The 57,671-nt window shown below is 40.8% G+C and carries 45 protein-coding genes (1 of these 45 running past the window's edge); 29 read left to right on the top strand and 16 right to left on the bottom strand.

Translation table 11 applies throughout. The features are described from left to right. Both DP73_RS19500 and DP73_RS19495 read right to left on the bottom strand, forming a co-directional pair. Nucleotides 1-84: the start of a hypothetical protein gene (locus DP73_RS19500; RefSeq protein WP_034601891.1), read on the bottom strand. It extends 204 nt beyond the left edge of the window; only the first 84 of its 288 coding nucleotides appear in the window; it begins with the start codon at nucleotides 82-84; its stop codon lies off the left edge, out of view. A gap of 165 nt (nucleotides 85-249) precedes the next feature. Further along, entirely contained in the window at nucleotides 250-444 is a 195-nt protein-coding gene (locus DP73_RS19495; RefSeq protein ID WP_205623418.1) for a DUF896 domain-containing protein, read from the bottom strand. A gap of 215 nt (nucleotides 445-659) precedes the next feature. On the opposite strand from DP73_RS19495, the gene DP73_RS19490 reads away from it, so the two are divergent. From DP73_RS19490 to DP73_RS19410, 18 genes are all read left to right on the top strand, one after another. Then, the gene (locus DP73_RS19490; RefSeq protein WP_034601889.1) at nucleotides 660-1,076 is read left to right on the top strand and encodes a thioesterase family protein; all 417 of its coding nucleotides are present in this window, start codon (nucleotides 660-662) and stop codon (nucleotides 1,074-1,076) included. 793 nt (nucleotides 1,077-1,869) lie between these two features. Then, nucleotides 1,870-1,992, top strand: a complete 123-nt coding sequence (locus DP73_RS24285) for a hypothetical protein (protein WP_014903309.1) — start codon at nucleotides 1,870-1,872, stop codon at nucleotides 1,990-1,992. Nucleotides 1,993-2,158: 166 nt separating this feature from the next. Beyond that, the gene (locus DP73_RS19485; protein ID WP_034601887.1) at nucleotides 2,159-3,019 is read left to right on the top strand and encodes a DegV family protein; all 861 of its coding nucleotides are present in this window, start codon (nucleotides 2,159-2,161) and stop codon (nucleotides 3,017-3,019) included. A 147-nt stretch (nucleotides 3,020-3,166) separates the two neighbouring features. Beyond that, complete coding sequence (locus tag DP73_RS19480; RefSeq protein ID WP_034601885.1) at nucleotides 3,167-4,429, top strand: D-alanyl-D-alanine carboxypeptidase family protein; 1,263 nt, start codon at nucleotides 3,167-3,169, stop codon at nucleotides 4,427-4,429. 148 nt (nucleotides 4,430-4,577) lie between these two features. After that, nucleotides 4,578-5,912: a tRNA (N6-isopentenyl adenosine(37)-C2)-methylthiotransferase MiaB gene (gene miaB / locus DP73_RS19475; RefSeq protein ID WP_034601898.1), complete on the top strand. Its 1,335-nt coding sequence runs from the start codon at nucleotides 4,578-4,580 to the stop codon at nucleotides 5,910-5,912. 76 nt (nucleotides 5,913-5,988) lie between these two features. After that, entirely contained in the window at nucleotides 5,989-6,417 is a 429-nt protein-coding gene (locus DP73_RS19470) for a YlbF family regulator (RefSeq protein ID WP_034601884.1), read from the top strand. A gap of 147 nt (nucleotides 6,418-6,564) precedes the next feature. Next, nucleotides 6,565-9,117, top strand: a complete 2,553-nt coding sequence (mutS, locus tag DP73_RS19465) for a DNA mismatch repair protein MutS (protein ID WP_034601883.1) — start codon at nucleotides 6,565-6,567, stop codon at nucleotides 9,115-9,117. 222 nt (nucleotides 9,118-9,339) lie between these two features. Next, complete coding sequence (locus tag DP73_RS19460) at nucleotides 9,340-11,007, top strand: hydantoinase/oxoprolinase family protein (RefSeq protein ID WP_034601882.1); 1,668 nt, start codon at nucleotides 9,340-9,342, stop codon at nucleotides 11,005-11,007. Next, complete coding sequence (locus DP73_RS19455; RefSeq protein ID WP_034601881.1) at nucleotides 11,004-12,338, top strand: histone deacetylase; 1,335 nt, start codon at nucleotides 11,004-11,006, stop codon at nucleotides 12,336-12,338. The genes DP73_RS19460 and DP73_RS19455 overlap by 4 nt, the downstream gene beginning before the upstream one ends. Continuing rightward, complete coding sequence (gene mutL / locus DP73_RS19450) at nucleotides 12,335-14,323, top strand: DNA mismatch repair endonuclease MutL (RefSeq protein ID WP_034601880.1); 1,989 nt, start codon at nucleotides 12,335-12,337, stop codon at nucleotides 14,321-14,323. The genes DP73_RS19455 and mutL overlap by 4 nt, the downstream gene beginning before the upstream one ends. A gap of 177 nt (nucleotides 14,324-14,500) precedes the next feature. Continuing rightward, on the top strand, nucleotides 14,501-15,442 hold the full coding sequence (gene miaA, locus DP73_RS19445) for a tRNA (adenosine(37)-N6)-dimethylallyltransferase MiaA (protein ID WP_034601879.1): 942 nt from the start codon (nucleotides 14,501-14,503) through the stop codon (nucleotides 15,440-15,442). A gap of 37 nt (nucleotides 15,443-15,479) precedes the next feature. After that, the gene (gene hfq / locus DP73_RS19440; RefSeq protein ID WP_034601878.1) at nucleotides 15,480-15,737 is read left to right on the top strand and encodes an RNA chaperone Hfq; all 258 of its coding nucleotides are present in this window, start codon (nucleotides 15,480-15,482) and stop codon (nucleotides 15,735-15,737) included. Nucleotides 15,738-15,918: 181 nt separating this feature from the next. Beyond that, complete coding sequence (gene typA / locus DP73_RS19435) at nucleotides 15,919-17,742, top strand: translational GTPase TypA (RefSeq protein ID WP_034601876.1); 1,824 nt, start codon at nucleotides 15,919-15,921, stop codon at nucleotides 17,740-17,742. A gap of 72 nt (nucleotides 17,743-17,814) precedes the next feature. Beyond that, a complete protein-coding gene (locus DP73_RS19430) occupies nucleotides 17,815-18,816 on the top strand; it encodes an AAA family ATPase (protein ID WP_034601875.1) in 1,002 nt (333 codons plus the stop codon). A gap of 51 nt (nucleotides 18,817-18,867) precedes the next feature. Then, nucleotides 18,868-20,475 carry a GTPase HflX gene (gene hflX / locus DP73_RS19425; protein WP_034601897.1) on the top strand — a complete coding sequence of 536 codons (1,608 nt, stop codon included), beginning with the start codon at nucleotides 18,868-18,870 and terminating at the stop codon, nucleotides 20,473-20,475. Nucleotides 20,476-20,505: 30 nt separating this feature from the next. Further along, nucleotides 20,506-21,771, top strand: a complete 1,266-nt coding sequence (locus DP73_RS19420) for a methionine gamma-lyase family protein (protein ID WP_081963107.1) — start codon at nucleotides 20,506-20,508, stop codon at nucleotides 21,769-21,771. A gap of 63 nt (nucleotides 21,772-21,834) precedes the next feature. Next, the gene (lepB, locus tag DP73_RS19415; RefSeq protein ID WP_034601874.1) at nucleotides 21,835-22,380 is read left to right on the top strand and encodes a signal peptidase I; all 546 of its coding nucleotides are present in this window, start codon (nucleotides 21,835-21,837) and stop codon (nucleotides 22,378-22,380) included. 106 nt (nucleotides 22,381-22,486) lie between these two features. Continuing rightward, nucleotides 22,487-23,593 carry a D-alanine--D-alanine ligase family protein gene (locus DP73_RS19410; RefSeq protein WP_034601873.1) on the top strand — a complete coding sequence of 369 codons (1,107 nt, stop codon included), beginning with the start codon at nucleotides 22,487-22,489 and terminating at the stop codon, nucleotides 23,591-23,593. A gap of 192 nt (nucleotides 23,594-23,785) precedes the next feature. Here the strand turns inward: DP73_RS19410 and lexA are convergent, their stop codons facing one another. Beyond that, on the bottom strand, nucleotides 23,786-24,400 hold the full coding sequence (lexA, locus tag DP73_RS19405; protein ID WP_034601872.1) for a transcriptional repressor LexA: 615 nt from the start codon (nucleotides 24,398-24,400) through the stop codon (nucleotides 23,786-23,788). Between the two features lie 112 nt (nucleotides 24,401-24,512). Between lexA and DP73_RS19400 the strand changes: the two genes are divergently transcribed. The 4 genes from DP73_RS19400 to DP73_RS19385 all read left to right on the top strand — a co-directional run bounded on the left by DP73_RS19400 (nucleotide 24,513) and on the right by DP73_RS19385 (nucleotide 27,637). Further along, nucleotides 24,513-25,319 (top strand): M23 family metallopeptidase, encoded by an 807-nt coding sequence (locus DP73_RS19400; protein ID WP_034601870.1) that lies wholly within the window; start codon nucleotides 24,513-24,515, stop codon nucleotides 25,317-25,319. Between the two features lie 125 nt (nucleotides 25,320-25,444). Next, a complete protein-coding gene (locus tag DP73_RS19395; protein WP_034601868.1) occupies nucleotides 25,445-26,467 on the top strand; it encodes a serine hydrolase in 1,023 nt (340 codons plus the stop codon). A gap of 40 nt (nucleotides 26,468-26,507) precedes the next feature. Continuing rightward, entirely contained in the window at nucleotides 26,508-26,747 is a 240-nt protein-coding gene (locus DP73_RS19390) for a hypothetical protein (protein WP_052090885.1), read from the top strand. A 314-nt stretch (nucleotides 26,748-27,061) separates the two neighbouring features. After that, complete coding sequence (locus DP73_RS19385) at nucleotides 27,062-27,637, top strand: NAD(P)H-dependent oxidoreductase (protein ID WP_034601867.1); 576 nt, start codon at nucleotides 27,062-27,064, stop codon at nucleotides 27,635-27,637. A gap of 78 nt (nucleotides 27,638-27,715) precedes the next feature. Here DP73_RS19385 and DP73_RS19380 read toward each other — a convergent pair whose 3' ends face one another. Together DP73_RS19380 and DP73_RS19375 are read right to left on the bottom strand one after the other, a co-directional pair. Next, nucleotides 27,716-28,126, bottom strand: coding sequence for a hypothetical protein (locus DP73_RS19380; protein ID WP_034601866.1), 411 nt, complete (start codon nucleotides 28,124-28,126; stop codon nucleotides 27,716-27,718). A 54-nt stretch (nucleotides 28,127-28,180) separates the two neighbouring features. Next, nucleotides 28,181-30,235: a (Fe-S)-binding protein gene (locus DP73_RS19375; protein ID WP_034601865.1), complete on the bottom strand. Its 2,055-nt coding sequence runs from the start codon at nucleotides 30,233-30,235 to the stop codon at nucleotides 28,181-28,183. Between the two features lie 868 nt (nucleotides 30,236-31,103). Here DP73_RS19375 and DP73_RS19370 point away from each other — a divergent pair. From DP73_RS19370 to DP73_RS22175, 4 genes are all read left to right on the top strand, one after another. Then, nucleotides 31,104-31,982, top strand: coding sequence for an HlyD family efflux transporter periplasmic adaptor subunit (locus DP73_RS19370; protein ID WP_034601864.1), 879 nt, complete (start codon nucleotides 31,104-31,106; stop codon nucleotides 31,980-31,982). Continuing rightward, nucleotides 31,982-32,665 carry an ABC transporter ATP-binding protein gene (locus DP73_RS19365; protein WP_034601863.1) on the top strand — a complete coding sequence of 228 codons (684 nt, stop codon included), beginning with the start codon at nucleotides 31,982-31,984 and terminating at the stop codon, nucleotides 32,663-32,665. Before DP73_RS19370 ends, DP73_RS19365 begins: the two co-directional genes overlap by 1 nt. Continuing rightward, nucleotides 32,666-33,838: an ABC transporter permease gene (locus DP73_RS19360; protein WP_034601862.1), complete on the top strand. Its 1,173-nt coding sequence runs from the start codon at nucleotides 32,666-32,668 to the stop codon at nucleotides 33,836-33,838. A gap of 185 nt (nucleotides 33,839-34,023) precedes the next feature. Then, nucleotides 34,024-34,500: an ion channel gene (locus tag DP73_RS22175; RefSeq protein ID WP_052090881.1), complete on the top strand. Its 477-nt coding sequence runs from the start codon at nucleotides 34,024-34,026 to the stop codon at nucleotides 34,498-34,500. Between the two features lie 97 nt (nucleotides 34,501-34,597). Here DP73_RS22175 and DP73_RS19350 read toward each other — a convergent pair whose 3' ends face one another. Further along, a complete protein-coding gene (locus DP73_RS19350; RefSeq protein ID WP_034601861.1) occupies nucleotides 34,598-35,767 on the bottom strand; it encodes an iron-containing alcohol dehydrogenase in 1,170 nt (389 codons plus the stop codon). Nucleotides 35,768-35,823: 56 nt separating this feature from the next. Continuing rightward, entirely contained in the window at nucleotides 35,824-36,318 is a 495-nt protein-coding gene (locus DP73_RS19345; protein ID WP_034601860.1) for a hypothetical protein, read from the bottom strand. 112 nt (nucleotides 36,319-36,430) lie between these two features. Between DP73_RS19345 and DP73_RS19340 the strand changes: the two genes are divergently transcribed. From DP73_RS19340 to DP73_RS19325, 3 genes are all read left to right on the top strand, one after another. Further along, a complete protein-coding gene (locus DP73_RS19340) occupies nucleotides 36,431-37,312 on the top strand; it encodes a VOC family protein (RefSeq protein WP_034601856.1) in 882 nt (293 codons plus the stop codon). 662 nt (nucleotides 37,313-37,974) lie between these two features. Continuing rightward, entirely contained in the window at nucleotides 37,975-38,718 is a 744-nt protein-coding gene (locus DP73_RS19330; RefSeq protein ID WP_034601852.1) for a hypothetical protein, read from the top strand. Between the two features lie 157 nt (nucleotides 38,719-38,875). Then, nucleotides 38,876-39,523 carry a hypothetical protein gene (locus tag DP73_RS19325; RefSeq protein WP_034601850.1) on the top strand — a complete coding sequence of 216 codons (648 nt, stop codon included), beginning with the start codon at nucleotides 38,876-38,878 and terminating at the stop codon, nucleotides 39,521-39,523. A gap of 991 nt (nucleotides 39,524-40,514) precedes the next feature. Here DP73_RS19325 and DP73_RS19320 read toward each other — a convergent pair. The 9 genes from DP73_RS19320 to DP73_RS19280 are packed head-to-tail and all read right to left on the bottom strand — an operon-like array spanning nucleotide 40,515 to nucleotide 56,082. Then, a complete protein-coding gene (locus tag DP73_RS19320) occupies nucleotides 40,515-41,534 on the bottom strand; it encodes a DUF4236 domain-containing protein (RefSeq protein WP_034601847.1) in 1,020 nt (339 codons plus the stop codon). A gap of 17 nt (nucleotides 41,535-41,551) precedes the next feature. Next, nucleotides 41,552-42,280: a PP2C family serine/threonine-protein phosphatase gene (locus DP73_RS19315; RefSeq protein WP_034601845.1), complete on the bottom strand. Its 729-nt coding sequence runs from the start codon at nucleotides 42,278-42,280 to the stop codon at nucleotides 41,552-41,554. Continuing rightward, nucleotides 42,277-44,154, bottom strand: a complete 1,878-nt coding sequence (locus DP73_RS24280) for an AAA family ATPase (RefSeq protein ID WP_034601843.1) — start codon at nucleotides 44,152-44,154, stop codon at nucleotides 42,277-42,279. The genes DP73_RS19315 and DP73_RS24280 overlap by 4 nt, the downstream gene beginning before the upstream one ends. Before the next feature lie 12 nt (nucleotides 44,155-44,166). After that, nucleotides 44,167-44,565, bottom strand: coding sequence for a hypothetical protein (locus DP73_RS19305; RefSeq protein ID WP_034601841.1), 399 nt, complete (start codon nucleotides 44,563-44,565; stop codon nucleotides 44,167-44,169). A gap of 3 nt (nucleotides 44,566-44,568) precedes the next feature. Then, nucleotides 44,569-45,180, bottom strand: coding sequence for a 4Fe-4S single cluster domain-containing protein (locus DP73_RS19300; protein ID WP_034601839.1), 612 nt, complete (start codon nucleotides 45,178-45,180; stop codon nucleotides 44,569-44,571). Further along, complete coding sequence (locus tag DP73_RS19295; RefSeq protein WP_034601837.1) at nucleotides 45,177-45,803, bottom strand: FHA domain-containing protein; 627 nt, start codon at nucleotides 45,801-45,803, stop codon at nucleotides 45,177-45,179. Before DP73_RS19295 ends, DP73_RS19300 begins: the two co-directional genes overlap by 4 nt. After that, entirely contained in the window at nucleotides 45,803-47,173 is a 1,371-nt protein-coding gene (locus DP73_RS19290) for a hypothetical protein (RefSeq protein ID WP_034601834.1), read from the bottom strand. Before DP73_RS19290 ends, DP73_RS19295 begins: the two co-directional genes overlap by 1 nt. 22 nt (nucleotides 47,174-47,195) lie before the next feature. Further along, a complete protein-coding gene (locus DP73_RS19285; protein ID WP_034601832.1) occupies nucleotides 47,196-48,887 on the bottom strand; it encodes a serine/threonine-protein kinase in 1,692 nt (563 codons plus the stop codon). Then, nucleotides 48,880-56,082 carry a DUF4011 domain-containing protein gene (locus DP73_RS19280; RefSeq protein WP_034601830.1) on the bottom strand — a complete coding sequence of 2,401 codons (7,203 nt, stop codon included), beginning with the start codon at nucleotides 56,080-56,082 and terminating at the stop codon, nucleotides 48,880-48,882. Before DP73_RS19280 ends, DP73_RS19285 begins: the two co-directional genes overlap by 8 nt. Nucleotides 56,083-57,671: the final 1,589 nt, after the last annotated feature.

Below are 57,671 nucleotides of genomic sequence, written 5' to 3'. Positions count from 1 at the left end.
ACTATTGACAAAGCGGTTTATTTTCACCGGGGGCACAAGATTTCGGAATTTTACTCCACCATACTTAATAATACGTTCGGGCAAAGATGATCTCCTCCTTACATCAAGTTTATCTAACATTGTTATTATTTGCTTTATGATTAAAACAAATACGCTTTTGAAAGGGTTAAATGGAAGAGACATAAAAATAGAGCAAGAAATTCTTGCTCTAAAAATATTAGTATTTACTTGATTTTGAGTTAATTCTTGTTATTGTAGAGGGGAGTCCTCTTCAACTTGGACATTGCTTAGAGTTTCTTTAACTTGTTCACGAATAAAAGTCAGGTACTCTTGGCGTAAGGCTTCTTGCTCTGCTGCTTCCCATTCCTCTAAACCAACTGTCCGTTTTTTTCGGGACAACTCATTAATTCGTTCGATAAATATTTGTATGGCTGAAGTACTCAAGGATGATCCTCCTTTTTTTGGATATACATTATCATTTGAATCACAAACTACCGAACTATCATCATTTTCAGCTCATTATAGCATAAGTGAGAAATTACTTACAAATTGCCTCTATAATAGATTTGCATTTTAATATTTTTTAGGTCTGGTTTTTAGCCCAGTAAAAGTGATTATGTACTAACACACAATATTTAGTAGGAAAGAAGGCCGTTTAAATGATTTTGTCATCAAAAACAACTTTACGTGTACGTTATGCAGAAACAGATCAAATGGGAATTGTTTATCATTCAAATTATCTAATCTGGTTTGAAGTAGGGCGATCAGAATTGTTTAGAGAGTTAAACCTTCCTTATACAGAATTTGAAAAACAAGGTCTGGGTTTAGCAGTAATCGAGGCTAATTGCAGATATCGTCAACCTGCTCGCTATGATGATGAGCTTGTTATTGTTACTGAAATCGAAAACATGACTACACGCAGAGTTGTATTTAGTTACCATGTATATCGAGATCAAACCTTATTAGCAGAAGGAAAGACTGTTCATGTTTTCTTGAATCAAGAGGGACGGCTAGCTGATGTTCGCAAATATGACATATGGGGTCGCTTGGAGCCTCTATTTGCAAAAAGGGAATAAAATGGAAGTTGAAATCCGGGGGGAGCGCTTTTTAGCTTTGTTAACCCGTGCGAAGACGGTGTCTTCGTTCCGCACGCGTCTGCGAGTTCCACCGCTGGCTCGCTGGACGGTTCGCGAGCGCGTCCGAACCTCTGGGTATTCCTGCATGTGTGCCGCTCCTTGCCATCCATGGCACCGCGGCATCAGTCCATCCCTGGACAAGCCCTGCGGCGCGCTACGAGGACGCGAACCGTCGATGCTCGCCTTACCGCGGCTTCACTGACGCATCCGCTTAGCAGAAAAGCGCTCCTCCAGCCAGTTTGCTAGGAGTGTAAGTATTACCTTGGGGACTCAGGTAAGCCTTCGCGAATCTCTAGCGTGAGAGGAAGGGCTACCCTGAAAACACCCCAAAACACTCTTAAGATAAAGACCTGAAAGACAGGGCGACTTCGATCCACAGGAGTGAACTCATTGCATGGAGAGGCGGTAGAGCCTACAAAGCTTGGGTGGGAAGCGGAGCCACAGGTTCACCTCAGGTACTACCCAGTGGTTTGGCGGAGCTCCCGCCCAAGCGAGTAGGTGAGCCTCGGAGTGCTGAGTACGAAGACACTGTCTTCGCACGAATTAGCTTTCTTGCACGGATGTGGACGAAGCTGCCCTACCCCAAGCGACCCCAATTTTCATCCTAAGCTTGTGCTTCCTTAGCAGCGGTATGGAAGTCTACTCCAACATAAAATAATCATATGACGGATATTTGAATCCTTACTTGCCATGTGGTATTATGTATACATAATACAAAGAGAGAAGGGATCCTATGTTTCTTGTAACTTGGATTGAAGGGGAAGAAGTCAATTATCGAGTCGTTAAAAATCAAGAACTTCCTAATCTAATGGCAATCCTTGGTCAGCACGCAATCATTCAAAAGATAGCATCATAGAACTACGGATAATTCCTTTCTATCTCGTGTTAGAATTTAATCAGGCAAATAATTTGCTCATCATTAGATGGGCTTTTATTTTTGTTTTGGAGTAGCAGGATAATCTTCGTTTACACAGAATATAAATTGAGTTATAGATTTGTATCGTTTTGTAGGAGGTGTAACAATGTCCTTTAAAGTAGTTGTTGACAGTTCCTCTGATATTCCTTTGGACAAAGCAACAAATTCAGGCATAACTACTGTTCCCATGCCCGTTACAATTGATGGGGAAATATTTTTAGAAGGAATTAATTTACAGGCTAATGACTTCTATTCGAAATTTGAAACCTTTAAAGAATTGCCTAAAACATCTCAACCCAATCCAAACACCCTTTTGGAAACCTATGAGAAAATTTTGTCAGAAGGTCATGAGGTTGTTGCGATTCATCTTTCCTCTGGTTTAAGTTCAACGCTTTCCACCGCGCGAATGATTCGTGAGATGACCTCTGCTCCCGAGCGCGTTCACGTCATCGATAGCTTAGGTGCCTCGTTTGGTTATGGCTTATTAGCTTTATTTGCTCAAAATGTTTTGCAATTTGCTTCCTCTTGGGAAGAGGCTGAAAAAACTATCTTAGAGTATCGGAAAAACATGCGTTACGTTTTCACGATAGACAATTTAGAGTATCTTGTTAAAGGTGGCAGAGTTAGTAGACCAGCCGGATTTATTGGTGGGCTCCTCGATGTTAAGCCTATATTGCACTTTACTTCCGAAGGAAAGATTGAACCCTTTGCTAAAGTTCGTACCAGACGTGCAGCTATTCGCAAATTGGTTGAGATCATGGCGGATGACTTGGAAAACATGGAAAATCTCCACCAGCAAGTGATTGGAATATCTCATTCAACCTGCTTTAGTGATGCACAAATCTTAGCTGAGGAGATTCGCCAACGGTTTCAAGTTAAAGATATTTGGATTAGTGAAATAGGATGTGTTGTTGGTAGCCATACCGGACCCGGAACCCTGGCTCTTTTCTATCCGACTTCAAAATAACTAAATCTTGACATTTTACTGTTGAATAAGGGCCGACAAGTGCGATGCAGACTAACCTCAGATTTATTGAGATTAGTGCACCGCTAGAAAGTTTGCCTTACATGGTATGTTTGTTAAACTATTCAAGCTGTTATAGGGGGAACACTTTTGAAATTATTTAGATCGGTTTTTCTGGCATTATTCATAATAATCAGCTCCTCACCAGTTGCTTATGCTGAAAATACATCTCCGCCGGATGTCCGTGGAGAAGGTGCATACTTGATTGACGTATCATCTGGACAAACCCTTTTTGTGAAAAACCCTGATAAACAATTAGCTCCGGCAAGCACTACTAAAATAATGACAGGGCTTCTAGCCATCGAAAATGGAAACTTTGACGATATGGTGACGGTTAGTAAAACTATGTTAAATAATAAAGTAGTTTATGGTACTCAAATATACCTAGAACCCGGAGAACAAATACTCTTTAAAGATCTCCTCTATGCAACCTTGTTGAATTCAGCTAATGATGCGGCAGTTACCCTGGCTGAATATGTTGGCAAGGACATGAGCCACTTTGTGGAGATGATGAACCAGCGTGCCAGTGAAATTGGGGCTACTAATACACATTTTGTAAATCCAAGTGGTTTAACAGAAACAGGACATCTGACAACTGCTCATGATCTGGCCCTTATTGCCCGAGAGGCCTATCAAAATCCAATATTTGCTGAGTTCGTACGCACTAAGACCCAGCCTATCTCCAGATCTAAGGCAGATGTTCCCGTCTTAATGGTTAATGAGAATAAATTATTGTGGAGAGACTCTTCGGTGGATGGCATCAAGACAGGTTATACTGCCGCTGCCCAAAATTGTCTTGTTGCCTCAGCCACTAAAGATGGACGTCAACTGATTGGGGTAATTCTTAAGTCACCCGGGCGAGAAATCTATACTGATATGCAAAATATGTTTGATTATGGCTTTACTCAGTTTAGCAATACGATAATCAAACCCGCTGGGGCCGTTATTTCATCAATTACTGTCAATACTGAATCTGTAGATCTTGTCCTCGATCAACCAATCTATTCAACCCAAAAGCTTAATGCACCGGAGAATACTCTAAATCTCCGTGTAACACCCTTATCGACAGACCCCTTAACATCCGTTGAAGAGGGACAAGTCCTTGCGCAAGTTGCGGTTTTAGAGGGGGAGAACCAAATAGATATATTTCCTTTAAAAGCTGCTAAGTCAGTTCATCCGGAACCGGTTAAAGCATCTTTTGCCGGATCTATTTCAACCTTTTCAACTTGGATTATTGGAACATTGCTTTTATCAGGGACTATATTTTTCTTAAACTCCTTGTATAAGAAGCGTCGAAAAACTCTTTATTGGCGAAGGCAGGTCAGGCGGTCGAGAAGAAGAGATGGGTTATAATGGCTTAGAGAAGGAATTATTATAAAATTGCCTGAGAAAGTGCATAATATCTCTTGCAGCTAGTTATATGATCAGGCACTCAAGATTCTAACAGCAATCTTATACTAAGAGCATAATTTTAATAGTGGGATTTGGAGTTGAACATTACTTGGAAAAAGAAAAAAAAGTAGTTACTTTAGCCTATGGCTGCCAGATGTCAGAACGTGATGCTGAGACCTTAAAACAGATAACCCGCCAAGAAGGTTACACGAGTTCAGATGATCTTGCCAGTGCGGATCTAGTGATAATAAATACCTGTTGTGTAAGAGAGAGCGCCGAGAACAAAATATTAGGAAAAATCGGAGAGCTAAAAAGGCTGAAAGAAAAGAATCCCAATCTGAAAATTGCCATTAGTGGATGCATGGTTCAACAACCGGGTGCTTTAGAGAAACTTCAAAAACGGGCCCCCCATATAGATATCTGGACAGGAACCCATAATCTTCATGAGTTTTCTGCTCTATTGCATAAAGCGGAGCAAGGGGAAAAAGCAGCGGAAGTGTGGAAAGAACCCCAAAAAACCTTAGAATCAACTCCCCTAGCTGAAAAAGGCAAGCTTCAGGCAAATGTAAATATTATGTATGGCTGTAATAACTTTTGCTCCTATTGTATTGTCCCCCATGTTCGGGGCCGAGAGAGAAGTCGTAAACCTGAGGAAATTATTCAAGAGATTAAAGACCTGGTGGCCAGTGGATGTCGGGAGGTTACCTTACTTGGGCAAAATGTAAATTCCTATGGTAAGGAGTTTTCGCCCCCCTATGATTTCGCTGATTTGCTGCAGGAGGTTGATCAGATCCCCGGACTTTTGCGGGTGCGTTTTATCACTTCTCATCCTAAAGATTTGTCAGACAAGCTAATCTCCGTCGTTGCTTCAGGAGAGAAACTGTGCGAACACTTTCATCTCCCCATCCAATCTGGGAGTAATTTTATTTTGGAACGCATGAATCGGAAATACACCAGGGAATACTACCTCAGTAGAATCAGTAAGATACGTGAACTCTTGCCTCAGGCAAGCTTGACCACGGACATAATTGTTGGTTTTCCAGGGGAATCTGAGACGGACTTCGAACAAACCTTAGAAATTATGAATTTAATCCAGTATAGTCATGCCTTTACGTTTATGTACTCAAAACGTTCAGGAACACTGGCCGCCGATATGGAAGACCAAATTCCCCTCGATATCAAAAAGCGCAGGTTACAGAGATTAATGAGTGTTCAAAACGCTCAGAGTCTGGAATGGCGCCAACGTATGATAGGAAAAACCTACGAGATATTGGTAGAAGGTCCGAGCAAAACAAATCCTGAGCGTTTTACCGGACGAACACGCGGAAATGAACTAGTTGTTTTTAAAGGTAATTCCAACATTATTGGTTCTTTAGTAAATATTCAAATTATCGAGGCTTCAACATGGACACTGGTTGGCGAAATCGTGAACCCAGAAATGTAGAATTTGTTTGAGAATGCAAATTATAAGCAGGAATCATACTATTCTATGTAGAATGTAATATATGGAGGTGTGACACATGACAAATGAAATAATCGAACATGCTCGACTCTTAGCTGACGCTATTGCACGAAGCTCCGAACTTGCTGAATTGCATAGTAAGGAAGATGCAATGGCTGCTGATCCTTCAGCACAACAATTGATTGCAGAATTACAGAAAGCTCAGGAACATTTCATGGAAGTTCAACAAAATGGGGCAGAGCCTTCTGAAGCTGATAAAATTGCGGTTGACGAAATCGAAGCTAAAGTTCAGGCCAATGACGCCATTGCAGCTTATATGGATGCACAAGACAAATTCACAGAAATGTTGGATAGTGTTAATGCCATTCTAGCAAGTGCGATTGCGGGAGCGTCAGGAGGTTGTTCCTGCGAGGATAACAGTTGCGATCCCAGCGGATGTAACCCTGGAGGTTGTGGAAGTGCAGGCTGTGGTTGCGGAGGAATCTAATTCCCCACAATACCAATCACAAAACTAACGAGAGGGAAGGGCTTTAATCTGAGCTCTTCCCTTTTGGGGTTTAAGGATTTATAAGAATGATTGACTAACTAATCAATCTCTTTTGGATATAAATTGACTTAAAGGGGAGAAGCATAAATGACTACCCCCATGATGCTGCAATATAAGAGCATAAAAGAACAAGCTCCGGATGCGATTCTGTTTTTTCGATTAGGGGATTTTTATGAAATGTTTGGTGAAGATGCCGAAGTTGCAGCACCTATTTTACAAATCGCCTTAACGGGTAGAGATGCCGGGGATGGAAAAAGGGTTCCAATGTGTGGAATCCCTTATCATGCTGTGGAAAACTATTTAGTAAAGCTGGTTCGTTCAGGGCATAAAGTTGCAATTTGTGAACAAGTTGAAGATGCAAAGGCTTCCAAAGGGATTGTTAAACGAGATATCATTCGCATCGTATCTCCAGGTACACTGACAGAATCAGTTGCCGAAGGATCAAACCATTATTTGGCAAGTGTGTATTACTCTGAACAATGGGGACTGGCCTTTCTGGATATATCGACTGGTGAATTCACAGTTTTTCAAACTCCTCACCTGGATGTTTTGCTGGCCGAAATTGCTCGTATAAATCCTGCAGAGCTTCTCCTAACACCTGAACTCAGCAAAAACCCTAAGTTGTGGGTGCAATATTACTGTACTGTTCGCGAACAAACAACCTTTAAAACCTCAGTCATGCGGGAGCATTTCCATAGCCAAAAGGGATTATTCACTGAATTTCCAATTGCAGCCTTTGCTGCTACCGGTTTATGGAGCTATTTATTGGAGACTATGCCAGGGGTTGACCCTACTCATATTGTTGAAATCAAAACATACCGCTCTGAACGTTGGATGTTTCTTGACCAATGGACGCGACGAAATTTAGAGCTAACTGAATCCCTCAGAGGTATTGGAAAGAAGGGAACCCTGCTTTCTGTTCTTGATGCCACCCAAACTGCCTTCGGGGGTAGACTTTTGAGGCATTGGATTGACAAGCCCTTGCTTAAGCAAGATGAGATAGAAGGACGCCTTAACGCCATAGAAGAACTAATTGCGGATGCTTTTCTTCGTAAAGATCTACAAAAACTTCTTTCAGAGGTTTATGACCTGGAGCGATTAATGGGAAAAGTATCTTACGGTACAGCTAATGCTAAAGATCTATTATTATTGACTCAAACTTTAGCTTTGCTTCCTGATATTTCCGCAATTATTATTTCAAGCACTGCCGAAACTCTAAAAGTCAAAGTGCCTAAGCTAGATGGTCTAGGTTCATTCGTGGAGAATTTGCAGAAGGCGATTAATCCTAACCCACCATTATCTCTACGAGAAGGAAATATAATTAAGACCGGTTATTCTCAGGAAGTTGACGAATTACGGATCATTGCAACAGGTGGTAAAGAGTGGTTGGCCCAGTTAGAGAATGCGGAACGGGAACGCACCGGAATCCGCTCCCTAAAGATAGGGTATAATAAAGTCTTTGGTTACTATATCGAGATAACTCATGCCAATGCTCATCTTGTACCCGGGGATTATCAACGTAAGCAAACTTTGTCTAATGCTGAAAGATTTATTACTCCGGAACTTAAGGAATATGAACTAAAAATTATTGGTGCCGAGGAAAAACTAAAAGACCTGGAATACGAACTTTTATTGGCCTTGCGAGAACAGGTTCGAACAAATGCCAAAAAAATCATCAGCGTTGCTCAAGTCTTAGCAGAAATCGACGTTTTTGTTAGCTTAGCAGAAGTAGCTGTTAATAATCATTATGTTCGTCCCCAGATCAAGACGGATGGACAAATTCAGATAACGGAAGGTCGTCACCCGGTCGTTGAAAAAATGATTGAACAAGGCACCTTTGTTCCTAATGATACACTTATGTCCGAAAATCAACATTTAGCCCTCATCACCGGTCCCAATATGGCTGGTAAATCAACCTATATGAGGCAGGTGGCCTTAATAGTATTAATGGCTCACATTGGTTCCTTTGTCCCAGCGAAAAAGGCTAATATTGCCTTGGTCGATCGCATTTTTACTCGGGTAGGAGCATCGGATGACTTGGCGGCAGGTCAAAGTACATTCATGGTTGAGATGCATGAAGTAGCACACATTTTGAAATATGCCAGCAGAAATAGCTTGATCATCTTGGATGAAATCGGACGAGGAACTGCCACTTATGACGGACTAAGTATTGCTTGGGCCGTCAGCGAGCATCTTGTGCAAAATCCTCAGTTTACCCCTAAGACTCTCTTTGCTACCCACTATCATGAGTTGACTCAGCTTCAGGATAACTTCCCCGGACTCTTTAACCTCCATGTTGGAGTTAAGGAACGAGGAGAGGATATTGTATTTTTACACAAAATCTTACCCGGTCGAGCAGACCGCAGTTATGGCATTCAAGTAGCCAGGCTGGCCGGCCTGCCTCAGGAACTAATTATTCGTGCTAAAGCCTTACTCTTAGAGCTGGAATCATCTGAACCCGTACATGCTTCTGACAAGACGGCAGAGGTTATTACTCAATTCTCATTATTCGATGTTCCGAAAGTCCATCCCCTTCTGCAAGAGATTGAGAAGCTGCCTTTGGAAGATATGACTGCTCGTCAAGCTCTCCAATATCTCTTTGATTTGCGGGAGCGTATCCAAGCGACAGAAACCTTGTAGGGTACTCGAGGTTCGAAATCTGAAAGACTAGCTTAAGGTAATCTGAGTAAGGTGCGACTTCCTAAAAGGAAATCGAAGGATGCAAAATTATGGTGATGACCCAGTTCAGGTAAGGTGAACTTTCAAGTCCCGTAAAAGTAATGTTCAGGAAAACAGTTCGATGTTTCGTAGCAGATTTGTGATCCTACATTGAACTTCGAACACCGATAAAGGGGGTAAATTATGTTCAACCGAATAGGTATTGATGTGGGAGGAACTTATACTGATGCCGTTTATATTACCAATGATCAGATCCAACACACCGCTAAGGTGCCCACACAGTCTAAAAACTTAGTCGAAACCCTTATGAACGCTTTTGACAACTTGAAAATCCAAGACGAACAAGAGATCAGCCAAATCACTGTAAGTACCACACTAGTTACAAACGCTATACTCCAGAACAGAATTCCTCCGGTTAAATTATTCTTATTCTCTGGGAATGGAATGAAAGTTGATGCACTTCCTTGGCCGGTTACTTACACAGAACTTAGAGGGGAAATGGATTATCGGGGCAGAGAAATCACGTCACCCAATGAAGAGGAATGGCAGAAACTAAACTTAGCCGATTTAGAGGATGATTACAGCCACGTAGCAATTGTGGGGAAGTTTTCCCACCGCAACTCTCTGCACGAAAATCTGTTGGCAGCTTATCTTAAAGAACATAATCCTTCGATAAGAATGGCCCTCGGTCATGAGTGGGGCCAGTCAAATTTTTATCGACGCAGTCTAACGACTTATCTTAATCTAGGTGTTTCTGACCTCTACCAACAATTTGTCCAACAACTGCAAGCAGCGGTTAAGGCCCGGAATATTCAAGCCCCTATTTTCATTCTCAAGGCGGACGGAGGAAGCTTACCACTAGCCAAAATCCGTCCTATCGATTCTATTTATTCCGGACCCGCAGCGAGTGTCCTAGCCGCATTAACTCAAACCTCGCCTGATGAATCATCGATTATTGTTGATATTGGGGGTACCACGACAGATATTGGTTTGGCTTTATCAGGAGTTCCGCTCCTTAGTGCAAAAGGAGCTCGGATCGGTGAGTTTTCCACTCTTGTCCGCTCCCTTGCCGTACGCTCTATTCCGGTGGGTGGAGACTCAGTTGTCCGTCTCAATGATCAGGGTGTTGTGCTGGAAAACTATCGACTGGGTTCGGCATATTGTCTGGGGGGAGGAAACCCAACCCCTACAGATGCCATGCGTTACCTGCAACTAATTGACTATGGTGACCTAGGTCTGGCAGAAGAAGGACTGGGCTCTCTTTTACCGTCGGAACAAAGAACCCCAGAGACTCTTGAGAAGCTAGCTCTAGACATTATCAATATCGTTGTTGAAAAAATAGCTAGAGCCGTAGATTCTCTCCAACGTGAATGGCAAGAAGAACCGGCCTACAAGGTTTGGGAAGTTCTTCATCCCCAGGAAAACAAAACTTTTAAGACAATCGTTAGTGGTGGGGGAGCCAGAGGAATTACTACAGCCCTGGGAAACAGACTTAAAACACCGGTACAGCTGGGGGCTTTTCCGGAGGTTTCTAATGCACTGGGTGCCGCTCTTTCCAAACCCACCTTTGACTGTACTCTGCACCTGGATACTTATATGAAACAGTATCGTGTGGAAGAGACGGGAGAACAAGGGAAGTGGACGGGTGCTCTCCGACCCCACCGGGAAGTGGCAGGCTTTATCGAAGCACTTGCTCAACAGCAAGCTGCAGACTATGGTATTGAAGTTCAGGACATGGAGAAGGAACCCTTTGATTTCTTTCCCATCGTCCAAAACTATCAAACTGTGGGGCAAATCGTCCGCGGGGCTGTCCACGTTCGGCCCGGTGTAATCGGGAGGGTACAAGGATGAAAAAAACAGGAATATTATTTTTCCCGGCTTTCGATTGGTCATTAGGCGACTCCCATCCGGAACGTGAAGAGCGTCTCCTCTATACCCAAGAACAGCTTTTTGAAGAGGGAGTTCTTGATTTACCTCAGATCAAGCAGTATTCTCCTCGTGTTGCGGCTCTGAAAGATGTCCTCAGAACCCAAGCCTTATTCCCGAATCCGGAAGCCCATAGGTCGGGTCTGGATCCTCATCTTATTTCCGCAGGCAGTTCACTTCTTCTGGGCGAAGCACAGGTGAAGGGTGAAATTCATAATGGATTTGTAATGGCCCGCCCCCCGGGTCATCATTCCGGTGCTACAGTATGGGGTAATCGAGGGTTTTGTTCTCTTAACAATGAAGCCATTCTGGTCAACGATTTAAGAGCCCGTTTTGGAAAAAAGAAAATTGCGATTGTCGATACAGATGTCCATCATGGCGATGGAACTCAAGATATTTTCTATCATGACCCCAATGTCCTTTTTATTTCTCTGCATCAAGATGGGCGCACACTTTATCCGGGAAGTGGTTTTGTCAATGAAAAGGGTGGCTTTAATGCCTGGGATCAGACTCTAAACATTCCTCTTCCACCGGGAACAGGGGATGAAGGCTACCATTACGTCTTGGAAAACTGGGTCTTACCACGTTTGCAGGCCTTTGCCCCGGATATCATCATTAATTCTGCCGGTCAGGATAACCATTTCACAGATCCCCTGGCTTCTATGAACTTGACAGCTGCAGGGTATGGTCGAATTACAGAACTTCTTCAGCCGGATTTAGCGGTTCTCGAAGGTGGATATTCCATTGAGGGGGCACTCCCATATGTCAACTTGGCCATTTTACTGGCACTTGCCGGAGAAGACTATCATCATGTCCGAGAGCCCCAGAAAATAAAGCGCAATACTGTAACTTTGGCAGCCTTGAAACCCTATATTCAAGAACTTAAAAGACAGCAAGAAGCTGCTAAGCCCAACCTATCCTTTCAGAGCAAGCCCTTTTTTCCTAGTGGAAACTGGATTTATAGCCCTCATTCTGTTTATTATGATACTGAGGGTTTTCAAGAGACAAGACATGATTACGTTCGTGAGTGCAGTGATTGTGGAGGAACAGTGTACATAGAGAGCAGAAAGTACACTGAAAAATCAATATTAGTACGGATTCCATTTCAAGCCTGCCCAAGTTGTGAGCAAGCAGGCTATGACCTGTGGGAGCATCTCCAAAACTCTAAGGAAAGCTTTTCCTATGGATTTCTTCAGAATCAGCTTCACGATACACACTACGTCTGGAACAGGAAAGAAGGATTGAGGAAGTTTTGACACCGGTGATTCATATTCTTGATGCCCACTCAGCCAATCAAATTGCCGCAGGTGAAGTCGTAGAACGTCCTGCTTCAGTGGTTAAAGAACTCGTTGAAAACTCCATTGATGCCGGAGCAAAACATATTGATATTTCTATCGAAGGTAATGGTGTCCCCTTGATACGAGTACGGGATGATGGGTGTGGAATCGGAACAAAGGATTTACCTTTAGCGGTGATCCGTCACGCCACCTCTAAAATTACCACGATTGAAGATTTAGATCATCTACAGACCTTGGGCTTCAGAGGGGAAGCTTTGCCGAGCATCGCTTCCGTTTCCCGCCTCCAGATTTCTTCGCGTCCCGCCGATGAGGTGGCGGGGTTAAGTCTAACCTTGAACGATGCAGGGCAGGGGGAGTATGAAGAAATCGGATGCCCAATTGGTACAGCGGTTACCGTCCGAGATCTTTTCTTTAATACACCGGCCCGTTTGAAATTTTTAAAATCCACTCCGACAGAATTTGGTCTGATCAGCGATACCATCGGGAGAATTGCTTTAGCTCACCCGGAAATCGCCTTTACCCTGACCCATCCAAGTCAAGTTGTATTGCAAACAACGGGACGTGGAGATTTACGAGAAGCAATAGCAGCAGTTCTAGGGCATGCTATCGCTCGCCAACTGCTGCCAATCACTGCCCGACATGAAAAGTGGCAGCTTGAAGGCTTTATCAGCCCTCCGAACTTAGTCCGTTCTTCTAAACAGTCTCAGTATTTTATGCTCAATGGACGAACTGTCCGCTCTTCCATCTTAAGCCGGGCACTGACAGAGGGGTATCACACCTTAATTCCCGTCAAGCTTCACCCAATTGTTGTACTACATTTGAAGGTTTCACCTGCGGATTATGACGTAAATGTTCATCCCACAAAAATGGATGTGCGCTTTAAAGAGGAACAAGCTCTATCTCAATTTATTAAAGAAGCAGTATATCAGACTTTACTTAATAGCAAACCTTTACCCTCTATGCAAACTCAACCGACTCAGACTAATAAGTCAAACATACCCACGCCTGTAAGTTTTTCAAGACAGGAATCTCAGGCTCGGACTTTATCCTCCTATAGTGATCTAAAGCTACGGGAATCAAAACTGCCGATTCCGCCTGTTATAAATTCTGGGCACTCCGAAAAATCCAATCAAACTAAAACCTATGAACAACCGAAAATTGATTTTCCCCGTCAACTTCCCGTCATTGAGAAAAAACCGAAGGCTTTACCTCAGGAAACTATGCTTAGTCTTGACAACTTAGATAAACAAAAGATTGATCAAATCGAGCCAATTAGAGCTGAATATCAAAAAGTTGTGCAAATAGAATCACTAAAAATTGAGAATCAAAAAGATTTTAATTCTAATACGCCAGCTGGGGAATCCCTTAACCATATGTGGCCACTAACCCAACTTTTCAACACTTACATTCTGGCAACTGACGGTAAAGTTCTTATTATGATCGACCAACATGCTGCCCATGAGCGAATCAACTATGAGCGGCTTCTTAAGGAGTTTAAGGCGGCAGATCAATTCAGTCAGACACTTTTAATTCCGATCCCTATGGAGTTTACACTCCAGGAAGAACAAGTGCTTTTGGAAAACCTCTGGATTCTCAATGAAATGGGTTTTATAATTGAACAGTTCGGCTCTCGGACTTATTTACTGCGAGGGATACCAGTCCAAACAGGTTCATTTCAGGCTGACGCAATGCTCCGTCAGTTCATCGAAGATGTACTCATGAAAAATTCCCCGCCCACCTTTGATAAAATATTAGAAGAATGGATATATATGTTAGCCTGTAAAGAATCTATTAAAGCGCAAGATTCATTGAGCCTGCCGGAAATGGAGCAACTAATGGCAAGTTTAAGCCGGACTGAAAATCCCTATACTTGTCCCCATGGACGTCCTACGATGGTTACTATGACTCGCTCCGAACTTGAAAAACGCTTTTATCGAATATAGATTAACAGCGAAGGGTAAGAACCTAAGGGTTATCTTAGCTGTGCAGGCAGTTTAAAGTTTGTGGGCATTGGAACAATGGGTATACTACCCGTAGATATATTAAAACTGATCCCACTTCGACAAGTGGTTATTCCATAGTTTTGTTGTAAGAGTTACTTTGGCATTGGAGATGGTTAGGTGTATCCACTTGTTATTATTATTGGCCCAACGGGTATTGGTAAGTCAGGCTTGGGGTTAGCTCTTGCTCAACAAATTGGCGGAGAAATTATCTCGGGAGATTCTGTACAGGTTTATAAGAAGCTGGATATTGGTTCGGCTAAACCTCCACCTGAAGAACTCCAACTAGTACCTCATCACCTGATTGATTTTCTGGATCCGGCAGAACCCTTTACTGCGGCTCAGTTTAAATTGTTAGCAACTCCTCTGATAGAGGAAATAAGGGGACGTGGACATTTTCCGATTATCGTGGGTGGAACGGGACTGTATATTAGATCCTTACTTGATCCTTATGATTTTTCCCAACACGGCAGTGAGGAAATTCGCTTGAAGTGGAAGAAGTTTGCCGATTCCCATGGAAACTTACTGCTCCATGAAGAACTTAATAAACGAGATCCTCAAACTGCCGAGCAACTTCATCCTAACGATGTCTTAAGAGTTACTCGAGCTCTTGAAATTTATGAATTGACAGGGAAACCTCAATCAAGTCAACGACAATTTAAAGATGATCAATACCAACCTCTGGATCCTTCGGTACTCTATATTGGGCTGACTGCACCCCGCAGCCTTATTTATGAGCGAATTAATCAACGGTGCGTGGAAATGCTTTCCCAAGGTTTGCTAGAGGAGACTTTAGCACTTATTAAGGATGGCTATCCTCCCACATTGAAGCCATTACAGAGCATCGGCTACCGACACGCTATTTGGCACTTGCAGGGTCTAGTCACTCAGCCTGAAATGCTGCGACTGCTCCAGCGAGATACGCGGCATTTTGCCAAACGACAGCTAACCTGGTTTAACAGAGATCCTAGAATTAGTTGGTATGATATCCAGACGGACTTTAACCAACTACTAGAGTCTGTGGTTCAAGCTTGCAGAGCTCAACAATCTCGTGTAAAATAGATAATGAATAGAAAAATAAGGTGATGGAGGAAAATAAATGAACAAATCGCCCATCAATTTACAAGATACTTTTTTAAATCAGGTACGCAAGGAAAACCTTCCTGTAACCATATATTTGGTAAACGGTTTTCAACTAAAGGGACTTATTAAAGGATTTGATAACTTCACGGTTGTTATTGAGTTTGAAGGCAGACAGCAGATGGTTTATAAGCATGCTATCTCTACGGTTATGCCGATACGTCCAATTAATCTAGCCGCTGCCAGTGCAGCAGAGTCTAATGCAATAAAAGGATAAATCGAGGCTGAATAGGGTAATACGTAAATTAGACCTCGCAATAGAAGAATAACCTCAAAGCATGAAGAACTAAGTTCGGCTTTAACTGAACTTAGTTCTTCATGCTTGAATTCGTTTCCCAACTATGATATCTTAAAGTGATATGATTAGATTAGTGAAAGAAAGGAACTAAAATCCTACTATGGAAACTCGCAACTTAAGAAATATTGCTATTATCGCTCACGTAGATCATGGGAAAACCACGCTTGTTGATGCCATGTTAAAACAAAGTGGAACCTTCCGAGCCAATCAACAAGTAATTGAACGCGTCATGGATTCCAATGATTTAGAACGTGAACGTGGAATTACCATTTTGTCAAAGAACACAGCTGTGCATTGGGAAGGGACAAAGATCAATATCATCGATACTCCAGGACATGCTGACTTTGGCGGTGAGGTCGAACGGGTATTACAGATGGTCAATGGGGTACTCCTGATTGTGGACTCCTTTGAAGGACCAATGCCTCAAACACGTTTTGTTTTACGCAAAGCTTTAGAACTCAAGCTGGTTCCGATCGTCGTAATTAACAAAATTGACCGCCCGGATGCTCGACCGAACGAGGTAGTCGATGAAGTCTTAGACCTCTTTATAGAGTTAGGCGCTGACGACGAGCAATTAGATTTCCCGGTTGTTTATGCCTCAGCTCGTACTGGGATAGCAGGCCTGGCCCATGAGTCCCTAGATACTTCTTTGGCCCCTCTCTTCTCAGTGATAATAGAGCATATTCCGGCACCGGTTGTTGATCTGGAAGCACCGTTTCAGATGTTGGTAACAACACTGGATTATGACGATTATGTGGGAAAAATTGTTGTTGGCCGGATTGTGCGCGGAACAATCCATCAGAATGAAAATGTCACGCTGATTAAGCGGGATGAAAGTTTTGAACGTACTAAAGTCGGGAAAGTCATGATTTTTGAAGGCCTGAAGCGTGAGGTTGTTGCAGAGGCTTCTGCCGGAGAAATCGTTGCCCTTACAGGACTTACCAGTGCCAATATCGGAGAAACCGTGGCCTGTGCCTTAAATCCGGAGGCCTTACCAACTATTGAAGTAGACGAACCTACTCTGTCCATGAACTTCATGGTCAATACCAGCCCCTTCGCCGGGCGTGAAGGACATTTTGTAACCTCTCGCAAGATCCGTGAGCGTCTTTTTAAAGAGGTAGAAACCAACGTTAGTTTACGAGTTGAAGAGACAGAGTCTGCGGATTGCTTTAAAGTCTCGGGACGGGGTGAGCTTCACCTTTCTATCTTAATCGAGAACATGCGAAGAGAAGGGTATGAGCTTCAAGTTTCCAAACCCGAAGTTATCTATAGAATGATCGATGGGGTCAAATGCGAGCCTATGGAATTCTTAATTTGCGACCTTCAGGAAAACGCCCTGGGTGCTGTAATGGAACTCTTAGGGAAACGTAAAGCTGAGATGGCCAATATGACTAATCTCTCAACAACTCAACTACGGGTTGAATTTAAGATTCCGGCCAGAGGACTGATCGGTTTCCGGGGCGAGTTTTTGTCTCAAACCCGGGGTGAAGGTATGATGAGCCACATCTTCTTAGGCTATGAACCCTATAAAGGTGACATTCCGGGAAGAAGTCGTGGAGCTTTAATTGCTTTTGAAGAAGGAGAGACAAACGCTTACGGTTTATATGCTGCTCAAGATCGCGGTACTTTGTTTGTTGACCCGGGTCTTCATGTGTATGCAGGCATGATTGTTGGAGAGAATAAGCGTGAGCAAGACATCGAAGTGAATGTCTGCAAGAAAAAGCAGCTTACCAATATGCGTACAAGTTCTGCTGATGAGGCTTTGCGTCTAGACAAGCCTATAGAATTCTCTTTAGAACAATCTTTAGAGTTTATTAACGACGATGAGCTCGTTGAAATTACACCTAAAAGCGTCCGGCTGCGCAAAAAATATCTTGATCACACCGCTCGTGTCCGCTATGCTAAGACTCTAACAGGGAAATAATAACAATAAGTTTTTTAGGACACCTTTCATCTTTACTTGCGTATAGTAATAAAGATGGGAGGTGCCTGTACTTTGACAATTAAAATAAAATTTGGCCCGGACAACCAAATTCCTCCGGTTATTCAGACTCCATTACCCCCCAGAACAGAGAAAATACATAGTTCTATTAATGACATGGTGGGGATTGGACGATTACGTAAAACAAATCCTTCTTCCTTGGAAAAAGAGAAGGACAGGGATAAGGATAAGGAAAAAGATAAAGAAAAAGTTGCCGAGATATTAGCTGAATTAGAGTCATTCATCGGCTTAGTCATTGTTAAGCGCTTAATCCGAGACCTGCAAGCTTTTGTGGAAATTCAAAGGCGAAGGAGCCAGGAAAAGCTGATTGCTGAACCCCTTGTCCTCCATATGATCTTTAAAGGGAACCCAGGTACAGGCAAGACAACTGTGGCTCGCATAGTCGGTCGACTATTTAAAGAAATGGGAGTTTTGCAAAAAGGACATATCATTGAGTGTGAGCGTGCTGATTTGGTCGGTGAATATATCGGGCATACAGCTCAAAAAACTCGTGATCAGCTCAAGAAAGCCTTAGGTGGGGTTCTGTTTATTGATGAGGCTTATTCCTTAGCTCGCGGCGGGGAGAAGGATTTTGGGAAAGAGGCTATTGATGCCTTAGTAAAAGCAATGGAAGATAATAAAGACAATCTTGTGTTGATCTTGGCCGGCTATAGTCAAGAAATGGACTGGTTTCTGCAAACTAATCCGGGGCTAAGGTCACGCTTTCCTATACATATTGACTTTCCGGACTATACTATTGAAGAATTGTTAGCAATCGGAAAAATGATGTTCAAATCTCGGCAATACGAGTTAACCTTGGCTGCTGAAGACACTCTCCGGTTTCATCTGCAGACCTTACTAAGTTCTCACCGTTATGCCGGAAATGCTCGACTTGTTCGTAATCTTGTAGAGAAGACTATTCGCCAACAAGCTGTTCGCTTATTTCAAAAGCCTAGCTCAAGCCGTGAAGAACTCATCCAAATTTTGCCCATCGATATAAACATGGACAATCTTTGATGATTTGTTTTAGAAACGTTTTTAGTCTATGAATATGAGGTATTAATGATGATGGACATTTCGGGAGACTTGTCCGGGATTCGGGCAAGTCAGATACAAGAACTTAAAAACTTATCTGAACTTAAAACAGAACGCTCAGAGCTTATCCATCCTGAAATCCTTAAAGAGTTAATTCGTCTGACGGGGCTTTGGAATCGTGAGATAGCAGTCTATCTTGCCCGTAATGGTAACCTGCTGGCTTCTGCGGTAGGGCGTCATGCTACAGTTACGCTTCCGCCGGTAAAAGGACGATCCCTTGGAAAACATCTACGCTGCATCCACACCCATCCAAATGGTAATCATAAGCTAAGTTCCTTGGACTACAGCGCCTTAGAATCCTTAGGGCTGGAAAGCATGGCTTCAATTGGAGTTTTCCAAGGAAGTCTGACAGGTATTGAGATAGCATTTCGTACGGAGGAGCACTCACCCTATATTGTTAACCTGACTCCTCATAATTGGACGGAGTTTGATTATTATGCTAGTCTTTCTGACCTATCCAAGAGTAAAGGGAAGACGAAGAATGAATCCGGGCAAGCAGGCAAGGAACGGGCTTTTTTAATCGCTCTCGAAGACAGTGAGTCGGAAACCAACGAGGATTTGCTTGAACTGCGAGAACTGGCCCGCACTGCGGGAGTTGATGTAGTAGGGCAACTTGTTCAGCTTCGACGTTACGGTCAGACCAAGAGCTATTTTGGAAGTGGAAAGCTGGAAGAGCTAATCCATCGGTTACAGGAAACGGATGCTAATGTCTTGATTTGTGATGATGAACTTTCTCCTACCCAGTTAAGAACCTTAGAGGCGGAAACTGGATTAAAAGTGCTGGATCGAACCGGCTTAATCTTAGATATCTTTGCCCAGAGGGCCCAGTCCCGTGAAGGTAAACTGCAAGTTGAATTGGCTCAGCTTAAACATCTGCTCCCACATTTGACGGGACAGGGGTTAGCTCTCTCTCGTTTAGGTGCAGGAGTCGGATCCCGGGGACCGGGGGAAACCAAGTTAGAGTTGGACCGAAGGCGGATGCGAGATCGCATTAACCAATTGGAAAAAGAACTGAAATTAGTCTTACAGCAGCGGGATGTATTACGCCGGCAAAGAACCCGAAGCGGTCTGCCGCTCATTGCTTTAGTCGGATATACCAATGCAGGTAAAACCACCTTTATGACAAAGGCCATGGAACAAGCCGGAAGTCGATCTGATCTACCGGTTGGAGAGAATAAACTATTCGCTACCCTCGATCCTATAGTGCGAAGCATTAGAATTGACTCATCTTTAGAGATTCTCTTGAGTGATACGGTAGGGTTTATCCGAAAACTGCCAACCCAACTTTTACGCGCTTTTATGGCGACCCTTGAGGAAGTTAAACAAGCAGATGTTTTGATTCACATTGTTGATGCAAGCCATCCTCAAGCTGTACACCACGCTGAAACAGTTCATGAGGTTCTTAGTCAGCTGGAAAGTGCTGATAAACCAATGATTACTCTATTAAATAAAATCGACCAAGTTGGCGAGGAAGATTTGAGTCAACTGACATCCTACCTGCCTTATCCCATTAAGATTTCCCTCAAACGAGGGGATTCCTTGAAACCAGTTTGGAAAGTTCTCAGCTCATTATTGAATTAAAGTTAATGAGCCATGTTAGGAGGAAATGGCTTGTATTCAAACCCTGAATGGCCAGAAATAATAAATAAGGCTGTAGCAAAAGCAGAAGAGTCCCTCAAAGCTCAGTTACCTAGACTTGAAGAAATTGCCCGCAAGAATCACGAAAAAGTCTTACATGCTTTTCAAGAAGAACGAGTTGCATCCTATCATTTGCAGGGCACAACAGGCTATGGACTGGGTGACTCGGGGCGTGAAGTACTTGATCGCATCGTTGCCCGTATCTTAGGTGCAGAAGCAGCTCTTGTCCGTGGACAATTTGTTTCAGGTACTCATGCTATTGCTTCAGCTTTATTTGGGGTTCTGCGGCCCGGAGACCAGGTTATTTCAGTAAGTGGGAATCCTTATGATACTCTGGAGGAGGTAATCGGCCTCAGAGGAAAAGGGCAAGGAAGCCTGATGGACTTTGGAGTTCTTCATGACACAATTCCCTTAGACGCTCAAGGAAAACTTCAATATCCACTAATCAAAGAAAAAATTTCACCTAAAACCCGAATGTTAATGGTGCAACGATCTCGCGGGTATGCGTGGCGTGACGCTCTGCAGATAGCTCAGCTGGAAGAACTGGTTGAATTCGTAAGAACCCAGTATCCCCAGTTAATTATTTTTGTCGATAACTGTTATGGTGAACTGGTGGAAGATAAAGAACCCGGGGATATTGGTGTAGATTTGATGGCGGGATCACTGATAAAAAATCTAGGCGGGAGTTTAGCCCCCACCGGCGGATATGTTGCTGGACGTGCTGATTTGGTTGAGCTCAGCGCACAACGCTTAACAGCCCCGGGAGTTGGAGAGCATATGGGTGCTACCCTGGAATGGCAACGTTTATTTTATCAAGGCTTATTCTTTAGCCCTTTAACGGTTTCCGAGTCCATAAAAGGATCTGTTTTTTCTGCGGCCTTTTGGGAGGCTTTAGGATTTGAGGTGCATCCTAAACCAGAAAGCTATCGAACAGATCTTATTCAAGCTGTAAAATTAGGTTCTCGAGAAAAAATGATAGCCTTCTGTCAAGGGTTACAGAAAGGTTCGCCCATTGATTCTCATGTTTTACCTATTCCTTCAGGCATGCCAGGATATGAAGATCAAGTCATCATGGCAGGAGGGACTTTCATCCAAGGTTCTACCAGTGAATTCTCAGCAGATGGACCCCTGCGAGAGCCTTATGTTGTCTATCAGCAAGGAGGAATATCCTACACTTATGTACAGATGGGCAATATCTTGGCTGCTCTGAATCTCTGGAACCAGGGACTTCTGAGTTAGCTGAATTGTTGTTTTAAACATTCATGAATTTATGTTAATATGAAGAGTAGAAAGAGGTGACTTATGGAAAGTTCGGAGACTCCAAAAAGTTCTTTTCGATTCTTAATTGAACTTGTTGAAATTGTCCTAATTGCTTTCGCGCTTTCCTGGGTATTGCGCACCTATGTGATTGAAGCGCGAAAAATCCCTACAGGTTCAATGCTCCCTACAATTCAACTTGAAGATAGGGTCATTGTGGACAAGTTCTTCTTTAAGAGGTTTGATCATATTAATCATGGAGATATTATTGTTTTTCATCCACCACCGAGTGCTCATGCTACGGATGACTATATTAAACGGGTTGTTGGGCTAGCAGGGGATAAAGTTGAAATACGCAGTAAAAAAACTTATGTAAACGATCAACGACTTGAGGAATCCTATGTGGTAGATAATGCCAACAGTGATTTCGGTCCAATAGTTGTTCCCAACGATTCTGTATTTGTCATGGGAGATAATCGCAACAACAGTGCTGATTCAAGAGAATGGGGATTTTTACCCGTAGATAATATTACCGGAAGAACTCTATTTCGATATTGGCCTCTAGATCAAATTGGAGCTCTTGACCGTTAGGTAGGAGCTTTTTTCTTTTTATCGCATATACTCTTATAGTTGGTCTTTTAACAGAGGACAGTCTTGATGAGAAAGTAAACTACATATTTAGGGAGGATGGGGTATAATGAATGATCACAAACTAACTGTGGTTCTTCTGTTCGGTGGGCGCTCAGGGGAACATGAGGTTTCCTTAAACTCTGCATCGTCAATCTACAGAGCGATTGACAGAAGTCGTTACAATGTAGAAACGATTGGTATTAACAAACAAGGACAGTGGTTCTGGGGAGTTATACCGGATCGAATCTTGAAAGAAGGCTTCCCGACGACTACGGAGGGTTTACAGGTAACTTTAGTCATCGATCCTACTCAACCACATTTCTTGGCTATCAATGGTCAATCTCTGCCCAACGATGGGAAGTTTGACTTGGTTTTCCCGGTTCTGCATGGAACCTATGGGGAGGACGGTACACTTCAAGGATTACTGGAGATGGCTAATGTTCCTTATGTAGGATCCGGAGTTCTGGGATCTTCTCTGGGGATGGATAAAGATCGAATGAAAGCTGTGTTCATCGAGAGAAATCTTCCTTCGGCACGTTATGTTACTGTACTGCGATCAGAGTTCCTGAGGGAACCTGAGACTTATCTGAATAGGATTGAAGCGCAGCTAGGATATCCCTGCTTTGTTAAACCAGCCAATCTGGGGTCGAGCGTTGGGATCTCCAAGGCTCATGATCGCATAGAACTTCAAGAGTCTTTAAAGACAGCAGCCATTTTTGACCGTAAAATCGTTATTGAAGAGTCCATTACCGGGCATGAAATAGAAGTATCAGTCTTAGGAAACGATAGTCCTATCGCCTCCATTCCAGGGGAGGTACTACCGGCCCAGGAGTTCTATACTTATGAAGCAAAGTACTCCAACATTGGCTCAAGTCTTCTAATTCCGGCAGCGCTGAACGACGACGTCGTCCAGAAATTGCAACATATGGCCATTCAAGCCTTCCAGGCAGTTGAAGCTAGCGGCTTAAGTCGGGTTGACTTCTTTGTTAATGATGAAAATGAAATATTTCTTAATGAAATAAATACTCTACCGGGTTTTACCGAAATCTCCATGTACCCTAAACTGTGGGAAGCTACAGGCATTCCCTACTCTGAATTGATCGATCGCTTAATTATCTTGGGTATGGAACGTTTTCAGGATAAACAAAACTGTAAAATATCCAAGAACGACTAATAGAGCCAGTTTAACTTAGTTCCCATAAATTCAACTGGGTACAGCAAGCAAAAAGCGTTCTCCTTCACTGTCAAGGACAGTGGAGAGAGAACGCTTTTTTACTCTTGTGCTTCTTCTGGTTAAAGTTGAATAGAAATTGATGTTATCTTATACATCTTATGCATATCTTTGATATTAGGAATTATTAAGTAATTACATAGTTCGAAAAACGCCGACGACCTTACCGAGGATTGAAACATCCTGGGAGTAGATCGGTTCCATGGCTGGGTTTTCAGGCTGAAGTCGGATCAGAGTTCTTTCCTTAAAGAAACGTTTTACAGTCGCTTCATCACCAATTAACGCTACAACAATTTCACCATTACGTGCTTCGTTTTGTTGGCGAACGATAATGTAATCCCCATCTAATATTCCTGCTCCTATCATACTTTCGCCCTTGACGCGAAGCATAAAAATATTGTCATGGCGCACAAAATCCGCTGATAAGGGAAAGGACCCTTCAATGTTTTCAATTGCCGTGATAGGTTGACCGGCTGTGACGTGGCCGACAATAGGGACCTGCACTACTTTTTTCATTTCAAGGGCTTCGCTGGAACTATCCAAAATTTCGATTGCACGTGGTTTAGTAGGATCACGTCGAATATATCCTTTGTCCTCCAATGTCTGGAGATGCCCATGAACAGTAGAGCTAGATAACAACCCTACAGCTTCGCCGATTTCTCTTACGGCTGGTGGATAACCCTTTTTACGGATTTCTTGTTTAATAAAGTCCAAAATCTTCGTTTGTCTTTGCGATAAATCCGGGTACATAAAAAAACACCCCCATCTAGTCAGGAATATTGTACCATTCATTCGCTAAAAGTGCAAACAAATGTTCGCAAAACACAAAAATTCTTAGATAATTATGAGAGTAGGGGATTAAATGAGAGTAAGGTCAAAAAAAGGTTTGATTTCGGTAATTCAGTTGATTTTTGTGATACTTTCTTCATTCCTTGTCTGGCAGGTACTGCATCGGCCGGTAAAAATTGATTCTGATGTGTATCCCTATTTATCAACAATAACTCCCGACCTTGTAAAACAATGTGTACAGGATAATTCCAGAACCCCGACAATCCCTTTTGAGGATCTCATAGCTATACGTTCAACGATTCCTGAATTAGAAGCTCAAGCACTTATTACTCAACTACAATCCGATGTTTCCTTCGCAAATCTTAATTGGGGCAAGCTTTCCTCAGATAAGCTTAAGGCGATTAAAAGACATCGTGAAATTTTAGCCAAGTATTCATATTATAAACCTTATAAATACACCTTCCCCATTAATGGAACTACTTGGTATGAGGATAGTTTTGGAGCAGATCGAGAAGGAGGGATTCGCAGACATGAGGGAACGGATCTTTTTGGAAAAGAAGGGACAAGTATAGTTAGTGTATGTAGTGGAAAAATCGAACAACTGGGGTGGAACAGATTAGGTGGTGAGCGAGTTGGTGTACGTGGAGATGATGGGAATTATTATTACTACGCTCATCTGCAATATATTTCTCCAGATCTTGTGAAAGGGGCAAGAATTGCAGCCGGGGATTTCATTGGCGGAATGGGTCACACCGGCGATGCCCTGACCACTCCGGACCACCTTCATTTTGGTATAGAACTTCCCAATGAACAATGGGTTAATCCTTATCCATTCTTAAAGGTATGGCAATTATGGACGGACACCAAGAATCCTAGTTAGGGTATAGCAAACAAAACTTGCCACCTTGGATTAAATTAGTTATAATAGCGATGTTTGCTGTGATAAGGAATGTTATAATATCTTAAGACCTGACTGGTAGGCCTTAGCTTAAAAGAGGGATTATTGTGAAACAATTAGATTATCGAGTTTCTAATTCTAGAACTAAAAGAAAAACTACAAAAGCCAGAAAAGCCACATTTATAACGTTTTGCCTGCTGTTCAGTGTTTTTTTGTTGATCGGATTAAGCTATTTTAGTCCAGCCATCGCCAATTTACAGACTGCAGGATTGACCGATACAAAAGTTCAATTTTCTGAATCATTAAAGCCTGGATCTTCCTCCCAAGATCTTTCAACAGAAGATGAAAGTTATGTACTTATTGACCCCTTAACCAATCAGGTAATCAAATCCCATAATGCCGATATACAGCGTGCCCCGGCAAGCACACTAAAGCTTATTACTGGGCTTGTGGCTTTAAAATCTTTAAAGGAATCAGATGTTGTTCGAGTTGGGACAGAAGTGAATGTAGAAGGCTCACGTCTGGGGCTCCAGCCGGGAGATGAAATATCCGTACATAATCTTTTAACTGCCTTATATGTTAACAGTTCCAATGATGCGGCTGCAGCTCTGGCAGTAAAAGTTAGTGGCTCGATCCCTGCTTTTGCTCAAGAAATCAATGAGTACGCTGCTACTTTAGGGTGTCAAAATACTCACTTTACAACCCCTCATGGGTTGCCCGATCCTGATCAATACACAACAGCTAATGACCTAAGCAAAATTGCAGTTCGATTTATTGAAAATAAAGAACTGATGAAGTTTGTCAAATTGGCAAATGCCCATGTTCAGTGGACGGATGGACAAGGGAAATTACGAGAAGCTGATTTGCAGAATACAAATCGTCTCCTTGGGATTTATCCCGGAAACCAAGGACTAAAAACAGGAACAACAACAGAGGCGGGGCAATGTCTGGTTTCTTATGTAACAAGATCCGATGGGGACTACCTAGTTGTTTTATTAGGAAGTAAGCAACGCTACAGAGATACTATTCTCTTGCTCGATGAAGCTTGGAGTGAGCAGCGTACTGCTGCAGCCTTAAAAGGATTAACGAAAGAGCCGAACTCCTTAATCTTAAGTCCGGGAATATTTTAGGAAGTCCACAATTTACAAGATAATAGGGGGGAGTAGTAGTTTGAATACTATGGGAGATCCATGTGTTTTGCAAGATCGAAGTTGTACCCAATGTGGTGAATGCAATCTTTGCGATCTTGATCCGTTAAAACAATGTGATAATTGCTGCCAATGCATTAATTCTCTAGAGGGAGATTTCGCTGAGATTGAGATAGATGATATCTTAGTAAATTCAGAAGAAAAGGCCAGCAGAGGGAAGCTTGATGGTAAGAAAAAAGTATTTAGAATAAAAAACCAATAATTTATCCAGTTTCTTTAGTCTTCTAGTAAATAAGACTAACAAGATAATTCATAAAGATATTGCAAAATAAAATTTATGACACACAAGGGAAGTCATTTTTAAATATGAAATATCAAGGTCAGATCGTTAGTACGGTCTGACCTATAATTTTGTTATTATTTTATACTATTTTATATTATCAAAATATTTATACTACTCCAAGCAGGAATTGCATCTAAAGTGTAGAATATTGTGAATATATTAAACAGAAATATAATTCCCACCATTTAATTCTCGCATTTAAACAAAGGCTAAGATTAATAGGGGGTGCTTTAATGACAAAAGCAATTAGAATCATTGGTATTTCTGGAAGTTTAAGAAACAATTCATACAACACAGCAGCTCTGCGAGCGGCGGCAGCCTTACTTCCGGAAGGCGCAACTATGGAAATCGTAGATCTATCGCCGATCCCCATTTTTAACGAGGATGTAGAATCCAAAGGATTACCTCAAGCTGTTATTGATTTGAAAGACAAACTGGTGACGGCAGATGCATTCCTCATATCTACACCTGAGTACAATTATTCCATACCCCCAGTTTTAAAGAATGCTTTAGATTGGGCTTCACGAGGGAGTGATTTACCATTACGAGGGAAACCCCTGGCGATGATAAGTGCATCGCTAGAAGTGCTCGGTGGGGGCTATGTACAACATCATCTTCGAAGAGTATGTGGCAAACTTGAACTCCAAACCATCAATAGCCGAAAAGTATTAATCACTAACGCCAGTAAAAAATTTGATCAAGATGGAAAGCTAATTGATGATATCGCCAGAAAATCCATTTCTAATCTTATGCGCAAATTGGTTGCTAAAACACAAGAACTAAGTTCTTGTAAAGCCGAAGGATTTTAGGGCTGAAGCTGCTTAGAAAGTTTGGATAAGAAAAAAGGCATCCCTAGTGGGATACCTTTAATCAATAATATTTTTAGATCAAAACCGAAATCCTGCCTCGACAGCCATCGTTACAAAAACGTCTCTGTCACAATCTACTTTAACCTCAAAATGAGATAATTTCTTAAAGTGAGTATCTGTACACTTTCTACACTGAAGCTGCCATTGAATTCCCTGAGCTTTAGCAAAGGTCAGGATCCTGGCCAAGTACTCTAAGCTTACGTTAACCAATCCCAATGGAGTTGTATTCATGTCATTTTGAGTATAGATTTTGTTAATTACTTGAATATCCATATCTACAGGGATTTCTCCATTCGAATCGAAGTACTGGGCCACTAAATCGTTGTAGATTGATTTATACTCTTCAAGCTCATGACTACGTAATTCTCTAATGTTACGATCTTGACCAGCTAAAGTAAATCTGTTCATTAACTCTTCACACTCTGCCATCGATTTGCCTCCTTGGAACCGAAACTTAGAATACTAAAGTGCATTTCTTTGATACTAGCTTATCATCTTAGCAATGAGCTCAGCAGGATCTAAGACTTTAACAGTTTGCTTGTCGGCGTCAACTTTGTCTTTAATGCCATCTTCCATCATCGTAATACAGAAGGGGCAATTCGCACCGATAACTTCAGCATTTTTATCAAGCGCCTGTTCAACTCGAAGATTATTAACCCTCTGATCATTTTGCTCTTCCAACCACATACGGCCACCACCTGCACCACAGCAAAAGCTCTTATTATGGTGACGATCCATCTCTACCAATTCAACACCAGGAACCATATTGAACAGGGCACGAGGTGAATTGAATTCTTGCTGATAACGACCAAGATAACAGGAATCATGATAAACAATTCTTTGTGGTTCAAAGTCACCTTTTGAGTTGAGGACTAATTTGCCATCCTTAATTAATTGATCGATAAATTGTGTATGATGGATTACTTCGTAATTACCGCCGAAATCAGGATACTCATTCTTCAAAGTATTTAGGCAGTGGGGGCAAGTTGTAATGATTTTTTTCACATTGTAATTATTTAAGATTTCTACGTTTTCTATTGCTGCAGTCTGGAATAGATATTCGTTTCCTGATCGGCGAACAAAATCACCGCAACATTTTTCTTCAGTTCCTAAGATTGCAAAATTAATACCTGCAGCCTTAAGAATCTTCGAGACTGCAACAGATACTTTTTGGGCACGACTATCAAAAGAACCGGCACAGCCAACCCAGAAGAGGTAATCGACATTCTCATGTTCACTAATTAATTTGATATCTAACTCAGACGCCCAATTTGCACGTTCGGTGTAACCGATACCCCAAGGGTTGGCATTATTCTCGACGTTACGGAAGGACGTTTGTAACTCTTGTGGGAAATTACTATCCATCATAACCAGAGATTGACGCATATTAATGATCTTATTCACATGCTCATTGGCAACCGGACATTGTACTTGGCAAGACATACAAGTCGTACATGCCCAAATCTCTTCTTCGGAAACGATATCCCCAATTAAGGATTTTTGAAGAATTTCAGATGCTTGAGGATCATTTTCGGCAATTTCTGCTAATGCGTCCGCATTTTCATCGCTGGTGGAAGTTAAGCCTTTAGCATTCAGGACGGCACCTTTTTCTAAAAGATGGTCTTTTAATTGGCGGCTGATTAAACGCTTAGGGTTCAAGGGTTTGCCGGAAATGTTGGCCGGACAGTTATTCATGCACCTTCCACATTCTCCACAAGCAAAGCTGTCTAATAGTTGCTTCCAAGTAAAGCTTTCAATCCGGTTAACCCCTAATTCGGTTAACTCTTCATCTTCTAAGTCAATTTTTTCAATTTGACCACCAATAGGTTTCAAAGAAGAGAAATAGGTGTTAGGGTGTACTGCTAAAAGGTGCATATGCTTTGAGTTTGGAATGTAAACCAGGAAACCAAATACAATCAACATATGAATCCACCAAAAAGCACTTTCAATCAGTTCAAGAGTATGAGTGTTTAAACCACTAAAGAGAGTGGCAAAACTTTGATACATAATGGCCAGTGAGTATACGCTGTTACTAGGCTCAAGAGCTACTTTTGCGCCGCTGCCGATCCATTCAGTAACAATAACTCCAAAAATCAGGCTTACAATAATTGCTGCCTCGGGTGTTCGAGATAAATGAGCAGGTTTAATTACCCATCTTCTAATTAGTCCGAAACACAAGCCGACGATTACTAAGGCAGTCATAAGATCTTTAATCATATAAAAATAGCGGTTTGTTCCCAAGATAGGGAAAGAATAAGCAGGGAAGAGTCCTTCAAATATTAGTGGTAATTCCCCTAAACAAATAAAAATAAAGCCCCAGAAGATGATAAAGTGAACGACTCCATATGGTTCATTAATTAATTTACTCTGACCTAGTACTAACTTAACAAAGTTCATAAAACGTTGATTAGGATTATCAAATCTTTCTTCTTTGGCACCTAAGCTCAAAATTCCGAGTTTTTTCTTAAGAGCTTTACTAAAGGACAGAATTGCCAAGACAGTCATTAGAGTGAAAACTATTAGCCATCCTAAACGCATTTAAACCCCTCCCAAAAATTTTTAATAATAATTTACAGATAATTTAGAATCCAAAAATAACTTTAAGATGTTTTAGAAACCCAAAAAAATAAAAACCTAGAGTTAGATGGTAATAATTTTGCCATAAGCAATCCTCCCAAAATGAATTTCAAATTTTCTGTATATAATGTAATATTAGTGAATAATTTAACTTGATTGTGTAAAAAAATTCCGAGTTATTAACTCGTTTTTTAAGATTATTAATAATACTCTCCAGTTTTCTTATAGACAAAGACTAACATTTAAGGTTGCATTGTGTCAACATCTCTGATATTAAGATAATATATGGATGTTCACGCCAAAAATCCTAATTTAGATAACAATATTTAGTATAAGTTAAAAAGTCCCAATAATTTGAGGGGTAGTTCAATCTATCGTTAGACAATATATGGAGAGTATTACAATATAGTGTATTTTGTAATATGATCTCTTTATAGCAAATTGACCTAAAAAGTATAATTATTTAAGACTAAAGCAAAATAATGAATGGTTATTCATTTTGAATATTGGCTACAATGTGTTTTATCATATAATATAACTACAACTTAAAACTAATTTAATCCTTAATTAGATTCAGTGAAATTCAATATGACAATAGCAATAAGGTTACTGACTTTAACTAGTTGCAAAATGAATATTTATAGTAAACCCTCAATATCGGCAGAAATGCCATGTTGAGGGTTTATTGATTTATATTCCATTACATATTATTGGGAAGATCAGTGCAAAATTAAAAGTTAGAACTACCCAAATCCGAAGTTCATGTTGAATTCATATATCCAGCTTATGATATGGTTCATGGAGGTTAAAAAATTGGAGGAAATAGATAATGAGAAAACAAAAATCAAGTGTTAAATGGATTATTCTGGGTTTGATAGCTGCAGTTGTAACTGTAGGAGGCATAGCCTTTCTTAAAAAACCTACGCAACTTCCCTATGAAAGCGTTGTTGCTCAGACAGACGACCTAACCACCTATTACTCCTTCACAGGAAATGTGGAGACTACAGATCGTCAAACTGTAACTTCTGAAAAGATGATGCAAATTTCGGAAATTAAAGTAAAAGAGGGAGACCTTGTTAAAGAAGGGGCAGTCTTAATTAAAACTACGGCTGGAGAAGACATTAAGTCAAAAATTCAAGGAGAAATTGTTAATATTAATGTAGAGGAAAAGGCACAAGTGATGGCAGGTACAAAACTATTAGAAGTTGTGGATTATGAGAATCTTCAAATCAAAGTAAAAGTCGATGAGTATGACCTTGCTGCGATTGAGAAAGGTAAGGAAGCCACTGTTAAACTAGGTGCAATAAACAAAGAAATAAAGGGCAATGTCAGCTCAATATCTAAAGAGGGGCAAATAATTAATGGAGTATCATTCTTTACCGCTGTAATCGATCTTGCGGACGATGAAAGTGTAAGAATCGGAATGTCTGCAGAGGTAAAAATTATAAGCAATCAAGCTAGCGGAATTGTCACTTTGCCTATAACAGCGGTTCAATTCGACGAGAATAACAAACCCTATGTTCTGAAAAAAGATGAGAGTGGTACAGAGACTAGAGCAGAAATTACTACCGGCATAAATGATGGGATAGTCGTAGAAGTAAAAAGTGGACTTGAAAGTGGAGAGACTGTTTACTATACCAAGACTGCAGTCAAGGAAGGAAGAAATTTTCCTCCAGCTGGGATGAATAATACGGGTGGTGATGATTAATGACGGAAGTTCTGAACATGCAAAATATCTCTAAGAGCTACTATATGGGGGAAGAAGAGCTAGAAGTGTTAAGAAAGGTGAACTTACAAGTAAATTCCGGTGAATTTCTATCCTTACTTGGTCCGTCAGGTTCGGGGAAATCTACAATGATGAATATTATTGGTTGCTTAGATATACCTTCATCAGGAAAATATTTACTCTCTGGCAATGATATTGAAGACCTGGATGAAACTGAACTTGCCTTTATTAGAAATAAGGAAATTGGCTTTGTATTTCAAAGCTTTCAACTCCTGCCACGCTTAAGTGCTCTTCAAAATGTGGAGTTACCGTTGATTTACGCTGGCCTCTCCTCTACGGAAAGAAAGGAACGTTCGCTGAAAATGCTTGATCGAGTAGGGTTAGTTGATAAGACAAAAAACTTACCAACTCAGCTATCCGGAGGGCAACAACAACGTGTTGCCATTGCCCGGGCTTTAGTTACTGAGCCCACAATTTTGCTGGCCGATGAACCAACAGGTGCTTTAGATCAAAAAACAGGTGCCCAGGTTATGGAGCTTTTTGAGGAACTGAATCATGACGGAAGAACAATAATTATGATAACCCACGACATCGGAATTGCACGTCACGCCAAGAGAGTTGTTAACATTCTCGATGGACAATTGTCGGAACAGGGGGTTCAGTAGATGCTGTTTGAGAGTATAAAAATGTCCTATGAAAATATTGTTAGAAATAAACTGCGCTCATTTTTGACAATGCTTGGCATTGTAATAGGAGTAGCATCGATTATTGCTTTAATCACTATAGTCCAGGGTGCAACAAATAGTATCAGCGATCAAGTCACAGAGCTGGGTGCCAATAAAATCACTGTGAATGTTATGGGTACTCCTCTTAAACAAGGGCTTAATCAAGAGGATATGCTGAACATTTCAGAGGAGGAGAATATTAAGGGTGTATCCCCGACGATTTCCGGAAAGACCGGGATTATCTACGAGGGAAAGCTCATGGAGAACGTGACAGTACAGGGTAAAAACGAGGTATATTTCAACATGGATACCAGCCTGCTTAAGACTGGGAGGTCAATAAATATACTCGACTTAAATAGTAAAAACCAGGTTGCAATTATTGGCAGCGATATCATCCATGAACTTTACTTTGGTGTTGATCCTATTGGGAAAGACCTTGTCATAAACGGTACTAGTTATACTGTAGTTGGCACATTAAATGCCTCAAGTGGATTTAGTATGGGATCGAATAATGAGTCTGTCATAATCCCCTATACAACGGCAATGCGAAGCTTGGGAGTCAAGAATATATCGAGTCTAGATGTATTCTTGGAAGATACTTCATTAGCTGATGATACTGTAACTGATCTTAAAGGGGTGCTTAATCCGGCTTTTAACTATAAAGAAAACGCCTATACAATTTTTAATATGGGGGATATGATCGAATCCTTTGAATCAATGATGTCCATGATGTCACTTCTGCTGGCAGGAATTGCTGCAATATCCCTCGTAGTGGGAGGGATTGGAATCATGAATATGATGCTCGTGTCTATTACTGAGCGAACGATGGAAATAGGTTTGCGGAAGGCCTTAGGAGCAACACCCAAAAGAATACAGCTGCAATTCGTTATTGAGTCAATATTCCTCTCCTTGGTCGGTGGTCTCATTGGCTTGGTTCTGGGCGGCTTAATAGCTTATACTGCGGCAGCATTTATTGGGATCGGATTTTCGCTTTCTATTGCTACTATTTTACTGGCGGTGGGATTTTCCGGATTAGTTGGTATTGTATTTGGATACATGCCTGCAAGAAAAGCAAGTCAACTTAATCCTATTGACGCATTGCGAAGTTTATAGTTGATGTGATGGTTTCTGCCCTAATAATTAAGCCCCTAAAACATAGTTTTGGGGGCTAAGGAGGAGATTTTAAGGAAGATGTGGAATTAGATTATAATATGTTGATCAATCCATTGAGACTAAGGAAATATCCGTTAGTTATAATATGATTTAGTTTCAGGATTAGAGAGAGTGGAGGTATTTAATTGAGATCCCATAAAATTCTTAACAGATTTCTTTATTTAAGTCTGATTTTGCTGGGTATCATCCTAATAGATTTCTACATTAATTTCATGCCTACATATTTTGTAATTATTGTTTTTGCCTATTTCTTCCTAAGTTTAGCCTTCTTAACTAATAAGATAATTCATAAGGAGCACAAGAAATTACTTTTCCCCAAAATCATCTTATTAAGTATCATCCTAGTTTTGGGGTATGCTAATTTTTACTATAAACTATCCAGAGATCTTTCTCATGCATTTAAAGACGGAATGATTCTATCGGCAATAGATAGTGTATATTTCAGTATCACTACTTTTACAACCACAGGTTATGGTGATATATATCCAATAACCAACACGGCTAAAATGTTTGTTGCAAGCGAAATGATTTTGGGCTATGTTCTTAGCACAATCATAATGGCTGCATTTGTAATAAGGTTTATCGAGGCTGATAAGGAATAAGGTAACCTAATTCCGTAGTGTTAACGATTATATTTAAGATAAATCCATATAGTAAAAGCGGCCATCAAGTCGCTTTATTTGTTGGATGGTTTTTCACTCAATAAGCGGATTTAAATAAGCTTATAAAATCTTCAACAGACCCTTTTCTCGGATTTGTAAAAGCAGTTATATCTTTCATAGCGTTTTGAGAGAGAATTTCAATATCGTTCTCTTTGAGTCCCATATCACGCAATTTACCGGGAATTTCGATTTTGGCAGTTAATCTTCTAATTGAATCAATAATTATGTCGATAGCTTGTGAAGTGTCTTGGGTACTAGTCCCCATGGCTTCACATAATTTCATAATTCTTTCTTTAGGTATAGACACGGAATTAAACTCAAATACATAAGGCACTAAGATCCCGTTGTAACAGCCATGGGTCTGACCATAAAATCCGCCTAACTGATGGGCCATTGAATGCACATAACCTAATCCGGCATTATTAAAAGCCATTGCAGCCATTATATTGGCATACATCATTTTTTCCTTAGCTTCTAAATCATTGCCATTCTCGTAGGCTCTCGGCAGATACTCAAATGCTATTCGTATCGCTTCAAGAGCAAAAGAATCGGTTAGTGGAGAAGCTTCTGTAGATACATATGCTTCTATAGCATGGGAAACAACATCAAAACCTGAACTGGCGGTAACTTCCTTAGGCATTGTTGTCATAAATATTGGGTCATTAACAGTTATATAGGGTGTCAAAAAAGGGGAAGCAATGGTCATTTTTACTTTCCTTGAATTATCGACGATTATAGTAAACATAGATAATTCAGCCCCCGACCCAGCAGTTGTATTGATCGAAATTTGGGGTAGGGGTGGTTTAGTCACTTTGTTATACCCTTCATAATCAATGATTGAACCACCGTTGGTAGCTACCATTGCTATTGCTTTAGCGCAGTCATGATTGGTTCCGCCGCCGATGGAAATAATCAATTTATAGTTGCGTAAAACATTAAGACCTTTCTTAAAATAAGCTAAGCCATCTTCTACGAAGGAAACTGTAGGATTGGGGTGCAGTATTCCATCAAATATATCATATGAAATGAATAGGTTCTTTAAGATCTTCTCTACATTCTCCACATAGCCGAGACTTATCATGTTTTTATCAGTAACGATCAGGGCTTTGCTTAGCTTCCAAGCTAATAGCTCGTTGGGAAGGTCTTTGATAGCCCCAACACCTATTAGATTAGTCTTTGGTAAAATGAAATTATGTGTGTTTTCCAACTAGGTTACCTCCATAATCGTTGCTTACAGGAGAAAAAAGAGCAAGAAATTAAAATTTATTCCTTCGTCTTTTCCTCTTGATTCCATCTAAAAGAGTTACATTCCATAAAAGTATTTAATTTATAAAAACCCCAGGTTGCTGTTGAAAACCAAAAAGCAAAACCAGCAAGAGGCAACCATAATTTACTGGAGGAATATAGGAGATCTAATTCGGAGAGCAAATTATAATATAAAGTGGAAAAGAAGATTGCCGCAACAGCAAATATGTAATTTAAAGGTTTTTGCTGAGGTAAAAAATAATAATATATGATAAAAAATATTGACCAAGATATACCGGGGAATAGATGAACGCCTAGAAAACCAAAGGGTCCATAATTTATCCAAGAGAACAAGCCAGTAATATACCCAAATAAGTGTACTAGGGAATCCATCATTCCTCCAAAAATTATTCCATATATTGCAAGGCGCTTGGTTTCTCTCTGAGGAACAGTAGCGACTAAAATTAATGCAAATACCATGGTGAATATTGGGAAAGCGAAGTATTTAGGCATACTATCTCCTTTAGGGTGTTCATATTTGATACATATAAGATTAGCCTTTTCAAGGAATAATATTTATATTGATAGACGATAATTAAAAAATGAAATTGAGAGGAGACCCAATATGCAAAAGCTTATCCCGCACTTATGGTTTGATAAAGAAGCTGATGAGGCATCAAAGTTTTATCTGTCCCTATTTGAAGGATCCAGTCTAAAAGACAAAACCATAATAAATGACACACCCTCTGGATCCGTGGATATGATCACGATTGAGCTGGCAGGACAAGAATTTATGCTGTTGTCAGCTGGACCATTATTCAAATTTACACCCGCTGTTTCATTTCGCATCGCTTGCAGTTCTAGCGAGGAAGTTGAGGGGTTATGGGGAAAACTTATTGAAAAGGGTGCTGCCTTAATGCCCTTGGACACCTATCCCTTTAGCCAAAAGTATGGTTGGGTCATTGACAAATACGGTCTTTCTTGGCAGATAATGCACATTGGTGATACGGAAATCAAGCAAAAAATCACCCCAACTCTAATGTTTGTCGGAGATCAGTGCGGCAATGCCGAAGATGCTATCAGATTTTACACAAAAATATTTGAGCACTCGAGTGTAGGGGATATCCTTAGATACGGAGAGAACGCAGATCCAAATAAACCGAACATGATTCAGCATGTCGATTTTACCTTGAATAACCAATCGTTTTCCGCCATGGACAGTGCTTACGAGCATAACTTTACATTTAATGAGGCAATTTCATTAGTTGTTAAATGCGAATCCCAAGCTGAAATAGACTATTATTGGGATAAGCTGTCAGCCGTTCCTGAAGCAGAGCAATGCGGTTGGTTAAAAGATAGATACGGTTTTTCATGGCAGATTGTTCCCGCAATTATGGATGAGATGATGCAGAATAAGGATCCAAAAAAACTAGCACAAGTTACAGAAGCTTTTCTTAAAATGAAAAAGTTTGAGATTAGTGAATTAATTGAGGCATACGAGAAATAATTAAGCAATCGTGTTCAGGGCCTAAGGACTTGATGAGACCAACAAATCGACAAGTACCTGCTATTTCGAAAGATCACTTATCCTACTTTCGGAAATTGGTATTTTCTCTTATTTTTGTAGTTAAATGACATAAACCAGCAGTCAGGGAGAAGTTTCATCCCCTGACTGCTGGTTTTCTTAAACTCTTGTGAAACAACCTTCAAGAATATTAGTTTTAACAATTAAACCTGAGATATAATTAGTGGTGAAGCAAGTGGACCGGGAGGATTTATGCATGATTTTTCAGTGGATAGTCTTATTTCTAATTTTAAGTTTCATTGCGCTTTCATATTATAAACAGTATTCGCTAAAGACAAGACTCATCTCGTTAATGACAATTGCGTTAACATCACTGATTTTGGTGCTACCTATATTTAAATTTTCAATATCAATATTATTGGGGCTGTTTCTATTTGAGAGAATATGGATTCTCTTAGCCGCAGTACTGTTTATCGAGGTATTAATAGATAAAAGGAATAGACTATTACGGGGGATTACAGCAGTTGTCAGCATAATTATATATTTATATTTGCGCACTGTGATCTAAAGTAAGGAAGTTTACCGGAGCTGCCTTTCTTATTGTAAAATTAATTAGTATGTTTAGTAAAGAAGGAGCTAAAACGATGTCCTCTTTTTCCGAACCAAAGGAGAAAATGAACAAGTTAGTGACTAAATTGTGCCTTGCTGTTGTAGTTTTAGCTGTATGTTATTTCGGCTTTTACAAATATCAGCAAAGTAAAATTAAGTTTCAACCTGTGGGCTTCTCTGTGGAGGTTAACAGCAAAGACCTTATTGCAGGGGGGACAAAATGGCTGGAGTCATACCTAGAGCAATACAAGGGAAGATATGTACCCTGGGGCCAAAAAGTTGCTGAATACTCGATTGATCAGATTGAAAACAGAGAAGCCGATGTGATTCAAATAGACTTTTCTGTTGTGACTAAAAACTTGAATGCAGCAAATGCTTCCAAGTGGAATGGGGTTATAGAGGTAAATAAGATTAAGTGTCAATGGGTTTTATGGTTTAATGTAGAGCCATCTGAGGAAGGAACCTATATTTATACTGTAACCAAAGTTCAAAGACCCGCTGGATATGATTTGGAGAAATATCCAAAAATAGATGGGGCTGAAACTAATTTTTATCGAACGGAGGATGGAGGTAAATCATTTGCACCCGTTATCATCCCTGCGGTTAAAGAGAGTTGGATGGGAACCACTCTTGAACCTTTCATCCATCCCGAAACTCCATATGTTGAAGAAGGACAGTTATTTCTTTTAGTAGGGCAGGGGCCACAAGGTGATTACATGGGAGGTACAGTTAGCGCAAAATACAAATCAGATGATATGGGGAAAACTTGGTATTTGTAGAGTTGATAGAATTGCCTTCGAAAGAATTAGGATAATATAATTTCGATAATATGGTATTTCCAAGTGAGAAAGAGGTATGACCAAGAAATTGAATAAATGACTTAGATTTGTAAATAATCAGCAGGATATTCGCCTGAATATAATTGGAGGTGAGCGTTTGAAAAAAATAGGATTCCTTTTTGTAACGCTTGTCCTTGCAATGATGGTGTCTGGTTGCTCAAATACCGGAGTGGGGCAACAGATTGAATCAAAGGGTGACACAGTTAATAACCGGAGTAGTCTCGGACAGATCGTGGAGTCGTATTATAAAAATTACGAACCATCTAATAAAGGTAAGACTCATATTTTTGCCCAAAAGGTTTTTATGGATGGTACTTTAGTATTAACCGAAAAAAACGATGGACAGGGGCAATCATATACGAATTTGTTTTTCCTGGATGAAAACAAGAAAATTATTAAGAAAGCACAAGGACAGACGCCACTAAGCATGTGTTTTACCGTCAATGTTATTGAATATGATGGTTGCAAAATCTTATTTGGGAACTTCAACGATTCAACTTGGTTGATTGAACCTGACAAAAAGAAACCAGTTGATATACAAAACATCTTGGTGAGATTTAAAAATGGTGAGGTTTATTCCGATGATAAAGTTGAAAAAGGCTATATTATTACTTCACAATCTTTAGCTGATGTTGAAGTTATTGAGCTTTATGACAATAATGGTATACTACAGAGCGATTTGAATGATTTGCGGAGATATGGAAGCGTATTTGATGAAACTTCTTTTGTGGATGTAGTACAGTAAGGCGATCGGTTAATGAGGCTAGAATGGTTTAAAAGGTCTTATGACAAAAGAATTGTGAAGAGTTATTGCAGGATTTTCGTTTTAAGAATTTGTTTTGATGTCGTCGCTCGTCATAAGCCAATTGATTTATGGATCGAGAAATTTATCTTGGGTCCTATAATAGATATTATGTAAAGTAGAGTGTGAATTATCGCAGGGGGTAATACTAATAACAGCCTGAAACGCTCAATACGGATTTACAAGCGCAATTTATCCGTATCAGTGATTTTCAGGCTATCTGTGATTTTTTAAATTATGGTATTCACATTGGGCATTTATATATACTCATATCCTTATCCATTTGACCTTTTGTCAGAGTCCGCGATATATGTGACTGAAAAACTAGCCTCTAGGGACCTCTGTAAGGCTTTAGAAATAGATGCCTAGAGAAATACTCAAATCCTAGAAAACTGTGGCTACAGGAGCTTATACAAAGCGTTAAATATGTATCAATAATATGATTCAGAACTATATATAAATTAAAATTGTGATGATGACTAAACAAATTGGATTATCCAGGGTTATTAGCAATTACCTATTACAATAATCTTGGACACTTGCACCATCAACTATGCGTTAAATATCTATTTAGTGAAGAGTTAAATTTCGTAACCTTTTACTAATACCATACACTAGGATATATTCTTGAATTGAATGACATCGTACTTCTTCCCCCATTGGTTGGATTTTATTACTCGTATCGTAGTTATCATTATTCCAAATACACTTAAGATGCTTATGCTTTTATGCTTCAATTCCAGTATCTACCTAGTTTCCCCTCTTCCCCAATTCATTTTATAAAATAATTTAATTACTCCTCATAATGGCGAAAGTTCTGAAGGTCGGTCTTCAGTCAACTGCGTGGTTTGTTTGACTCAACAGGGACTTAAAATCGTATTCACTAGCTTCCGCAATGAGAATCTGGTTAAAGTCAGTATTGTTGTCCCCCCACTTATCTAATTAATTCCTCAAAGTCTTGCGTTTTATTTACATTGGAAAACTGCATTTCAATATTTAGCCCTGTTCCTGAAGTGAGGTACACAACACCATATTGGCAAATAGGGAGTTGGCGGTTGTTGCCGTATCGCCTATCAGGTGTTCCGTTCTTGTTCACATATTGCCACGTTGAGCCAACCACAACCGAATCCTTTGGTAATGGATCGCTCTCAATAAATCTTGTCTGCGATACAAGAATGCTAACATCCTCATAGTTAACAAGACCGACCTTGCCTTTCCTGATGATAAACACTTTATCAGGCAGGAAAATAAGGATTTCCTTATAAAGCTTGATCTGAATGGTATCAACATTCGTGTTAATGTAAAATGGAGTAGTCTCTTCAATTTTGCATACCACTCGCTTGACGTTTCTGTCCGCACCGGCATTCACTTTTTGATTGGAGACGTGAGCCTCTTGTATAACTTGCCACTCCTTATCTCCCTCAGCAAGGATTTTCCATGCTCCAATTCGGCGATTATATTCGTCTTTCTTATCATCATCGAGTGTGTATTCCAATTGCACTGTCCCTGACTTGTGGGCGACAATTTTGAGAATAATTCCGATAATAGGCAAGAGAGTCAACACTGGGTATGTAGGGATAAGGATAGCACAAACTATTAAGACCGTACTCCACTTATTAAGCCGAATCGTTTTTTCAATGGCAGATGTAATATTTCTGATTTCAGCAGCTTTGAATGACTCAATTTCGGCACTCTCGATATTGCACATCTGTTCTTGCTGTTGTATAGGTTGGATGTTATTTCGAGCATTGTTTCTCGAACTCGGAGTTCTGTTCCTGTTTCTCCCCGATTCGTCAACATAAGACAACCCTGTGCCGGGAATGGAATATGTACTACGAGTTGTGCCTTTCGCGGTTCTTGTTATTCGGTAACCAGGTACACCCCAACTGTAGCCGATTCCAGACTTGCTAAGGTTAATCTTGAAACCGCCGCCAAGATTAATGCTCTTTCTCATTCCCCATAAGAATCCTCCTATTTCTGAACTATGACAACTGAAATATCGTCTTTTGAGCCTGCGTCGATAGCTGCTTGAACAATATTGTTACAGGTCTTAATACTTAATATATTGGATGTCATCAAGCATTCCAACTCGTCTATTCCAATGTAATCATGCACCCCATCCGAAGTCAGCAACAGCGTGCTAAATTCTTGCATATCCGAAATTATAATATTCTCAAACAGAGATGCATTACCCCCGCCGAAGCAGTTTGTTATCTCGTTTTTCCTGCTTTGTGAAGCATCATCAATTCTTCCCATTTTCAACAAACAATTATATACCGTATGGTCTTCAGTCAATTGTTTGAGGTACTTTCCTTGTAGCGCATACGCTCGTGTATTTCCGATATGAACAAGGAGTTCTTTATTTCCAGTAAAAACGATTCCAGTTAGCGTGGTTGCGGCTGTCGGAAAACCTTTTGCATTGCCTTCAACAATTAGGTCGTTATTGAGGTCATTCAATAATTGTCGCAGTTTCATTTTGTCAGGTTCAGCGTCAGATAATCCCTTAATTTGTTCAGCGACAAAAGTTGAGGCAAAATGACCTCCGGCATTTCCACCGACACCATCAGCAACACAAATAGTGTTGGTTGTCGATACTGAAAGTTTGGCACTATCATCGCAGATGGGCATATCCCCCACGAGAACAGTATCCTCACACTGCTCTTTCCCAACTCCGCGTTGTACTACAACAAAAGCAATCATAAACTACCCCGCCTACAGTCGAGCGAAAAAGGCATATTTTTCGCGTCGATTGCGTTAATAGTTATCCGCTCATCACTTTTTATAGCGTTATCAAACAAATAGCGAGACAGTGGGTTGATAAGCAAACTTTCCACGATATTGCCTATGCCCCTCGCACCGTTGGAGAGATTGCCTAACGACTTTTCAAGGAGCGTGGCACGTGCCTCTGAAACTACAACCAATTCAATCCGTTTTTCGCTTGAGAGGTTACTTACTATCTTCTTTATCTGTGCATCAAGAATCGTCTCAGCTACCTCTGGTCTAATAAAGTCAAACACCACAATGTTTTCTCCGATTCGATTAAGGATTTCAGGACGTCCAAGTTCCAATTTAAAATAGTTCTCAATCGCCTGGCGCACTTTATTCTGTACTTCACTGTACTCCATTTTCTCAGTAACATTGGCCTCTCGGATGCCCATATCGTTGCGGGTAAAAATGCCAAGATTGCTCGTGAAGATGATAATGCACTCAGAAAAATACACCGTGTTTCCCTGACCATCAGTCATACGGCCGTCTTCAAGTATTTGAAGAAACTTGTCAAAGATAGACGGATGTGCCTTTTCAATTTCATCGAACAAAAGAATTGAGAAGGGCTTCTCCTTCACGGCATTCGTCAATTGACCGCCTGCTTCATATCCCACATATCCCGGAGGTGCTCCAAGTAGTTTTTGGTCACTGTGGCTTTGCCCATATTCGCTCATATCAAAACGAATGCAACAACTTTCATCACCGAACAACTTCTCTGCGAGCGTTTTTGCAGTTTCAGTTTTACCAGTACCCGTGGGACCGGCAAAAAACAATATTCCTTTTGGCTTGGTGTGGGATGAATGCTGTAGCCCAGACATACCTGTAACAGCGCGCTTGACCACATCAAGAGTTTTTACTATTGCATAGTCTTGACCCTTGATTCTCTTTTTGAAATCGTTATATGCTGATGCAAGTGCGTTTTCATCGAGTTTGTCCCACGGGTTCTCACTAATACCGTATTTATAAAGGTCAATGACCGAAGGCATCTGCCGTATGCTGATTCGTTCGTTCTTACAAAGCCGACGCAAACCGTTTATTTCAGTGAAACAGAAACCTTCGGTTAACCCGACGAATTTGTCTTGCACTTTATCAAGTTCATCGGGATGTTCATTGTAGTAGCCGGTGTCAGACTCGTAGACATCTGAAGCGAAAAAGCTGGGGAAATTCTCTCCTTTTACAAGCACTTCGCGCTCTTCACGAGACGGAACCCCCAACAAAATCGTTTTTACATTGGGATTGTCATGATAAAACCAAACGGGGATATCGTTGAGTTTATTGACTATCATAACAACGATGTTCTTTAAAACACCGCTATCTATACGAACATCTTTACTCTCAAGAGAAGCGAGTAAAAGGTTGGTAAAACTATCCAACTCGGCTTGAGCCAAATTGTCTGGCGATGTAATGTAACGTGAGGCAAGCGTCATTATAATTGCCATTGCACTTGTATTTTGACTTACCGCTTTGCGGACGATTGACGCAGCAGAATTATTCTTGCCACCAAACTCTGCACGGACATACTTCCCGTCGAGTTTAGTGTCTGTGAGATTGGCGAAAGTTTCAATGTTGCCATCCTCGCAAGAATTGCTGAAACCTTGTAGACTGTCAAAAAAAACGACGGTCTGATAGCCCATATCCTTGAAGTAGTAATGGAGGTATTCAGGCAAGCGAAGAATACTCCCCTTGGAAATCCCGCCTTCAACAGGATATTGGTAAACATCAAGAACGTTCCCTTCGACAATAATCAGCGGTTTTATTTTGCTGAATATGCCAAGTTCACGGTGCCATTTCGGAATGTAATCAGCCATTGTCCTTTCCTCCTATTTAAGCCCTGAGAGCATTTCCATCATCTTCATTGCTCTGTCACGTGCATATTCGTAATCAGATATTACTTCGACTATTTTCCCCCGAGTATGAATAGGCATATGATAGCTACGCAAGCAGACTCCTTCGGCAAAGCCAATTCGAATTGTCATGTTCATGCTCCCAGCCGTTTGAAATTCCCCTCCGGACGGAACTGTTTCTTTCAACTTCAGGTATTTTTCAAAATTGTCTGCCCATGCATCGATGTATTTATTGATTTCCTTGCCTTCAAGAGTTACAAACGTGCCATTATAACGTCGGTCTAGCCCCGAAAAGTAGTAGCGGATATTCCAGCTTATTGCTGAAACAATCAGTTCTCCACCTGTTTTTAGTTTTTCAGAATAAGTCCCCACCATTTTTCAAACCTCCCCTGAATCCATTATCCGTGTTAATAATGCCTTTGAAAAACCTCGGTGATGTATGCCAACAGAGACTACGCCATCTGCGGTTGTGAAGTTCTGAATCTGATTGTGCACTGTCTCCAAATAGTTTTCATAATTAGCCTTGTACTCACTATTCAGAATAACGATGTTCTGATTTTCAGAACCTCGGAGAACGATGTTGGTATTCAACTCCTCAATATACTGTCCGTCTATAAGCACAGCAACAGAACTCAAAATATCATCAATGTAATCAGACTTCTGCTTATATAGTGCCTCATATCTGTATCCTGTGTAAACAAGTATGTCCGCGCTAACTGTCTTTAGGTACTTTATTAGTTCAGCAAGTGCCTGAGATTGCGCCATCGGCTCCCCTCCGGATATGGTGAATCCGTCAACCTTATGTGTAGAGACAATACTGCCTATGACATCTTTCAACTCCTGGACAGTAATCTCGTATTTGGGACGCTGCTCCCATAATTCAGGGTTGCTGCATCCCCGACATCTCCGAGGACATCCGCAAACCCAAATTCCGATTCGGTTTCCCGGTCCCAAAACCTTAACAGGATACAGGATTCTTGCTATATTCATGTTGCCAACTCAATCACAAGATAGGCTGCTTGGCTCTGCCTTTCACCATTAATCAATTTCCCACCGAGTCCAATTTCGTCTCCGTTCTTGAGCAATTTCGGGGCATCTGTGGGAATAAGCGTATTGTTCACAAAAGTATGGTTCGTAGTACTCATATTTTCAATATAAATTTCTCCGTTAGCGAGTGTGATCTTGGCATGCTTGCGGCTAACATAAGTCTTTGCTTCAAGGTATTGTTGCATTTCGGCTTCACGACCTATGACGGTAACAGGCTTGTCAAGCGAGAAAGTGAAGCAGGCGTCAATAGAACGAAGCACCACTTTCTGCGTTACTCCAGGTGAAGACTGTGATTCTGTCGCTCGAACATCAGAAATATCCTCGCCACACGACGAGCACTTCCTCGCTTGAGGGGGATTAGCAGTTCCGCAGTCACATGTTTTTACAAGACTACGGCTATTGCTTGACGCAGTCGCTTCACTGGCGGACGCATTCGCAGTGGCAAGAATTTCCTCATCAACCACCTTTATGCCAGTAAGGTCGGTTTCACATTTCTTGCACTCTAACAATGACGGAGTATTATACTCCCCGCAAGCAGGGCAGACCTTAAATTTGTTCAGTGTCATCAGTTATCCTCCCTTCGCAATGTGCGCTTTCCCGCCGACTTAGAGCGGGTCCCTTTGACTGTTATTTCTCCAACTGGAGCCGTCGCAGTGATGTTATAATCGGAAACATTAATGATTGTAGCATATTCAGCAGTAGGCGGTGCCAGAGAAACTCTTGATTTTATTACGACACCTTTAGCCTTAAGTCGTTCTTCAAAATCCTTGAAGTCAGAACAAAATGATCCCATGTCTTCACGCAAAACATCTGTTTCTTCAGACGTGGGAATTCGGTCTGCTCTGTCAATGCCACCAAGTTCCATCGCAATCTGTCCATCAGAATCATATGTGACGTTGATTGCCGTTCCTTCTCCATACGAATAAAGTTGATTTTTGAACCTTTTACCACTCCGCTTTGTGACAGAACGATTGCCAATAACGTCATAGCCCATTTCAGACATAACTTCATTAACACGATCGCTAATGTATTCCTGTTCCGTTTGCATGATGACCTGTTTCTCAAGGGTAGCGATTTTATTTCTAATTATCGACATAACGTCAATTACTTCTACTGCGAACGCTTCAGGTTGAACCCCGGCAACAGAACAAAGGGCGACGTAGCGCGATTGAAGCGTTTCAAATTCACTTTTCTGCTCCTGAACACGTAAACGAGCGTTTTCAATTCTTTGAAGCAACGGTTTTACGGTAACTGAACGAAAAGTTTCAAATTGCTCCTTCGAGGTAATCCTCGATAACGCTGAATTGGCGGAAAAGACTTCACCCTTTAAGTCAGCAGGACAATCACTGCCTAAAGATAAAACACGCAATTGCTCATTAAGCTGCTTGATGTCGGACTTAAATCTATCCTCATCCGACTCAGAAGGCGAAATAAAAAATGACTGCACGCTCGAAATATCTTCGGCGATGGCATTTTCAACCTCACTAACCCCTTGCTTTGCTTTTAGCTCAATTGGTCTTAGGACTTCTTCAATTTCTTTTTGTCGCGAAGCTACGTTGTTCTGCAATGCCCGCAACTTGGCAAGGACTCCCTTCTTTTTCTCCAATTCAGCATCTGTAAGTGTAATCATATCTACTTGAAGAATGGGTGCACACGACGATAGTTGATCCATAAAAGACAAACAGTCCTGCGGGACAGCACTCTGCAAATCTGTCAATATAATGATTTCACTGGAACAATCTTTGGTGCGCCGGTTTACAAGATCAAAAGTCGAGAGCAATGACTGGATCTGCCCGTTAATACCATTTAAATAACCGATTGATTTCTTTATCTCCTCGCAGCAAACGATGCTTTGCTGTAAGCAGTTTAACTGAAAACGAAGGTTCTGCCGTTGCCTTGCGGACATCTCATATACGGATATTTTGGGACCGCTCATGTCATCACCTCTTTCCTCTTAATTATTCGCACATCATAGTGCGCCAGTTTTCCAGTTCCCTTTTCTTACCGATAGTAATAAGCCACGTTTCAAGTTGAATGTCGAGATTCCCATCATAGTCCACCAGTTTGTGACAAAGACGCTCAAAGGCTTCAAAGGATTCTTCAAGTCGCTCACGCATATATCCGGCGAGTTCTCCAACCGTTCGAAATTGCTGTCCTTCAATGTTGAGCAACTTTTGTCCTGACAAGGTATATGCCATTAGGTAAAAGGTTTTTATAAGGTTTGTGTGTTCGTTCTTTTCAAGCTGATAAGACTCCTCGATTGCCACTGCTGCCTTTTTCAAAGGTTCGTTTTTGGGAGCGGCAATGGCAACATACTCGGTCAGTAACTTTTCCGATAAAACGGTCTCAAAATACTTGTCTTGTGATTTGTCTTTCTTCCATAGGTGGTCAAGCAAATCACGGCCAAGGGCGGGAAGACTTTCAAAAGTCCGTCCTTTCCAATAAAACCCCTTCAAACTCGGATTCAATTTATACACAAGTTTCCAAAAGATAATGTCGTCATTTCCGTTAGTTTTACTGGCTTCTTCCTCGGCAGACAAACATTGCTTCGCAATTTCCTGATTAAAGATTCGGAAATGCGCCGATATATGACCGCGGAAAAGATGCTTTTTACCTTCTTCCCAGTTTTTTGCGAATGCTTCAACTAGAACCTTTGGGTCAGTTATAGACTCATTCATAAACTGGTATGGGGGCATTACGCCTTTTCTAACATTGCCAACACCCTCTCCGGGGATAACAAGGCTTTCACCTGCAAGCCATTTTTTGACCTCAGAGTATGTCCAGCGACGATTCGGGTTATTCTTATTGCCACGAGATGTAATGTCGTAATATGTCAACGCTGAAATGAAATCGCTAAGTAGCGTAGGCATATTTTCAGGGAACGGAATGCGCTGGACGGAAACATACTGACCGATTTCTTCGGCACTCATATTGGCATAGGGCGCGTAACCAGTAAACAGCTCAAATAGCGTTATTCCAAAGGAATAGTAATCTGATTCTTCGAGGAATAAGTTCTTGAATGTTTCTGGAGCGGAGTATTCTGGAGTCATACCAGTCTTTGTCACAACAACAGAACCACTATCGCTCATAACAGAACTGATTCCGAAGTCAATGATAGAAACGGTCTTTCCGTCATCTGAGATCATAATATTTGACGGTTTCAAGTCTTTATGAATAATGCCTGCCTGATGAAGTACCCGTAAACCTTCGTTGATATTGGGAATAATCATCCGAACCAGTTCATCATAAGAACAGGTTTTCCCCTGAAGGCTGCCATTCTTATAGTAGTGCAAAATTTCGACAGGAAGACCATTGTGGGTTGATGACTCATAGAGCCTGGCAACAAATGGCGAGTTGATTTTCAGGAGCCGATTTACTACGTCCTGCTTTATCGCTGTCTTGCGCGTATACAGCTTTGCAACATATTTATCGTTTCTGTATGTACAAAGATACAAGTCCGCTTCCCCAGAGGCGACCTCCAAGCGTCTCTCAACGGTGTATTTCCCACAAAGGATAGTCCCGGCATCCAGAAGACCACTGGTCGAAGATACGCTCTCGATATGTTGCTCATATTGGGCAACAATTTCACTGTTGATTGCGGTTTTCGGAGTTCCCTGAAGTTCTGAATTAATAACGGTTTTATTACCCAAGGTTTTCACCACCCATTATGCGCACTTTTCCATCATAGAGTTTAATGCGCCCCTGTTTAACTAATCGCTCAAGCGCATTGTTCATACAGGTCATCATCCGTTCACCCTTCCTTGCATACCCTAACGCTTTAGCGGTAGCATCAATTAAGCCTTCTGAAGTTAATCCTATTGTTTGCTCGGTAATAGTCAGCATTGCAAGCCCAATTTCTTCGGGCGATATAAAATTGATTTGTCTTGGCGAACTACCTTCTGCTGGTACTCTAACATACAACTTTTGAAAGCCTGCAAGCGTTATGAAGCCATCCTTATCTTTTATGATAATGCTTTTCAATCTATTGCTTTTCATAACTCTGTCCACGGCATTTCTAACTGGAGCTGTTGCCTTTTGATTTCCAAAAGTACCTGCCATACGCTGATAAAGTAAATCAACATATATTGGTTGCTCAATTCCAACGATATATTTGATTACCTCGGCGACCCTATCATCGTTGTATAATTTTATAATATTGGGAGTTTCGTGCCACACAGCCTCCTTATACTCAACAAAGCCATATGGATTGCTCATTTTGGTTTCAATCGAAGTTAGCATAGACTGTACCGCTGAAGCCTCGTTCTCTTCAATCACTTCAGCAAACAGCTCAGTAGAAGGAGTTATATCTGGTGGTGCTGGCTCCTGCGCTTTTTTTACTTCTTTGAACTCTTTGATAGCGGTATCAATAAAGGTCAACATTTTCTGACCTTCAATATCCTGACGCGCCATCCACTCGGGTGACCAAACACGGTAGATTTTCCATCCCATTGTTTCGAGTACAGACTTTCGCAAACGATCGCGGTCTCTGGCGCTTTTTGCCGCGGCATAAGAAGGGCCGTCGCACTCAATGCCCGCGACGAAGCAGTTATCATTGTTGGGATGAAAGACAGCGATGTCTATTCTATAACCCGAACAACCCACATATTTCTTGATTTTGTACCCGTGGGAAATAATGAACTCAGACACAACATCCAGAAACACGTCTTTCTCGGCTTCAGTTTGACCAGCACGCAATGTTGACGAACCGTTCATAGCAAATTCGATATACTGACTGAGCATCTTAACCCCCTCTGATCCGGTGCGGCTCAAGTCGATATCAGAAGGTAATATAGAACTAACCAACTTAACATTGCACTTTGCTCTGGTAATTGCCACGTTAAGGCGACGCTCTCCACCTTTTTGCCCAAGGGGACCGAAACGCAAAGCCATAGGGCGATTGTTGTCTCGTTGCTCTTTTGTCTTAGCATAGCTTACGCTGAAAATAATTGTATCCCTCTCATCACCTTGAACATTTTCAAGATTTTTTACAAAAAACTCATCTTCTTTGTCTTCAGTAAAGAAGCTTTCGTATTCAGGATGCTGTTCCCTTAATTTCTGAATCTCCAGAGAAATGGTTTTCTGCTGGCTCTCGCTAAAAGCTATTATTCCGAGAGAGCGAGTTGGAGTTTTCTCGATGTGTTGCCTGACAAGTTCTACGCAACGACGGGCTTCAGAAGTATTTCGCCCTTTACCCTCATAAACACCATTCTCTACATAAACAAACTCAACGCCAGTATCAACACCGTTGTTTACGCTGCTTGGGAATGTCACAAGTTCGTTCTTATAGATTTCCTGATTTGAAAAAGCAATTAGATTTTCATGCTTGCTGCGATAATGCCAAAGCAAGGTGCGATTCGGTAGAACACCTGTTGTTTCCTCAAGAATAGAATCGTAAATTTCAATACCGACAGCTTCATCGCCTTCTTTGTCAAAATCATCATCATCGTTGCTTGTGCTGGTTGCAAAAAAGTTTGTTGGTGGCAATTGTTTACTATCTCCGGCAATGATGACTTGCTTACCTCTAAAAATAGAACCAATGGCGTCCTGGGGAAATATCTGTGATGCCTCGTCAAAAATGACCATGTCAAACTCATAAGACTCCGCCTCCAAGAAATAAGCCACCGAGAGCGGAGACATCATCATACACGGTTTAAGCTTAAGCAAGAGGTTGGGAATGAACTTAAACAGCTTACGCAACGGCATTATCTTGCGTTTTTTCGTGATTTCCTTTTGCAGTATACTGAGTTCATCGTTGGCAGACAAAACCCTGTTTGTGTCGGGGATTCCGTTGATAACATTTTGCCTGATACGTTCCTGCGCTATGAGCAGTTGCCTCTCGTCAAGCGAGACAAACCTATTGATTTTCTCGTCATGGTTGTGACGCCGAAATTGCTCGACCATCTTCTTACTACCGATTACAGATCGCACCCATAGAGTAAAAAAACCACGTTTGAAGATGCTAACAACATCTTCAAACGTATTGTCATGTTGCTCTATTTTATCAATAAAGTCGGCAAGCCCTAACTCATTGCAAGCTGTTTTTGTTTCGACACACGAAATCCAGTTGTCAAGCAGCATTATGTTGTTGAGGCAGGCATCCACTCTCCTGGCAACCTTATCAAGCATAGCGTTGTCAAAATCAGAAGCTGCCTCGAATAATCTTTTTAATTCCGCGTAGCCCCGCTCACTTTTGCCAATACGATACTTTAAGTCGGATTTTGCTGCTGTGATTTTCGTCCTGAAATCAGTTTCCTCACAGAACTGTGCAATGAATGCTTCTGTCATTAAGTTTGAGTTATCATGTGAAAACAAGACCGATACAGATTCCAAGTCAGAAATAATGGAAACCCAATCAGTCTCTAGCCCAGCTATCAGCTTACCGAATTTTCCTTCATAGTTTTGATATGTACTATGAAGTGCCATTTGTTTTTCATATACCTTGTGTGCTTCAACAATCCTACCAAGTAAACTACTATTTGGAATTGGCTGTACGGCGTGAACGGTCATCTGTGAAATCAGGTTTATTTGTGTCTCGCTTTGTTCGTGGAGACGGATAAAACTTGGCATTAGAAATTCTCGTATGTCTTTGTTGGAATAATCCGACATAACCTTGGCTATATCTGCATTTACAGCTTCTTGCGCTTCTCTGCTCAGTACAGTCAGCGAATTATACAGCTCAGTATAATCGTAATCATGATTTGCTTTATCGCAAAGCAAATCTATCACGTTTTTAGGTACCGTAGATTGAGGGAAGGCAGAATGAATTTGTTTGACAAAGGTTAAACCTGTTTCAATATCATCCCAATCAGAAGCGTGACCAACATATAGCTCACCAAAATACATGCTAAGCGTACAATGATTTTTTACAAACCAGCGTTTTTCTTCGCAAAGACTTATCATGTTATTCAGCAACGAGGAAATATCTACCTTCTCAAAGACAACTCCCAACTTATTTATTTCTGTAATGATCGTAATAAGAGCGTCAAGAGTGTTTAGCTCAAATAATGATTTTTCATTATTATTTTGAACCAGTAAAATCAACGCTTCACACGTTTCTATCATTCTTGTAAATGTTGGAAGCAATGATTCCTTTATGCTATAACTTGAATAATCTGCGTTTATTATCGCAATACGTTCTTCAACCTTTTTAATACTGACATTGTTATATATAGAAAAGACTTTACCAAGTTCAGTATAGTCATCAGTGTGTAACGTCTTTTCGCAAATCATATCTATTACTTTGTTAGGTACACGCACATTGGGGAACAGCGCACGAATACTATCAGCATAAGATAGCCCCGCCTCAATTGCTGACCAGTTTGACTCTTTTCCAGAGTAAAAATCTCCAAAGCACTCTGAAAGCTCTTTTGTGAATTCGGTAAACCATTTCTTCTCCGCGCAGATATCTATTATTGTTTGTAGTAATTCTGTGATTTCATCGATGGTGAATTTTGTGCCTACCTTTTTTGATACCCCTCTTATAGTTTTAATATCTGCACGATAAGAGGATTTGAAAATCTTAAAAAACGATGTGTATTCCGTTTTGAATCTAAAAAGTATACCTTCTGCATCAATATCCAATGCTTTATTATCCCATTGGTGAAGTGCGAGCCAATTCTCTTTTTCGATTAACAAAGAGGCATGCGTAGAGGCAACCTTTAGCATTTGCTTTGCTTTTTCGTATACAACGCTATTAAACCATTTGTGAAATACCCTTGGCGAATCAAGAAGTTCTGCTATATGTTTAAACGCTACATTAATGTCAAGGATAGAGTCATTGGCATCACTCTGTATTGGGAATATTTCAATACCCCGTGTGAAAGCATCTATGATTGAGTTCAAGTCAACTACAATCCCATTGACTAAATCCCTATGTTTGTAAGTTGGGGTCAAAATGTCATGACTATCCCATTGCTTATCAACCAAAGCATTCGAAGCGAATAGCGTATCAGCATGAATCTTTGCTGTTGCTAATATATTTTGTGCTTCAAGAGTTGATTGTTCACCGAACCATGCTGGTATGACAACAGGCGAATTCAAGACATCAGCAAGAGTTCGAGCATATTCGTCTAAGTCTGCAAATGTTGCGACATTAATGGGCAAATAATTATATGCAACTTCATAAGCCCTGATAATGTTTTCTAACTGTGCGATTACACCGTTTGCAAATGCTTGGAGTACATCTGCACGTTCCATTATCTCGGTAACTTCAACATTCAGCTTTGCATCAATTTTCACTATGCTCATTGCCGTTTGGTGGATAGCTTCTAACCAAGCCGATAAGTCTACATCGAAAACTGTGTCGCTAAAATATCTATGCACATCGTTGAGGGCATTCAGGTACTCTTGCTTTTCAAATTTTGCACGTTTTGCTTCTTCAAGCAGGTTATTGCGTTCTGCTTTTTGTGACCACTTAAGCGGGAATAAAGGAGTATTTTCGATAGCATCGAATAGAGCAACAACACGCAAAGCTCCTAACCAAGTGCAGGCATCCTTCAAATCAAATGAAGATATCACCTCGGTTAAGGATTCAGCCAATACCAGTAAAAAATCAGGTAAGTTGGAGGTGTTTTGTGACAAATCATCTCTGAAACTCTGAGTTACCATCTTTACAGCAGTCCCGTTCCAAGGATTCTCAGAAAGTTTTATTCCAAGGCTCTTAAGGGCTTTATCATAATTGCTAACGCGGTAAAGCATCCTATTGTATGTTGAAGATGAAATCGAAGCCGGTTCTTCGATATTGAACTGAATGTATGGTGCATTCTGTAAATAAGTCAGTTCTCCGAATACATCATATAAACTCTTCTCCAGGGGAAGAATTTCTTCGTGCAACTCGCAGACGTATTGATTCAAGACCTGTCTGTCCTGAAACAATTCAGTCAGTTCAAACATTGCGCTGTCCTTCATCCGCTTGCGAGGCAGCTTGAGGTTTGCAGCTATACTATCAAGAATCTCTTTCTTATTTGCCTTGTGGCTATGTAACGCAAGGCAGAAATCATCTAAGCCAACTTCAGCAAGCCTCTTATAGACAACCTGAAGAGCTGCTGCTTTTTCCGAGACAAAGAGAACGGTCTTCCCGTCTGCCAGTGCTTCGGCAATAATATTCGTGATGGTCTGGCTTTTGCCCGTACCCGGAGGTCCCTGCATAACGAAACTGACCCCTGCTTTTGAAAGCAAAATTGCTTCCTGCTGGCTGGAGTCTGAATTAACAACCTGATAGCAGTCGTTAGGAGACACTCTGTCGAAGTCGAACTGCGTCAATTCGCTCGGAATATTGTTTGCGGCGTTTGTATCGCCTGTTATAGCTCGAATTACCGGGTTTTTGAGCATACGGTCATAGTTATTATTAAGGTCATGATACATACTTATCTTAAGGAAGGACAAAAGTCCAAGATTCACTTCCCGAAGCAACTTCCAGCCATATTGATCGGCAATCTCCTCAATCGTCTGCATGTACTGGTCAATGCTTTCCTCGCCGTTGAGTTCAAAAGTAGGCAAATCTATGCCAAAGCGTTCGTTGAAGAGATAATCAAGGGTTGGGTTTACCTCAATATCATCGTCATAACGCAGCAAGGTGTACGACGCCTGAATAGATTCGAGTTTCAGAGAAACAGGCATCATTAGGACTGGAGACTTCAACCACTGCGCGTTAGGAGAATTATTTTCTCTCCATTCAATGAACCCAAATGACAAGTACAGAATATTTGTGCCTTGTTCATCTCTGGCGAGTTTGGATTTTGACCGAAGATTGTTCAAAGCAATCCTCCGCTCAAGAAGCGAGCCTTCTGCCTTGATATCTCCGACATGAACAGGAATAGGGTATGACAATGTTTCCAAGAGAGAAAGCATAGAAAAAGTTCTGAGGTCAGAATCCTTATCAATAGGGCGCTGAAAAGTCAATTCTTCCTCGGCAACAGCGAGACGGTTAAACAACTCCGTATACTCCGGCTCCAATATTTTCAGAGTAGCACGTTTGGTTTCCCGATAACTTATCATTTTATTCCGCTTCGAAAGGTCGAGTAATTGTTTTTTCCAATGCTCTGCCTTTCGCTTCAAAACGTCTTTGTTTGAGTGTCCTCCATCGACTACAGGGATTGCTTTCGGTATTGAAACAGTATCCTGAATAACCGAATCTAATGTGGAAGCTTGAGTCTTCGGATCTGCATCAGCAATCGCTGTTGAGGTTATCTTTGGTTGTGCCACTGAAACATTGGGTACTCTTTGTTGTTCGGTTATATTTTGAGGCGGCTGCAAATTTGCCGATATCGCTTTTCGGATAATATGTTTTGTCTTTTCAACGGGATAAGGGGCATCACTTAGATCATAAAAGCCAGTAGAAACTACAATTCCGTCTTTTTCGGCATTATCGAAACCAACAGGCACAATTACCTTGTCGTTTGCCTTGATGGTTAAATCATCAGAAATATAGGCATACCTACGCGCGCTTCCAGGGAAAGTTACGTTACAAACCATTATCTTTACTTCTGTCGTATTTATTGGATGCGCAATATCTTTTTTCTCAGCGGCTATATGGGTTGCATTAGGTGTTTTAGAACTGCGACTTTGAATTGTAGAGTATGTTGTTCTAATATCCGAGTTATACGATTGCTCCCCTAGGGCAGTATAACGCGCATATGAACCTGAGTGCTTGGCAATCTCGGCAGAAGATGACGAAGCAAACGTTGTTCCGCACACTGGGCAAGTATGCGCACTGCGTAATTCAGCAATAGGCGAACTTTTGTACTCATCCCTCAAGATTTGACGGCTTATTCTACCACACTTAGGACAAGCCACAGTCGCCACTTTTGAGCCGTCTTTACTTGCTAAAAGTACCATAACGGACATATCGTGAACCTCCAGCTTCCGATTCTATCAAGATTAATCCTTGTTTTTTGTTGTACTATCAGATATTTCCTCTGCTTCAGCCGCCGTTCCTGACAGTATCCATTAGTCAACTAGTCGATTTCAAAATTGCTTCCTATTTAAATTTCAAAAGATAATCTTTATACCCATTTCCATGTACAAGAGCATATAGGAGAGAATAAAATTTTTTTACAAACCAGAATTTGGGTAGGTAATAATTTTAAGAATCTCATAGGAATAAACCACTTATAATTTTCAGAAGACCTGTTCTTTTTACCAGAATATTTGTCCTGCTGATAGGAAACAGGTGCTTATTGAGTTCTATAAAAATTTTGCTATATCTCTTAAAGCAAATTCATATATTCACCATAGCGTTACTACAAAAGAGTTTCTGAAGTTTTTAGGAAATAAAACTAATTGAATATTTCGTTGACAGAGCACAGTCATCTCGGATAGTTTGAGCAGTTGTCACAGAATTTGAATACACCTGTCTCGGAAGAGAGTGCAGTGGATTAAAAATTTACGAATTGCAGGAAAACGGGATCTTATTTTAATTATCGCACATGAATGTTCCCCTGTACTTATCCAGTCCCATAAGCCCGCCACACAAATCCCCATCGTTCCCTCAGAGAGCCGCTCTACAAAAGGCTCCCAGCCTCTCGGTAATGAAAGACAACACACCGTCTCAACGTGCCTTGAGGATACAAAAAAGATGCCGCCCGAACCTGGTGAGGCCTTGGCGGAAAATAATTATTGTAATTTTCTATGGTTTTATTCTATTTCCTTACACAGGATTTGATATACCTCGAAAGTAATAATTTATGCATTTATTCCAGTTCAAATCCGAATATCTCTCTATCAGAATCACTATTATCTATTTTAAATTTTTATCCATTCTTATAATATTAATTTTCTCTGGTGAGCCCAGTGACACAAAAAACATACTCATGGTATTACCGAGTTAGTATCTATCATATCCTTATAATTTTTCAACATAATTTCATCATTCTGAAATATTTCAAGAAATATTTCATCCCTGTATTTATAAAACTCAATTAAGCTAAACTTTTTACTAAAACATACTTTGAAGAACTCTTTCATACAATTTTTCAGTCAACCATTCTCAATTTTCTTTTTGCGTAAGTACTCTTCCAATGTGATTATTGGATCTAATAGATAATGTTATCTATATGTCATTAATATAACATCGCCAGTTAAATGGATGTGTACAGACAAGTTGCCACTTTGTGTTGAGAAATCAATAAGCAGATTGCCAATAATGACGGAAATGGACTAATAGCACATTCTTACTTTGATAGAGAATTCAATATTACTCCAGAACTTTGAAATAATGATTATTAATTCTTTAGAACCAGAAGAAAAAATATATGATTGGGTATAACATTAAAAGCATCCATCCATAACCTTTGCCAGCTGGTATACTTAGAAGAAGGAATATTCCTAGTTCTTATAAAAGGTATTCTTTTCGCAAGCGAATAACTTTACAAATAAAGTGCTTAAAGTAAGATTCTCTTTTGCTACTTCTCCAATAAGGTATTGATTTATACTGA

Source organism: Desulfosporosinus sp. HMP52 (genome assembly GCF_000765145.1).
Taxonomy (GTDB): domain Bacteria; phylum Bacillota; class Desulfitobacteriia; order Desulfitobacteriales; family Desulfitobacteriaceae; genus Desulfosporosinus.
The sequence above is the reverse complement of the archived record's forward strand: the minus strand, read 5'-3'. Positions and strand labels throughout refer to the sequence as shown.

What these genes read in the sequence shown, in the direction of transcription:
- DP73_RS19490 (WP_034601889.1), top strand. Translation starts at nt 660, where the DNA reads ATGATTTTGTCATCAAAAACAACTTTACGTGTACGTTATGCAGAAACA.
- DP73_RS24285 (WP_014903309.1), top strand. Translation starts at nt 1,870, where the DNA reads ATGTTTCTTGTAACTTGGATTGAAGGGGAAGAAGTCAATTATCGAGTC.
- DP73_RS19485 (WP_034601887.1), top strand. Translation starts at nt 2,159, where the DNA reads ATGTCCTTTAAAGTAGTTGTTGACAGTTCCTCTGATATTCCTTTGGAC.
- DP73_RS19470 (WP_034601884.1), top strand. Translation starts at nt 5,989, where the DNA reads ATGACAAATGAAATAATCGAACATGCTCGACTCTTAGCTGACGCTATT.
- mutS (WP_034601883.1), top strand. Translation starts at nt 6,565, where the DNA reads ATGACTACCCCCATGATGCTGCAATATAAGAGCATAAAAGAACAAGCT.
- DP73_RS19460 (WP_034601882.1), top strand. Translation starts at nt 9,340, where the DNA reads ATGTTCAACCGAATAGGTATTGATGTGGGAGGAACTTATACTGATGCC.
- DP73_RS19455 (WP_034601881.1), top strand. Translation starts at nt 11,004, where the DNA reads ATGAAAAAAACAGGAATATTATTTTTCCCGGCTTTCGATTGGTCATTA.
- hfq (WP_034601878.1), top strand. Translation starts at nt 15,480, where the DNA reads ATGAACAAATCGCCCATCAATTTACAAGATACTTTTTTAAATCAGGTA.
- typA (WP_034601876.1), top strand. Translation starts at nt 15,919, where the DNA reads ATGGAAACTCGCAACTTAAGAAATATTGCTATTATCGCTCACGTAGAT.
- hflX (WP_034601897.1), top strand. Translation starts at nt 18,868, where the DNA reads ATGGACATTTCGGGAGACTTGTCCGGGATTCGGGCAAGTCAGATACAA.
- lepB (WP_034601874.1), top strand. Translation starts at nt 21,835, where the DNA reads ATGGAAAGTTCGGAGACTCCAAAAAGTTCTTTTCGATTCTTAATTGAA.
- DP73_RS19410 (WP_034601873.1), top strand. Translation starts at nt 22,487, where the DNA reads ATGAATGATCACAAACTAACTGTGGTTCTTCTGTTCGGTGGGCGCTCA.
- lexA (WP_034601872.1), bottom strand. Translation starts at nt 24,400, where the DNA reads ATGTACCCGGATTTATCGCAAAGACAAACGAAGATTTTGGACTTTATT.
- DP73_RS19400 (WP_034601870.1), top strand. Translation starts at nt 24,513, where the DNA reads ATGAGAGTAAGGTCAAAAAAAGGTTTGATTTCGGTAATTCAGTTGATT.
- DP73_RS19385 (WP_034601867.1), top strand. Translation starts at nt 27,062, where the DNA reads ATGACAAAAGCAATTAGAATCATTGGTATTTCTGGAAGTTTAAGAAAC.
- DP73_RS19380 (WP_034601866.1), bottom strand. Translation starts at nt 28,126, where the DNA reads ATGGCAGAGTGTGAAGAGTTAATGAACAGATTTACTTTAGCTGGTCAA.
- DP73_RS19375 (WP_034601865.1), bottom strand. Translation starts at nt 30,235, where the DNA reads ATGCGTTTAGGATGGCTAATAGTTTTCACTCTAATGACTGTCTTGGCA.
- DP73_RS19370 (WP_034601864.1), top strand. Translation starts at nt 31,104, where the DNA reads ATGAGAAAACAAAAATCAAGTGTTAAATGGATTATTCTGGGTTTGATA.
- DP73_RS19365 (WP_034601863.1), top strand. Translation starts at nt 31,982, where the DNA reads ATGACGGAAGTTCTGAACATGCAAAATATCTCTAAGAGCTACTATATG.
- DP73_RS19360 (WP_034601862.1), top strand. Translation starts at nt 32,666, where the DNA reads ATGCTGTTTGAGAGTATAAAAATGTCCTATGAAAATATTGTTAGAAAT.
- DP73_RS19345 (WP_034601860.1), bottom strand. Translation starts at nt 36,318, where the DNA reads ATGCCTAAATACTTCGCTTTCCCAATATTCACCATGGTATTTGCATTA.
- DP73_RS19340 (WP_034601856.1), top strand. Translation starts at nt 36,431, where the DNA reads ATGCAAAAGCTTATCCCGCACTTATGGTTTGATAAAGAAGCTGATGAG.
- DP73_RS19330 (WP_034601852.1), top strand. Translation starts at nt 37,975, where the DNA reads ATGTCCTCTTTTTCCGAACCAAAGGAGAAAATGAACAAGTTAGTGACT.
- DP73_RS19320 (WP_034601847.1), bottom strand. Translation starts at nt 41,534, where the DNA reads ATGAGAAAGAGCATTAATCTTGGCGGCGGTTTCAAGATTAACCTTAGC.
- DP73_RS19315 (WP_034601845.1), bottom strand. Translation starts at nt 42,280, where the DNA reads ATGATTGCTTTTGTTGTAGTACAACGCGGAGTTGGGAAAGAGCAGTGT.
- DP73_RS24280 (WP_034601843.1), bottom strand. Translation starts at nt 44,154, where the DNA reads ATGGCTGATTACATTCCGAAATGGCACCGTGAACTTGGCATATTCAGC.
- DP73_RS19305 (WP_034601841.1), bottom strand. Translation starts at nt 44,565, where the DNA reads ATGGTGGGGACTTATTCTGAAAAACTAAAAACAGGTGGAGAACTGATT.
- DP73_RS19300 (WP_034601839.1), bottom strand. Translation starts at nt 45,180, where the DNA reads ATGAATATAGCAAGAATCCTGTATCCTGTTAAGGTTTTGGGACCGGGA.
- DP73_RS19295 (WP_034601837.1), bottom strand. Translation starts at nt 45,803, where the DNA reads ATGACACTGAACAAATTTAAGGTCTGCCCTGCTTGCGGGGAGTATAAT.
- DP73_RS19290 (WP_034601834.1), bottom strand. Translation starts at nt 47,173, where the DNA reads ATGAGCGGTCCCAAAATATCCGTATATGAGATGTCCGCAAGGCAACGG.
- DP73_RS19280 (WP_034601830.1), bottom strand. Translation starts at nt 56,082, where the DNA reads ATGTCCGTTATGGTACTTTTAGCAAGTAAAGACGGCTCAAAAGTGGCG.